This is a genomic window from Arminella tubonensis (assembly GCF_003240585.1).
Lineage (GTDB): Bacteria > Pseudomonadota > Alphaproteobacteria > Rhizobiales > Rhizobiaceae > Rhizobium > Rhizobium tubonense.
Genome location: NZ_PCDP01000028.1, coordinates 1 through 56,777, shown reverse-complemented (window position 1 = coordinate 56,777; position 56,777 = coordinate 1). Strand labels below are relative to the sequence as shown.

Here is a 56,777-nt window from a genome sequence, read left to right as displayed (position 1 = left end):
GATCGAGGACCGTGAGCCACCTAGCAACGCGCTGTATGCCATTTCATCACGGATTCTCAAGGAAAACAGGATTATCCCAGTCCTGATCGGTGCCGCAAGTCATGGCAACGGCATCATGAGGCTAATGAAGGCGCTGCGCCACGAGGCACCACCGGTAGGGACACTTCGGCAACGTCTTGCTCAGGCCGGCGCTGTAGATGAAGGCAAGGTGATGGCGGTGAGCTTCCATGCCTTTTATCGCCAGAATGTCGGCAAGACCGTCCTCGTGCGCGCACTTTGCGAGGGACTGCGGCAAGGCGCGTCGCTGGGGGGCTCCAGCCTCGGCGCCTTACAGGATCCCGCAAGTGGGCGGTCAACTTCGGCCATTGTGCCAGCGCGGGGGGATGTCTTCGCGGCGGTCAAATCCGACCACCTGCGCGTGCCTTCGCTGTTGACCCGCGACGCGGTGGTCGCTCCGCCTGAGTGGACGGAACCACCCACGCCAATGCTTGAAAGAATACTGATTCCGGGCAGCGAGCGCGAGGAAACCAAACTCTCCGAAACGCTCGCAAAGCTTTCCGAGACTGATCGGGGCCTGATAGTCTTGCAGGAGGAAGGCACCGGCGCCCAGCTCGTCTGCACCCAGGGGCCCGTGCATCTGCGTGATCTCTGCCGAACACTGTCCGATGTGTTTCACATCGCTGTGACCGACCAAACGCCCAGCCCAATCTATCGCGAGACAATCACGAAACCATCGGAGGTGCACTACCGCCATCGCAAACAGACTGGCGGCGCAGGGCAATTCGCGGATGTGAAGCTGAGCATTCACCCGAACGGGCGTGGCCACGGCTTCACCTTTGGCGAAACCATCAAGGGCGGCGTCGTCCCGCGCAACTACATCCCGGCCGTCGAAGCGGGCGCGCGCGAAGCGATGGAGAAGGGACCGCTCGGCTTTCAGGTCATTGATGTCGGCGTGACGCTGTCCGACGGGCAACACCATGCCGTCGACAGTTCGGAACACGCCTTCCGGACTGCGTCGAAAATGGGGGTGCGTCAAGCGCTTTCCGAAGGATCAACCGTCCTGATGCAGCCGGTCTTCCGCGGCGAAATTCACGTCCCCTCAGTATATTCGGGCAGCCTCGTCCAGATCGTCTCTGCTCTCAACGGCCAGATTCTCGGCTTCGATCGGGATGAAACCGTCAAGGGATGGGACATTTTCCGGGCACTCGTGCCAGGCGCCGCACTTGCCGATCTGGCGCGGGCGCTGCGCTCGGCGACGCAGGGCATTGGTTATTTTTCCAAGACCTTCGATCATTTCGAGGAGCTTTACGGGAAGGAGGCGGATGCCGTGATGAGGGCGCACGAGGCACTGCGCCAAGCCCATTGAAGCGCTCGCGGCGCTTGACGGGCATTCCTACAGGCTCATTGACTCTGCGGGATCGATGCCTGGGGCAATCGCGCTTTCCAACTGGCTGTGAATCCGCACCGACGGAACGTCCTTTCGCTTGGCTGCTTGCCGGGCTGTGGCCAGCGCAGGATCTAACCCCGACACTATCGAGCACGACAGCTTTTCCGTCACGCACTCTATGATTTGCATGGGAGTGTGGGGCATGATTATGCTCGTCCATCTTAAAATTGCTGCCAAGAAAAGAATTCATCGACAACACTTTCAAAGCGCGCCGTATCGCCCACTCTTTTTATAGCGTCAGCGACAAACTGGATTGCGTCAAACGCAAACGCCGAGCGCTGGGTCGGCATCAAGCCGGATTTTGCGAAGACGGCCCTGCCAACATCAGGCCTGCTTGCTCGCGCCGTCAGAAACATCATCGGCGATAAGCGAAAGATAATGCCGCATCGCTTTCCTAAACTTTGCGTCCCAGACACTTTCTGCAACGGCGAGATTTTGGTCTTGAATTGCCTCGTATAAGGCCACGACGTATTTCTCAGCATCGCCGCGGCGGCCTGTATAGACGATACCCAACAGATTGTTGAAGCGTCTGACATCACCGGTCAGCTCTGAAAAATCGCGAACAGTGCGTTGCAATCCCGTGGCGTCGATAATTGCCTGCTGAAATTCCAGATCGTTGCAGACGGTGCTTGCCTGGTCCTCGAGATCGGCAAACTTAACGGCATTATGTGCGAGCTTTTCCAATCCGCTTCAGGTCAATCGGGCTCAGGCGCCGTCCGGAAGAAGATTGGTCAAGGCGACGGCTTCTACTTTCGCACCGTCGCAACCAATTTCTTGTGCCATGCTAGATTGCCGACCCGGCTTGCTCAAATTCAGGCTGCCGCACGTCTCAGAACTTGTAGCTTGCGCCGAAGATGACCTTTTGGTGACTGGGGCTGAAATCACCAAGACCGGAACCAAAATCCTTCTTACCGAAATCGGAATAGCGATATTCGCCGCGGACGAGAATATGGTCGGTCAAAGCATGCCCGACGCCACCACCGGCTGTCCAGCCGATCAGGATATCGTCCTTCTTTCCAATCGCCGGAGCGTCAACCTTGCCGCCTGTCGCAGCGATACCTGCAGTTGCGTAGAATAGCGTTCGATCCAGGGCATAGCCGACACGGCCACGGCCAGACGCGTCCCACTGAAGATCGGTTTCGGTGCCCTTTTCGAAATTGTAGTTGAAGTCGTTCTCAATGCCGTAAACGATGTTTCCAGTCTGGAAGTTATAGCCTGCATGAGCCCCGAGCGAACCTCTGTCGAGATTTTGCTCCGTGCCTAGATATTTTGCTATGTCCCAGGAATATCCTCCCTGAACACCGAGGTAGAGACCGGACCAATCATAGGCCGAATAAGCTGATTGTTGGGGTTGCGGCGCCGAATTCTCGGGCGCCACGTCAGCGGCCATAGCGGGCGCAACTGAGGAGAGAGCCAAGACGGCGACTGAGAATATCCTGATATGCATTATTGAGATGCCTCATCTTTGTTCTGCAAAAGAGGAGGCGCTTGCGAAACGCATCAGCCGTCCTCGTGACGCCCTACTATGTGTCAGGCCCACGTTGCGGAATGTCTTTTCATATTAAGTTATGTTGCAGGGGGCGATGACGGCCGGGCGGGTCATCGTCGCGCAATTGAAGGAACATCGATCACCGCGTTGAGCCGAGCCACGGCTTGTCCGCGACCAACGAGAAATCCGGAAGCTTACAGATTGGTATGGCTACGGACAGGGACCCGAGAGAATTTCCGAGTATTCTGGCGCGGCTCAATTGGCCTATCAATCGGCTAGACGGCTGAGCCCACATTGAAAGGAGCGAGTTATGAAATATGCGATCTTTGCAGCAGCTATTCTGCTTTTATGCCCGCTTGCCGAGGGGGCTTCCGCGGCTGGAGTGAGCGGAACGATCAAGAGCGTGAACAGAGCAAAAGACAGCTTTACGCTCGTTGGCGGCACCGTCTTTCATCTTCCGGAGGGCATCGAGGTGGAAACGCTGAAGCCCGGCGAGAAAATATCGGTTACCTTCACGACGTCCAAAAAAGGGATACACAACGTCTCTGCAGTGCGGGCAATCCGCTAAACTACGCCGCGGGTTAGGTGATGACGATCTTTCGGTGTCGCCAACGTCTATCTCGGCAATCGTCGCGCGCGGCGGCCACGTCTTGGCTGGCTCGCGCATCAATGAGATGCCGAATGATCAACGTTTTGTAGAACGGCTTTTTGGGAGGTGGACCGATATTCGAAGCCCCGGATGATTGTCGGTCACGACAATTTGCCCGGAATGAAGGTCAGATATTGCTCGCACCAGGGTCAATCCCAGACCGCTGCCCGGCGTCGTCCGGCTTTTATCCAGTCGGTACAGTCGCTGGAAGACGAGATCTCGTTCGCGAGGCGGGATGCCTGGGCCGTTGTCGCGGACCTCGGCGACCAAATGGATGCTGGTGGCTGAGAGCGACAGGATAATGCGCGTGCCTGTTGGACAGTGATTGATTGCGTTTTCAACGAGGTTGACCAGAAGCTGCGTCAGCAGTTCTTGGTCGCCCGTCACACAGGCCTCGACCAAATTCGTCTCAAGGTTCAGGCTCTGGCCACTATCTTCCGCCACGCCGCTATAAATCTCTTCCACGGCCTTCATCACGTCCAATAGATCAAGGTTGCGAAAGCGTGCCTTGCGAGCCCCGGCTTCAATCTGCGAAATACGAAGCAGGGCTTCGAACGTCGCGTTGATCCTGTCGCTTTCGGCGAGAGCCTCAACGAGGTAGGTGTGGAGTGGGTTTTCTTCGTCGCCTTTGGCAACAGCCTCCTCGATGGTCATTTTCAGACGGTTGAGCGGGGTCTTCAGTTCATGGGCAATGTCGGCGCTCACCTGGCGCATTCCGTCGACGGTGGCGCTCAAGCGATCCAGCGCCTGGTTGATCTGCCTCGAAACGGTGTCGATGTCATCCTTGCTGGCGCGAAGGGGGATGCGGGCGTCCATTTGTCCGTTCGATACGTCGAACATTGTCCGCACGATGCCATCGAGACGTCTCTGCGCCCTCGTGGCGAGAAATGTGCTTCCCGCGATGGCAATGAGGACGATCATCACCAGGGCCCAGCTGAAGCTGAAAAAAGCAATGTTCTCAAGGTCATCCGTCTCGGCGAAGCTCTGTCCGACGATCAGCCGGTTCCCGCCGACGGTGCCAGCGTAGAGGCGAAATTTACTGTCATCGTCCGAGCCGACGTCAAGCCCCTCTACGGTGGAGAAGCCGTCGGGGAGGGGTGAGGCGGTAAAGTTGCCGGCAATCCGCTTTCCCTTGGGATCGACCAGGGAAAACACACGCTTCTCCGACGATTTCAGGTCGGAGTAGGCAGTGATTGTCGTTATCAGGTCTTCTATGTCGTCTGGAGCATAGGCCGACGCGGTGACTGAATAGATCTCTGAGACTGATGTGTCGAGGGCGCCTGACAATTGGCGTTTGAGGAGCTGATAAGTGACCAGTCCGGACACGAGAAAGGCGACGACGAACAAAAGTCCGAAGGTCATCGCCAAGCGGAACGGCGTGCTGCGGTAGAGACTAGCGTGGCCCATGCAGGCTGTAGCCGGTGTTGCGAATGGTATGGATCAACTGTAGCGGAAACGGCTTGTCGACCTTTGCTCGCAGGCGGCTGACGTGGGTCTCCACCACGCTCGTCTTGGGATCGAAATGAAAATTCCATACTCGTTCCAGCAGCATGGTGCGCGTAACTACGCGGCCCTCGCTTCGCATCAAGACTTCCAGCAACGTAAATTCCCGGGGTTGGAGCTCGATGGGCTGCTCGCCGCGTCGGACCTGGCGTTTGACCAGATCAAGCTCCAGATCGGCGATACGCAGGACGGTGATTTGTTCTTGGGACGGCGGGCGGCGGCTGAGCGCATTGACCCTTGCGGACAATTCGGAGAAAGCAAACGGCTTCAGCAGATAGTCGTCCCCTCCTGCCTCCAACCCTTCCACTCGGTCGTCTACGCCGCCGATCGATGTCAGAAAGATTGCCGGGGTCCTGACTTTAGCTGCACGGACCGCCTTCACCAATGATAGGCCGTCGAGCCCTGGCAGCATCCGATCGACGATCAGGATGTCGTAGTTTTCGCGCGTTGCTTGAAAAAGGGCGTCGCGCCCATCCGCCACGACGTCACAGACGTGACCCATTTCCGCAAAGCCCTTGACGATATAGTCGGACGTCTTGAGGTCGTCTTCAATCACTAGAATTCGCATCGACCGGCCCCAAAAGTCTCAAGGGATGCTTGATCCCAATGGCTAACCCTGCTTCTACGCGCAAATCCTGTCAAATACCTTCCTGTAACATTACGCTTTTGTAAAGCAGCGCCGGTTCCGCAGGCAACATCCTGAACAGCGGCAACCTTACGAAACCGTATTGCTCCGGCAAGGCCGTCGTATGAGCCGCACTGTAGACCAGTGGCCGCCGCCTATGTTCGCGGTACGCTAAACTGAAGCCTCACCGCTTCACAACACGGGACAAGGTTATGTACAAGATCATCGCAATTTCTCTTCTGACAACGCTTGCGAGCGCAGGACTTGGGACGTCTTTCGCGGTGGCGGCGACCGTGCCATGCGAAGAAATGCTGAAAGAGATGCGCGCCGCCAAGGCCAACGCCAAGCTGAGCGCCGGTGATTTGGCCAAGGTCAACGATCTCGAAGCCAAGGCCGTGGAGCGCTGCAATGCGGACGACGATGCGCGCTCCGACAAGTTCTCCACCGACGCAATGGCGATCATCAAAAAGTGACTGTCGTGCAAGGGAGATGGCCTATGAAGTATGATCTCACAGCAACGGTCAACAGGAACCGCGTGCCGGAAGTCACTGTTCAATTCTGGCTGATAAAGCTCATGGCTGTCACCATGGGTGAAACCGCCGCCGACTACCTTGCGGTCAATCTTGGGCTCGGCTTGACTGCCACCTCGCTGATGATGGGGGCTGTGCTGATCGTCGCGCTGGTCTGGCAGTTCCTGCAGCGACGTTACGTCCCGCCGGTCTATTGGATTGCCGTTGTTCTGATCAGCATCGTCGGCACGCTGGTCACCGATAACCTGGTTGACAATTTCGGTGTTGCCCTGCAGTCCACGGCGATCGCCTTCACCATTGCACTGATCGTCACATTTGCCGTCTGGTATGCATCTGAGAGAACCTTGTCTATTCATTCGATACGCACCACGAGACGGGAAGCCTTCTATTGGCTTGCCATTCTCTTCACCTTCGCTCTGGGGACGGCTGTCGGCGATCTTGTCGCAGAGGTGTTTGCCCTCGGATATCTGACGACCGGCGTTTTGTTCGGGGCTATTATCGGCGCCATTGCACTGGCGTATTACGGCCTCGGAATGAATGCCATACTTGCCTTCTGGCTCGCTTATATCTTTACCCGCCCACTGGGTGCATCGTTCGGCGATCTACTGTCACAGCCGACAGAGTATGGTGGCCTCGGGTTCGGGACGATCGTCACGAGTTTGCTATTCCTTGCGAGTATCGCCGGTCTTGTCGCCCACATGACAATTGTCCACAAACCGGTCGACGTGAAGTTCGATGAGCCGTCGCAAATCTGAGCTTTTACGCGAACAGGCCTCTCTCGACGTCCATGGCGTCGAGAGGCACTCGACCGCAACTTGCAGCGATAGCCGCCGCATCTGGCTTTTAAAGACTGCGTTCGGCCAAATATCGGCTGAGTGTCTCGATGAACTGGTCGATATCATCGATCGTCGTGCGGTGATTGACGATGGCGCAGCGCACGACCAACTCGCCTTTGAGCGTGGTCCACGACGGTGCTGCCATGCCCGATTCCTGAAGATCCAACACCAGATTGCGGACGAATTCATTGTTCTTTCCACGAATGCCAAAGCAAACAATGTTGAGGGCAACGGGCGCCTTCAGTTCAAATATCGGGTCGCTTTCCAACCGTTTGGCAAGATGACGCGCGACCTCGCAGGTATATGCAATCGACTGTCCAATGCGCTCCGTTCCAAGCGCCTCGATTGTCATCCATGTTTTCAATGCGCGAAACCCGCGTGACAGGTCCGGCCCCAAATCGCAAGGCCAGGTGTCCCCAGCCGCAAGCCCGCGATCCGCTCGCTGCAGGTAGGCCGCCGGCTGTGCAAAAGCGCGCTTTTGGGCATCGCCGTCCCGCACCAGCAGAAATCCGGCGTCATAGGGAACCTGGCCCCATTTATGAAAATCCAGCGCCACCGAGGATGACCTCTCGATGCCTTTGAACAGGCCACGCATGGAGGCAGAGAACATGGCGAGAGCGCCAATTGCTCCATCGACATGATACCAAAGCTTTTCACCGGACGCGATGGCAGCAATCTCCTCAAGCGGATCGACTGCACCGGTATTGACAGTTCCTGCGGTCGCGACGACGAGAAAGGGCAGCAATCCCAACGCTCGGTCTTGCTCAATCGTTGCGGACAATACGCTGGGCAGCATTCTTCCGGCTGCGTCGACCGCAATCTTCCTCAAATTTGCGGACCCGATGCCCGATAGCTGAATGGCCTGAGCGATACACCCATGGGCCTCGGCCGACGTATAGGCGACAAGCTCGGAGTCGGCGTTTCGCAGGCCGGTTTCCCGGACAGATTGCCCCAGCGCTTCGGTCTTGGCGATGGTGACCGCGAGAAAGTTTGCCATCGAAGAGCCGGTGAGGAACAAGCCGTTCGCGCCTTTCGGATAGCCGAGGGTCTCACTCATCCAGCGGACGATCTGCTGTTCGACCTCAAGGCCGACATGATCGCGGCCGCCGCAATTGAGGTTCAGGCCGGCTGCGACGATTTCTGCCATAATCCCGATCGGCGTTCCTGCGCCATGAACCCATCCCATAAATAAGGGATGCAAATTGCCGGTGGCGAATGGGAGGATGTGAGCGCGCACATCATCAAGGACATCGCCGAGCTCTCGCCGTTCATTCGGCAACGGCCGGGCAAACCGCGCCCGTGTTTCGTCCGCCGGCGGTTGCCATACTGGCTTCTGCCGAATTGTTTCGATGTGGGTAATCATTTCATCCAGCATGCCGTGGGCAAGCTGGCGAAATTCGTCCCAGTTCGATGGATCAAGGCTGGGAGAGTTCTTTGCGGGATCGCTTACCATGACAAGTTTCCCTCGATCGCCGGCACAATCAGATGGTCTGGCGATAGCGAAGCACTGCAGACAACTTATCGAACAGGCCGTCAAGTCTGGATTCGATCGGCCTCGATGCTTGATACAAAGATTGTCCGGCCGTCATTCTTGCTGAAACGGTGACGACGTCGGCGGCGCTCGCGGCGAGACGCAGAACGGTACGCCCTCCGAGACGCACGGCCTGGCCCATATGACAAATCGGGCCTTCCACAAGCTCGCGCATCATCAAATGAATCCGTTGGGATTCCTCGAACGAAGCGAATGCGCCGGAAGCCTGTGTCATCGTCAACGGAACGATGGCGCGCGCGCCGAGATGGTCACCATCATCGTCGGGATGAAGAAAAATCTCCTTCGCACCTTCCAATCGAGAACGCACTAGGCTGACGAAATGATCTTTGATCGTGCGCTGCCGGGATTCTGCGATTTCGGCGTAGCGACTGAGGCTTGCCAGAGCGGCGGCCCACCGCAGGCCCAGGCCGAGGTTGAACTCCGACCTGAACACAAAGGTCATTTGCTCACGAAGGGACGCTGGCCAATCGTGAGCTGCCGTATAGTCGGACAGACCTGCCGGAAGATCAGCCCTCGCGGCAAACTCCGCCGCAAGCGCTGCGGGAACTAGAAGTGCACCTGAAAAGGGCGGCCCGGCGATGAACTTCGATCCGGTGACAGCTACGATAAAGCCGTCGGCAAGATCCTGCTGCAGGGCAGAGATCGAGCAGCGGAATTGGCAGGCATCGACGATGACGTGGACGCGTCCGGGAGCAAGCGCGGCCACGTGACGCGCTGTCTGGCGGGTAACCCCGGTCAAGCCTGTCTTTGAGGTGTCGAGCACGTGAACAAGGACATCGCGATCGCGCCCAAGTTCGTGTTCGACAGCGGCGATCAGATCCGTATCGATTTGGTGTTGGTCGCGGGCTGCACCCGTCTCGTCGCGGATGGCAATCACGCGTACGTCGATGCGGTCAGGCGAGAGACCTTCCAGAGAGGCGCCGGCTTCCACGGCGGTGCCAAGCGCGGTGAAATCGGAATAGTGACGTCCCGCGGCCGCCTGCGGGACCCCGCTTCCGGTCTCGTCCGGCGCGACCAGGATGTTGGTCAACGGTCGCTTGGAAAGGCCGGCAAACAGACAAAGCGCCAAAAGCTCCGCATCTGTTCCTGACGCGGCTAGAATGATTTCCGCGTTGGCGCAGCCGAGATAGAGACCGATGCGGTGACGGACGTCGGCAAACCATTGGTCGACGACAAGAGGGGAGGTCGATTCAACATTGACGAGACGGGCCAATTCAATGCCGGCGGCGAGGAAACCCTCGCCGGAAACATTGCTCGCGGTCGTCGACGCGAACGATATCTCATCGTCGGCCGGCGTCGCCAGTGTTCCATATCGATTGCGTCGAGTGATCGGATCAGGCCAGATGCGCCTGTCGCCTCCCGTCCCGAGCAAGAGTGATACGGAAGTTGTGGATGCCAAAAGCTGATCCAGTTTGCCGGTTTCCGAAACCCGGCCGATCGGCGCTTTCTGGATCCCACGTATTGCGGGCATGATGTTCTCCGTGCTTGAAGCAGTAGCGTGGTGGGGGCCGATCAAATCGGCTCATTGACTGCCACGGCGCCCGCCATGTAGGCGACCTGAACATCATGGCTGATCAGCGGCTCTAGATCGCTTGCCCGCTGTGTGAATTCCAATCCGCATCGGTCGACATAGGAGCGATCGACGCGATCGCTGAAACCAGGATCGATGATTTTTTCCCCGTCCCAGAAAACAGCGTGACCGGTATTGGGAATCGTAGGGGAAGCGACCCCGATGATCGCCGGCTTCGACCAGAGCATGTAAATGCCACTCAAGAGAACGAGCCCGCACTTGTTGGCAACGCCACGCATTATCGAGTGGCTCATCGGTCCTCCGAACGGGAATGCCGGATCGCAGTCTCGCGCGATTTCCTGAATTTCCTCATAGGTTCGGCCTGTGTACATTGCCAGGGCGCAAATCAGGCAGTCATTCTCGGTTCTTTGATAGACAGGCGGTTTCCCCGTATGGCCGCATTGGATCGTGGATGTCGCCGTCGCCCGCGCCACACGCTGCTCAAGCGCCTTCTCGAACGCCGTAAAGAGCTTGCTCATCGCTCCCTTCTTGTATGGGTAGGTACTCTCCGAATCCATTGAGTGAACGATCATCGCCACATCCGCCTCGAACAGCAACAGGCGTCCATCGGCAAGCTCTGCACAATCGATGGCGAAGTAGTCCAGCCCGAAACGCCGATGAAGAGCGTCAAATGCGCGGGCGTGACGCACCGCAAAGTCGCTATCGAAGTTGGCCATCCACAAGGCCTCTTCTGCACGTCGATCTTCATGCTGGGCCATGCCTGCGCTCAGATAGTGCACCATCCAGTGGTCGGAAATTGCCAGGTGGCTCGCATAGGGCCTTCCATTGATGCAGGCGATTCGCTGCTTTCGGAATTTTCCATCTTCACCGCTGTAGTCGATGAATGGCATGATGTAGAATTCGGTCTCGGCCTGAGACTCCAGGAAGGCCGAAAGCTCCGATGGTGTCGAGATTTTTTCCATTCCCTTGCCGGCGTGAGTGCCGACTGGTCGGACGATGAGAGGGAAACAGCAGTCGTCGAGAATCGATTGAACTTCGATCTCCCCGGAACCTAGTTTGTCGACTAGGGTACGGGAAACGCGCGCTGTGGCGGGGGCCAGGATCGATGGTTCGTCCTTGAAGGCTTCCGCGACTCCGTCTCGTGACAGCGCCATGATGTGGCGAGGTGCATTGTTCATGATCGGGCCGACCCACCCGCCCAAAAGCCGCTCGAGGTTCTCCAATACTGCAAGATTGGCTGGGGCCTCGCCGATCGCGACGAACGCGACGTCGTGCTCAGGGACATCGTCGAGATCCTTGGTATCGGCATCGACATAGTGGAGCAGGATATTTGCGTCGGAATTCTCGAGAAGAAATTCGATCGGCGTGTTCGCCATGAAATCACCGGCAGTCGCAAAAACGAGGACGTTAGGGCCAATGCCCCGTCCGTTTCGTATTCGGTAATTTCGGCTGATCGCCAGTGCACCCTGCTGACTGATTGCCGCCTTCTCCTGCTCTCCAACGGTGTGCAATAGAATGGACGCGTCCATAAATGCGGCAGCATCAGCGAGGTTGGTAGAAACGCGCGCAAACAGCTGGTCCCATAGGACACTGATATCCCTTCTCTCATAGATCGCCCGGACGATCGGTGCTTTGCCCATGATAAGATTCGGATCTTGAAATGTCTGTATTTGAGCTGCCGCGCTTTTCAAACTCTCAAGCCTTTCATCACGCGGTCGTTCCGGCTATCTCAGCCATCACTCCGCTACTGTGGACTAGTCATGCAACCTCACTTTCGTCATTGGTGCTTGTGCGAGCCTATCGCGTGCAGTCGGAACTCGGATGCCTTGTTGTTTATGACGCCTGTCGCACATGGTGAACGCGTGGGGCGCGCAACAATTTGCCGAGCGCGTGATGGACGGCGGAAGCGTGAACAGGGTGCACATCCGTGAGGCAACCTGCCAATCAAATGGGGATGCCCGACCTGACGGGCTGGTTCGCCGCGCGTCTATCGCCCAGCGCGAGGTACCCTCACATCTGGCGTTATCGTAGGCCGTCGACGAGCAGGGCCACCATTCGCCTTGCCTGTGCGGTGTCGCCGTCGATCGACGGCGTTGCGGGCCGCATCCCCGCGTTTAACAGATCGCCGGCCTCGACGTCGTCGCGGATCGCACCGGACCGCCGTGGCTTCGAGCAGGCTGTGAAGCGCCAGGGTAAGTTTGCCGAGAACGAAATCCGGAAGCGCCTGATAGGAGTGGTCGCCGAATGAAGCGCAGGGCCTGGATGACACTTTAAGGCGATGAAGTCGATGAGATGGCTCATCACCGTGAGAGGGCGTCGCCCGGCTCATGGTTTTCGGCCAAGGTCCAAGCTTCGCCCGAACCTCGACGTCGCGTCGGATTATCGCTTTGATGAGGTCCGACCGCGGCGGCTGCTTTCAGAAAAGTAGCACGTCGAGAACAGTGAGGAGGTTGAGATCGATGTGTTCCATAGAAATCCAATAAAGCGGATCGGCTCCAACGCTAGCGCTGGACGCAACTATTCTTTGCCTTTTGTGCGTCTGGTGAAATCGAGATTGGCTTTCATATTTGGCTCTCAACCAACAGAGGAGGCGTCCATGACACATCTTCATCAATTTCCACCAACAGCATCTTGATCATCGGCGCATCACGAGGGCTCGGCCATGCGCCGACCGAAGAATTCTTCAAAAATGGAACGTCGTCGGCACGCTCCGGAGGGCGGCCACCCGAACCAAGCTGCATGATCTGGCCGAACCACTCTGACCGTCGGGTTACAATTGAAACACTCGATATAATGAACCGGCTCAGCTTGCATCGCTGAGTGAGGCGTGGCTGGCCGGCTATTCGATATCCTATTTGTGAATGCCGGAACGACAAACGATCCGAACGAAACAATCGGCGAGGTGACGACCGACGAGTTTATTCGCGTCCTGGTAACCAATGCGCTCAGCCCCATGCGAAACGTTGAGGGTCCAGAACATCTCGTCTCACCGGATGGCCTAATCGGTGTCATGTCCTCGGGTCAGGGAAGCGTTGACAACAATACGATGGGAATAAGAGAAGTGTATTCGCGGCAGCAAGGGCTCTCAACATGTTCATGCGTAGCTATTCGGCTCGGCACAAGGAAGACGCACGGGCACTTGTTCTTGTGGACCCCCGGCTGGGTCCGCACCGAATTGGGTGGTCCGGATGGGTGTCTTGGCATCGATGAAAGCGTTCCAAGCGTTGTAAAAGTGCTTCTCGATCAGCGAGGACGAGTTAAGGCTCGCTTCAGTTCTAATGCTTCAGTTTTGAAATCTTTACCCGGTACTCATTTGCGAGAGAAATAGCGGCCTGCGCCAAGACAGGGGAGATTGATTTCCGTTTGACGGCCAAGCGGCAAGTGTCAAAGACCCCCTGCAACTCACGCTGCACATCGGCCAAGTCGGGATATTTTTCGACAAGAAGATGGGGAAGAAGTTTGGCGTCCGATCCATCCAGCCGCCATTGCGTCGATATTTCGCTTGAGCCTTGAACCCGTTTCACGATCGCGAGTTGGAGAAGCCAAGTCGCCCTTGCGACCTCTTCCACAGTACCCATAATGTGTCCCTCAGTTACCGCTCCGAATCAGTAAAATACGCTCCTTTCAGGCTTATGTCTCTCCCGCGGAAGGTGCCGCTTACTTCGATGCTTTGAGCGGAGCGACTAAGCCATTGATCAGAATTGGACAAAGGCGTCGCTCTATTTCGCCTTCTAAGCGGCGATCCTTTCAGCCCAGGTTTTGACTGCCGCCGCCATTGTCGCGAGATGCTCGGCTGCCGTGAAGCCTGAGACCTTTTTTCTCGGCTTCAGCCCGTGATCGCCATCCTCGAGCCAGAGGATTTCGATGCTCTTGGAAAGCGTGTAGCGGGATACCTCATCTTGCGTTCCAAACTGGTCGCGGGTCCCTTGGCAGATCAAGGTCGGCGTCTGTAACTCCGCGAGGTGCTGCGTGCGCAGCTTGTCTGGCTGGCCGATAGGGTGAAACGGATAGCCGAGGCACAACAGCCCATTGATCCTCCCGACCGAGTATAGTCTGTCGGCAATCATGCTTGCTATTCGACCGCCCATGGACTTGCCGCCTATCACCAATGTTCCGGTCGCGGCGAGGTCAGCAAGCGCAGATTCATACTCTGGAATGAGCGTCTCCGCTCGCGGCGGCGGTAGGCGATCTTTTGAAACGCGGCGAGCTGCCATATATCCGAATTCGAAGCGGGCAACCCGGAAGCCGACCTGGGCGAGCGCGTTCGCGGCTTCGTTCATTCCGGTGGAATCCATTGCGCCGCCGGCCCCGTGAGCCAGCAGAATGGTGACGGGCGCGTCGTTTGGACCAAGGGTCAAGAACTTCGTCGACATGGAAAGCCATCGCTAATTGGTGGAGAGACCGGTGCGAAACGCGGAACATAGCGCGCAGACAAAACTTGAGATGTCTTGGTGAAGAATTCGTAAATCTTAGCTCTACGGCGTTCGGCCTCCGGCGAACAGTGTTTGAAAGGAGTTGTTGCTTGGCATCTAAATGTAGGAATACGGCCGTTCCGGCCGCCACGGCAACCAAGGAAAGGTCGAGATCGTCGAGGAACGGATCTGAGATTTACGTTCGGATCGACTGTGCGGGTCAGCCGGCTTCCTGCCTGTTCGCGGACGGCTCAACATCCGCCACGGCGACAATATCGCCATCGTGTTTGACCGGTCTTCGGTTCATCCCTTTGACAAAACCACCGGCAAACGCCTTTGGGGGGCCCGATTTCCGAGTGAGGACGCCTGGGACCTGCTCAGAAATCCGCCACCTTTCCCCAGGCCGATTTATTCAATCGCTCCGGATCGTATGGCGCGATATCGACAATCGGCGTCGTCCCCGCGATGATGTCAGCCACCAGATGACCTGCGCCAGGTCCGATGCCGAAGCCGTGACCGCTGAAGCCTGCGGCCAGCACAAGCCCAGGAAGGCTTGCGACCTCGCCGATTGCCGGAACGCCGTCCGGGGTGCTGTCGATATAGCCTGCCCATTGGCCGTCCTGCCGGACCTGTTTCAGTGCCGGCAGCAATGCCCGCGCGCGCTTGAGAGTTTCGTCGATCTGCGACTGATCGGGTCGCGGGTCGAGTATGCGGTTCTTCTCCATCGGCGTCGGCGCGTCGAGCCGCCATTTGGCGAGTGTCTCGTGGGAGGCCTTCCAGCCGTCAAGGCCGCCAAGCGCCAGACTACGCCTCCGCTTGGCAAACATCGGGATGAATTCCCGTGAGAAGCGCAGCTGCTGCGGCGTCGGATCCACGCGTGCGCGGCCACTGATGGCCAGCGTGTAGCCACCATTGCCCCTTCGAGTAACAGAGACATCGGCGGTATGAAGAGCGTCGGGAAGGCCCTCTGCACCGGGAGCAACCGACAGGATCGATGACCTGACGGAGGCTTGTGGAAATCGAATCCCGAGTTGATGGCAGAAGGAAGACGCCCAGGCACCGCCCGCAAGCACCACCGTCTTCGTCTTGATGGTTCCAGCCTCGGTGACCACGCCGCTGACGCGACCCGCTTCTGTCTCGATGCCACGTGCAGCACACATCTGATTCACGGACCCGCCTGCTTTCAGGATGCCGCGCGCAACGATCGGGACTGCACTCGCCGGGTCGGCCGTGCCGTCGCTTGGTGAACAAACGCCACCCTTCCACCGTTTGCCAGATGCACGACCGCGTTCGCTCGCCTCGCTCTCGCTCAGCACATGGGTCGTGACCCCTACCGTTGCCGCGAAGTCGCGCCAGCGCGCCCAGCCTTCGATCTCCGCTTCGGTGTCGCTGAGATAAAGCAGGCCGCAGCGCCGGAATCCCGGATCTTCGCCGAGGTCCTCTGCCAGTCTATCCCACAGCGCCAGGCTCTTCGTCGCCATTGGCAGCTCGCGGGCGTCGCGGTTTTGTTGGCGGCACCAACCCCAGTTCCGGCTCGACTGTTCTGCCCCGATCAAGCCTTTTTCGACGAGCGCAACGCTGACGCCGCGCCGTGCAAGATAATATGCCGAAAACACCCCGGCGATGCCTCCGCCGATGACCACGACTTCAGCCTGTTTTGGCAAATCAGGTGTTGTTTCAATCCTCAGAAGCGGAGCGGGCATCCATTTTTCTCCAGTGATGAGAAGACCTTAGCAAAACGGCGCGCGAGAGGCTTGCCGCAGAACACACGCTTGCAGCATTTAATGCGGTGCGGGTGCCATGACGGAGATTATTCTGCTTAAGTACGAATCTGCGCGCTACAGGGCGCTGAAAACTGTCATTTTCGCTTTGCCACTTTAGAGGTTCCGCATAATATGCTGTAGACGCTGCGCGCTATTGTGCCGCCGACACCCATGGTGCGCCGATGAAACTCGACCGGATCGACATCAAGATTCTCTCCGAACTGCAGAAAAACGGCCGTATCACCAATGTGGAGCTGGCCGAGCTGGTCAATCTGTCGCCCAGCCCGTGCTTGATGCGAGTCAAGAAGCTGCAATCCGAGGGCTACATCATCAGCTATTCGGCGCAGATCAATGTCGCCAAGCTGGGGCAGACGCTGACTGTTTTCACGGAAGTTACCCTGAAAAACCATCGACAGATCGACTTTGCCCGCTTTCTGGCCGCGATCGAGAAGGTGGATTCCGTGATCGAATGCCACCTCGTATCGGGCGGTTACGACTATATGATCAAGTTTGTTACGGGCAGCATCGTCGAATACCAGACTACCATGGAACGCCTTATCGACATCGATATCGGCATCGACAAATATTTCAGTTTCGTGGTGCTGAAGTCGCCGATCGTCAAACCGCATATGCCGCTGACCAGCCTTTTTCCGATGTAGCCTTCCGGGTGCCTGTCGTGCCGCAACATCTAGCCGCGTTGTCGACAAAAGAAGGCAAAGTCACCGCTTGGAAAAGGCGCTGACAAGTTCGGGATCGCGTTCCAGGCCGTCGAGCCAGCCAGGGTGGAGTTTCGGAACGGACGAGTAAAGCAGCCGCGAATAGGGATGACCTTCAGGACCGCCAAAGTCCGACGGGGTCATCTGTTCGACCTTTTCGCCGGAATACATGACCGCGATCTCGTCGCAGATCGCCCGCACGACAGAGAGATCGTGGCTGATGAAGATGTAGGAGAGGCCGAGTTCGCGTTGCAGCTCCTTCAGCAGATCGATGATAGCGGTCGCAACCACTGTATCGAGTGCCGAGGTGATCTCGTCGCAGAGAATGAGCTTCGGTTCCGCCGCCAGCGCACGGGCGAGATTGATGCGCTGCTTCTGTCCTCCGGAAAGTTCGCCCGGGCGGCGATATTTGACGGTCCGCGGCAGGTGGACCATATCGAGCAGTTCGTCGATCCGAGCCTGACGCTGCGACTTGGCCATGCTGTGATAAAAGACAAGCGGGCGTCCCAGAATATCGGCAATGGATTTGGACGGGTTGAGCGCGGTGTCGGCAAACTGGAAAACAATCTGCAGCTTTCGCAGTTCGTCGCGCTGGCGTATATGCACGCTAGGCGCAAGTTCCTTGCCGTCGAAGATGATGTGGCCCGAAGCTGGCGGCAGGATGCCGGCGATCGCGCGCGCCAGAGTCGACTTTCCACAGCCGGACTCACCAATAATGCCAAGATTCTGGCCATACTCCAGTCGGATATCGACGGACTTCACCGCCAGTGCCAATGGCATGCCGTTCGACTGAGACGGGCCATAGCCGGCGGAAAGATTGTGGACCTCGAGCAGCGGCTGTCGGGCTGCCTGTTCCGTGAGACTCGGCGTGACGCGTAGCGTTGGCTTGAAGGCGCTGACCAATTGCCGTGTGTATGGATGCACCGGCGAGGAAAGGATTTGCGCCGTTTCGCCGATCTCCTGGATTTCACCGCCCTTGAGCACAACGATTCGGTCCGCGATCTGGGCGACGACTGCAAGATCGTGCGAGACATAGACGCCGGAGAGGCCGCCCTTCTTCATCACCGATTTGAAGGCACGCAGCACTTCGATCTGCGTGGTCACATCGAGCGCCGTCGTGGGTTCGTCGAAAATCACAAGCTTCGGATTGCCGATCAGCGCCATGGCCGCAGAGAGGCGTTGCAATTGGCCGCCCGAGACTTGATGCGGGTAGCGCAAGCCGATGGTTTCAGCATTGGGCAGTGCAAGGGCACGGAAGAGTTCCACCGCCCTGGTGCGAGCCTCCATGATGGGCATCAGCTTGTGAATGCGGACGACCTCTATCACCTGATCCATGATGGTTTGTGCCGGGTTGAAGGCAGCAGCGGCACTTTGCGGCACATAGGCAACCTCGGTGCCGCGCAGGGCGGCAAGGCTCTTTTCCGGAAGGTTCGCCATGTCCTTGCCGGCAAGCATGACAGAGCCGCCGCTGATCTTGCATCCGGGGCGAGTGTGACCCATCAGCGTCAGTGCGATAGTGGTCTTTCCCGAGCCGCTTTCGCCGATCAACGCGACAATTTCGCCTTCCGCTATGTCAAAGCTGACGTTGCGAATGATCTCCACCCTGCGATCGGCATCCGTCTTTGCCTGGACCTTGAGGTTTCTGATCTCAACAAGGTTCGCCATCATGCGCTCCGGTCACGAATTTTCTGCGGAAGATTGTCGATCAGCAGGTTCACGCTGATCGTCAGGCTGGCGATCGCGATTGAAGGAAACATCACCGCGGCTGCGCCGAAGGGCAGACCGCCGATGTTTTCGCGCACGAGCGCGCCCCAGTCCGCATTCGGCGGCTGGACGCCGAGGCCGAGAAACGACAGGCCGGACAGCAGAAGGACTATGAAGACGAAGCGCAGGCCAAGATCGGCAAGAACAGGGCCTAGAATATTCGGTAGGATTTCGGAGCGGATGAGATAGCTGGTCTTCTCACCGCGGGCTGTAGCGACGGTGACATAGTCCATCGTGTTGATATTGACGGCAAGGGCGCGGCTGAAACGATAGGCTCCCGGCGTGTAAATGACCGCCAGTGTCAGGATGAGCACGGGAATGGACGAGCCGACTGCCGCGACGACGACGAGGCCGAACAGCTTGCTCGGGATCGAGTTCAGCGCATCGAGGAAGCGTGACAGACATGTGTCGAACCAGCCGCCGGCGACGGCGGCACTCATGCCAAGTGCGACGCCGGTGACGCAGGAGATGGCCACGGCGCCAAGCGAGATCCCGACCGTATAGCGCGCGCCCATGAGAATGCGGGACAGCATGTCGCGCCCGAGATAGTCGGTACCCATCAAGAACTTCGCCGAGATCGGCCCGAAATAGTCGTAGTCGACGATCGCGCCGATCGGATAGGGCGTGATCAACGGTGCGACAACAGCGACCAAAGCCCAGAAGAGAATGATGGCGAAGCCGAGGATGCCGACGAGATTGAAACGATAGCCGAGCTTTCGGGGAGACAGAGCAAAATAAGCCATGATCAGCGCAGCCTTGGATTGGAGAGGATGGCAATGATGTCGGCGACGGTGATCAGGATCAGGTAAGCGACGCAGAAGATCATCGAACAGGTCTGGATCAGCGGGAGGTCGCGAGTCGCCACGGCATCGACCATGAGCTTGGCGATGCCCGGATAATTGAAAATCGTCTCGACGATGATGACGCCACCCAGGAGATAGGAGAGCGACAAGGCGACGGCGTTGACAATCGGCCCGAGCGCATTGGGAAGGGCGTGCTTCAGGACGATCCGCGAACGCGAGGCGCCCTTGAGAAGCGCCATTTCTATGTAGGGCGTACCAAGTGTCTCGATGACTGCGGCGCGGGTCATGCGAATCATTTGCGCTGAGATCACGAAGCTCAAGGTAATTACCGGCATTGCGAACACCCGAAGCAATTGGCCGAAAGAATGTACCTCGTTGGCGAATGACAGAGCGGGAAGCCATTTCAGATAGACGGCGAAGAAAAGGACCGCCGAGGTGGCAACCATGAACTCCGGCACTGAAATGACGGCGATGGTAACGGTGGTGACGATCCGGTCATAGAGGGAACCGCGCAGAATAGCCGCCGTGATGCCGAGCACCATCGCAATCGGCACCGAGAACAGGGCTGTTGCAGCCGCAAGCTGAAGAGAGCTCAGGAAACGCGGGCCGATCAGCTGTGCTATCGGCATGTTGTTGGCATAGGAGATACCGAGATCGCCGGTCGCAAGCCCACCCAGCCATTTGATGAACCGCAGTATGGCGGGATCGTTGAGATGCATCGCGGCTCTCAGGCCGGCCACGGCTTCGGGCGTGGCCGATTGTCCCAAGAGGATCTGTGCGACATCCCCCGGCAACAGCTCCGTGGCGGCAAAGACTGTGAAGGAAACGATCAGAAGCGTGATGACGGCGACAAGCAGTCTATTCATCACCAGCACGAGGACGTGAATGTTCATGGGTGCTCCCGCCGCGGGATCGGCCGTCGAGGCAGAGTAACATGGAGTAGGGCCGAGGACATTACCTTGTCCTCGGCCTGCTTGCTGACGGATGTCAGGCTTCGAGCCAGACATATTCCGCGAAGGCATAGCCCATCATTCCGCCGAGAGGATTGGCATCCAGTCCCTTGAGCTTTGAAGAAATCGCGTCGACGTTGGAGATGTAGGCCGGGATTGCCGTCCCCGCTTCTTCAGAAATCATCACCTGCATCTCGCCATAGATTTCCTTGCGCTTTGCCTGATCGAGCATGCCACGCGCCTCGATCATCATCTTGTCGAATTTCTCCGACTTGTACTGGCTTTCGTTCCACGGTGCGTCGGACGCATAGAGCAAGGAGAACAGGATATCCGGCGTGGGGCGCGGGTTGATGTTGCCGAAATGGACCGGAGCCTTCAGCCAGTAGTTGGACCAATAACCGTCCGATGGGACGCGCTGGACGTCGAGCTTCATGCCGATGTCGGCGCCGGCGGCCTGGATGACCATGGCCATGTCGATCGACGAGGTGGCAGCATCTGATGCGATAATCGGGATGGATTGTCCGAGAAGACCGGCTTTTTGGAAATGGAACTTCGCCTTTTCAGGATCGAAGGCCTTCGGCTTCAGATCGGCATTGTGGTAGACGCTCGCCGCCGAGACCGGCTGGTCGTTGGCGATCTCCGCAAGCCCGCGGAGCACCGACTTTTGGATCTGCTCGCGGTTCAGCAGATATTTCATGCCTTGCACGAAATCGGCCTTATCGCCGGGTTTCAGGTCCAGTCGCATGTTGAGGTTTGTGTAATTGCCCGACGTGGACTTGGACAAAACGAACGCCGGCTGGTTCTCGAGCAGGCGCATGGAACGTGGGTTGATCGAGGCCGCTAGCTGGATGTCGCCGGACAGCAGCGCGTTGACACGAGCCGAGTCGTCCGAGATCGCAAAGAATTCGAACGAATCGAGATGCGGGCCGCCTTCCTTCCAATAATTCTTGTTCCTGACGGCGATCGAGCGAACACCTGGCTCGAAGGTTTCGCAGACAAAGGCGCCGGTTCCGTTCGCTTTGGAGAAATCGGTCGTGCCGTCGGCCAGGATCATGAAATGATGCATGGCAAGAATGGTGGGAAGGTCGGCGTTCGGATTGGCGAGCGTGATCTCGACGGTCAGATCGTCAAGTGCCTTGATGCCGGTCATCTGCTTGGCAATTGAATTGACCTTGGAGCCGACAGCCGGATCCAGATGCCGATTGAGCGAATAGACGACGTCGGCTGCCTTCAGCGTCTTGCCGTCATGGAAGGTAACGCCGCTGCGCAGCTTGACGGTCCAGACCTTGGCGTCGGCGCTCTCGACGCTCTTGGCAAGTTCCATCTGTGTGACGCCATTTTGGTCGAGGAACGTCAGACGGTTGTAGAATGCACAGCAACGCACATAGTCGGTCGACAGCGAAGCCTTCGCCGGATCGAGCGTATCGGCGTTTGATGAAGACCAGCCTGCAGCCTTCAATGTGCCGCCGGCGACCGGCGTCGCAGCGATGGCACGGCCCGCGCGCCCGAGAATTGTCGTCCCGGCCGCGGCAGCGATGCCGCCCGCCATCAGCATTTTCAGAAGGTCGCGGCGGCTTGCACCGCGGCGGATGGCATTTTGGATCGCGGCGTCGTCGGCCGTGGTCCAGTTGATGAATGTATTGTCAGACATGCGCTTCCCCTTTTTTTGGTTGTGATGAAGGCGTTACTGCGTGCGACCTGAAGGCAATTCCCCTCAGGCGGCTTTCGTCTGCTCCACGGCATCGGCAAGTGCCGCCATGGAGGTGAAATGGAAATCCGGTGTCGTGAAATTGTCAGGCTCTATCGTTCCGCCATAGCCCTTCTGCGCATGACGGCGTTCGATCCAGCAATTCGTCAGCCCGAGCTTTCTGGAAATTCCGATGTCGTGATACTGGCTCTGCGCGACATGCAGGATATCGTCGCGAGTGCCGCCTTGCTTCTCGATGAAGACGAAGACCTTTTCGAAGAACGCCGGGTCCGGTTTTTCCGTGCCGGTATCGTCTGCGGTAAAGCTCGCGTAGAATGGATTGCCCAGCTCCTTCGAGAAACATTCGAAAGCCCAACGTTGAGCGTTGGTCATGGCGATCAGATGGTAGCGTTTAGCAAGACGCGCCATGGCTTCCGCGCTATCGGGGAAACCTCTCCACGTCCTCGCGGAATCACGCAGCTGCTCGCCGAACCGCCGTTCCGCCGGCAGCCCGAGCTTGGGGGCGATCTGCAGGTAGACGCGGACAAGATCGTCGGGAAAGAGACCGACATCCGGCATGTAGCGCGCCTGCCTGTAGAAGGCGAGAGCCGTCTCGCCGTCGGTATCGACACCTGCCTCGGCACCGATCGTCTTCAGGCAGCCCACCAGCCCGCTTTCGAAATCTATCAGCGTACCGACAACGTCGAACGTCAGATATTTGAAATCCTCGAAAGTCTTTGCCACTTCATTTTCCTCTTTAGAACGGACCGTCATGTTCCGCTGCCTGTCGCCTGAAGACAGAACTATATGCCGAACCGGCTCTCTTCAGTCCGACTGTTCCCGTGGCGGGCGATCACCGAGTTTCTTATGCTTTTCGCCAGATTTCATATGAGTGTCTCAAGAAACGGTCGCCGGATTCTCTGAAAGACGAAGGTGTGGCGGCAGAAAATTTCGAATATGGCGGTCAGGCGGAATATCGCGCCCGAGTGCCAGAAGCAGCGACGTGTTGCCCGCACTCAGCCCGGCCGTCACGCCATCGCGGAGCGAACATCCGGATCCTCGAGGGTCTGGTCGAGCGTCATGCGCGTGCGCTCGATGATCGCGTCGATTTCCTGTTCGGTGCAGCAGAGCGGCGGCGCGTAACCGAGCACGCCGCTGCCGAAGGCGCGCACGACCAGCCCGTTGTCCCAGGCGCGGTCGAAAATGCGCCGCGACGGGTCGGCGGCGGCTGGCAGGGGCGTCTTGCGCTCCTTGTCGGTAACGAGCTCGATGGCCGCCAGCATTCCGCGACCCCTGACATCGCCGACGAGCGGATGGCTTGACAGACCCCGCAGGCCTTCCATCAGTCGTGCGCCGGCTTTGCGGCCGTTTTCAAGCAGGCCGCCTTCATAGAGTCGAAGAACTTCCAAGCCGACTGCCGCGCTGACCGGATGTGCCGAGTAGGTGTAGCCGTGACCGACTGCGGCACTGCCAGCGCCGTCGGCGATGGTGTTGTAGATCTTGTCCGACATGAAGACCGCGCCCATCGGCACGTAGCCAGACGTCAGGCCTTTGGCCGTCGTCATGAAATCCGGCACGATGTCGTCGTCGGAGCAGGCGAATAACGGCCCGGTCCTGCCGAAGCCGGTGATCACCTCGTCGGCCACGAAGAGAATGTCGAGTTCGGTGCACAGATCGCGCATCGCCTTCATCCAACCGGGCGGCGGCACCAGCACGCCGCCCGACCCCTGGATCGGCTCGACATAGAAGGCTGCGACACGATCGGCGCCGAGTTCCTCCACCTTCTTGCGCAGAGCTGCGGTGGACGCAGCGTTGATCGCGCCTGCGTCGGTGCCGACCGGATTGCGGTAGGCGTAGTGGGACGGAATCTTATGCTGCCAGTCGAATGGTACGCCAAAGCCGGCATGAAAGGAGGGCAGGGCGGTGAGGCCGGCACCGACCGTCGACGAGCCATGATAGCCCTGTTCCACGGAGATGAACTGGTCTTTCTCAGGGGTGCCCATGGCGTGGTAGTAGTAGCGGATGAAGCGGACCGTGCTGTCGACTGCGTCCGATCCTCCAAGCGTGAAATAGATGTGATTGAGATCGCCGGGCGACCGGTCGGCAAGTTCCGACGCCAGACGGATAGCAGGTTCCGAGCCGAGGCCGAAATAGCCGGTGGCGTAAGGCAGTTCGCGCATCTGCTTTGCTGCAGCCTCGACGATGCTTTCATGGCCATAGCCGGCATTGACGCACCAAAGCCCGGCAAAACCGTCGATCAGCTCATGGCCGGATGCGTCGGTGACCGTGGCGCCGATGCCTGATTTCAGGACACGGACGCCCATCTTTTCATGGCCGCGGTAGGAGGCAACCGGATGGACCAGATGGGCGCGGTCGAGTTCGATCAGGGAGTTGCTCAGCATGTCTATCTCCAGGTTCAGCCAAGAGCCTGACTGGCCAGGGCGAAGGTTTGGAATGGCGATGTGTGTCGTGCCGCAGGGCCGTCCTTGCTCATGGTGATACCGCCGCCGACATGGGCGAGCCCCTGATCGGCAAGCCATGGACCAAGGCTAGATGTCTCGGTGGTATCGACACGGAGAAAGGCGCCCGGGCGGGCCGCGAAAAGAAAGGCAAGAAGATGCTTTGCATCCTCGGCGCTTGCCGCAACCACCGGTCCTGCGACCTCGCCGCGACCGAAGTCGCGCAAGGCGGCAAAACCTGCAATATTGTCTTTTCTGCGCAGGGTGGCGATACTGCCTCGATCCGCAAGCGAGGCGATCAGCTCAGCGCGGTCGAGACCCGACGCTGCGCGATCCATTGCTGCGCATTCGGCGATGTCGGCAGCCGTCGCCCAGGTGACGCCCTCGACCGGAGCGCGCGCGTTGATAATGCCTTGATGCTGTCGGATAATACCCGTCTCCTGGAAGCCAAGCTTGGTGTAAAGAGGCAGGCCTTCCTCCGTCGCCACCAGGCGGCATTCCCGCCCTTTGCAATCAGCAAGCGCCACGTCCATCAGGCGGCGACCGATGCCTCGTCCGCGCATCGCTTTGTCCACGATGACCATATTGATCCTGGCACCTGCGCCTCCGTAGTGCGTTACAAGGATGGTGCCGGCGACCCGGCCATTGTCGAGGGCGACGATGCCGGTGCTTAGCGACAGTACCATCGCCCAATCCTCGAGACGATGGGGCCATCCCGCCTGACGCGACAGCGCCACGGCGCCCTCGAGATGGTTGGGTGAAAATTCTACGAGCTCGATCTGGCTTACCTGCATTATTCAATACCTGATGGTCGGCTGTCTCTTTCAATTGATAGCGCCCATGGAAGAGTAGATCGTCCCGACGATCGAAATTGCGCGATATCTTTGAGCTGTCTGCGGCCTCGGGTGCCGCATCTTATGCCGTGCAAGTTTGCCCAGGTGGGCTGAAGGTCGGAAGATCGGCGCGCACAGCGCAACTCTCTGCCAAACGGCAGCGACGATACGAAACAATCTGCTTTCAGTCGCGGCAATTGCGGTGAACGCATACGATCGGGATGGTTATGATCGTCGTGAAGAAAGCGCTCGGACCAATGCGCTGATATCGTGAACCAGCGAGGAATTCGACGATATGCCCCAGTTTCGGCCCAAATACATCACCTTCGACTGCTACGGCACGCTGACCAATTTCCAAATGGCCGAGGCCGCCCAGAAGATTTATGGCGCGCAGTTGGATGAGCCGAAAATGAAGCAATTCATTAAGAACTTCGCGGCCTACCGGCTCGACGAGGTCCTGGGTGACTGGAAGCCATATAACGAAGTACTGCACAATGCGGTTGAACGGACGTGCGAGAGAAACGGCGTAGCCTTCCGCGGCGAGGATGCGCGGGCGATTTACGAGACCGTTCCAAGCTGGGGTCCGCATGCCGATGTTCCCGCGGGTCTTGCCAAAGTCGCCAAGGAGATTCCGCTGGTGATCCTGTCCAACGCCATGAACGAGCAGATCATGTCGAACGTCGAAAAGCTCGGTGCGCCGTTCCATGCGGTCTACACCGCCCAGCAGGCGAACGCCTATAAGCCGCGCTTCCAGGCGTTCGAATACATGTTCGACATGCTCGGCTGCGGTCCGGAAGACATTCTGCACTGCTCGTCCTCCTTCCGCTACGATCTAATGTCCGCCTATGATCTCGGCATCAAGAACAAGGTCTGGGTCAACCGCGGCCATGAACCGGCAAATCCATTCTACGAATATACCGAGATCAGGGATATTTCTGGCCTGCCCGGCGTCGTCGGGCTCTGACGGAGAATGGCGATGCAGTTCAAGTCCTATTGGCACGATTCCGCTCCCGTCTTCGAGCAAGCGAAGAAGGGGCCAGTCGAGGGCCACTACGACGTGGCCGTTATCGGCGGTGGTTTCACCGGATTGTCGGCCGCCCGGCATCTGGCCAAATCGGGCGTCAAAGTCGTGGTTCTGGAAGCAGGTCAAGTCGGTACAGGTGCTTCGGGGCGAAACGGCGGACATCTGAACAACGGCATCGCGCACAGCTTTCTTTCGGCAAAGAATGAGCTGGGCGTTGAGCGCGCCAAGGCGCTCTACCGTGCCTTCGACGATTCAGTCGACACCATCGAGCGGATCGTCGCGGAGGAGGGGATCGACTGCGACTTCCGCCGTGCCGGCAAGCTCAAGCTTGCTTCCAAGCCGGCCCATTTCAAATCCATCGCTGGCAATTTCGAGGCAGTGAACCGTGAGGTCGATCCCGACACGGCCCTTCTGATGGCAGGGGATCTGAGCACGGAAATAGGTTCGACCTCCTTCCATGGCGCCATGCTGTCGAAGAAAAGTGCGATGATGCATATGGGCCGGTTTGTAACCGGCCTCGCGGGCGCGGCGGTGGGCCATGGCGCGGTCGTTTTCGAAAATGCCGCGGTGACGGATCGCAAGGTCGCATATGGCAAGCATAATCTGACCACCGCGCGCGGAAGCCTGACCGCGGACACGGTATTCGTCGCAACCGGTGCCTACACTTCGGGCCCTTTCAGCTATTTCCGCCGCCGCATCGTATCCGTCGGAAGCTTCATCATTGCTACTCGGCCGCTTGCCGATGCGGAGGTGGCAGCCGCCATGCCCGGGAACCGCACCTGCGTGACTTCGCTCAATATCGGCAATTATTTCCGGCTGTCGCCGGACAACCGATTGATCTTCGGTGGCAGGGCGCGGTTCTCCGCGACCTCCGATCAACGCTCGGACGACAAGAGCGGCGCGATCCTAAAGGCCGGATTGCGGGAGATTTTTCCGCAGCTTGCCAATGTCGAGATCGATTATTGCTGGGGCGGTTTGGTCGATATGACGAAGGACCGTTTTCCGCGCGCCGGTTTCGCCGATGGCGTCTGGTTCGCCATGGGCTACTCGGGGCACGGCGCGCAGATGTCGACCCATATGGGCATTGTCATCGCCGATGCGATGATGGGAAAAGCCGACCGCAATCCGGTATCCGGTCTTGAATGGCCGGCAATCGCGGGTCATTTCGGCAAGCCGTGGTTCCTGCCGATGGTCGGCTTCTACTACAAGACGCTCGATCGCTTTCAGTAAGCGAAATGCAACGCATGAAGGGCGCGGTGATGATGGCTTCGCGCCCTGTTTTGTTGCGTCCCGGCAGACCTCAGATCAGTCCGCCGATGTGGAAGCTCTTCATTTCCAGATATTCTTCGATGCCGCATTGCGCGCCTTCGCGGCCGAGGCCGGATTGCTTGACGCCGCCGAATGGCGCGACCTCCGTCGAAACCGAGCCGGTGTTCAATCCCACCATGCCGAATTCCAGCGCTTCCGCCACGCGCCATGAGCGCTTCAGGCTTTCTGTGTAGAAATAGGCAGCCAGGCCGAACGGGGTGGCATTGGCAATTTCGATGGCTTCCGCTTCGGTTTCGAACCGGAACAGCGGTGCCACAGGCCCGAATGTCTCCTCACTGGCCAGCAGCATCTCGGTCGTCGCCCCGCCGAGTACCAGCGGCACCGCGTATTGCTTGCCCTCCGGCATGGCCGGGCGATCGGAAAGAATGCGCGCCCCCTTGGCAAGCGCGTCTTCGACATGGCGATCGATCTTGTCGATGGCAGCGGCGTTGATCATCGGTCCGATATCGACGGGGTCACCGGTGCCGGGGCCCACTGTCATGGCGGAGACGCGCGCGGACAGCCTTGCCGCAAAGGCGTCGTAGACACCCGATTGCACGAGGATACGGTTGGAGCAAACGCAGGTCTGGCCGCCGTTGCGGAACTTCGAGGCGATTGCCCCTTCGATGGCAAGATCGAGATCGGCATCGTCGAACACAATAAACGGCGCATTGCCGCCAAGTTCAAGGCTGAGGCGCTTGATGCTGTCTGCCGCGCCGCGCATCAGCAGCGATCCGACGCGCGTCGATCCCGTGAACGAGATCTTGCGCACGATTTCGTTGGCCATGAACTCGGCGCCGATATCGGCCGGCATGCCGGTGAGGATGTTGATGACGCCGGCCGGAATGCCTGCGCGCTCGGCCAGAACCCCAAGGGCCAGTGCTGAAAACGGGGTGAATTCGGATGGCTTGACGACCACGGTGCATCCGGCGGCAAGGGCGGGAGCGACCTTGCGTGTGATCATCGCATTCGGGAAATTCCAGGGTGTGATGATGGCACAGACGCCGACGGCTTCCTTCAGGACGACGATCCTGCGGTCCCGTGTCGGCGAGGGTATAGTGGTTCCGCCGATGCGGCGTGCCTCTTCGGCGAACCACTTGACGAAGGACGCGCCGTAACGGATTTCGCCAAGCGCTTCGGTCAGCGGCTTGCCCTGTTCGACGGTGAGGATCATGGCCAGATCCTCTTCATGTTCGAGCATCAGCCGATGCCAGGCTTCCAGCAGGGCGGCGCGCTCGGCATGGGTCTTTGCCTTCCAAGACGCAAATGCTGCCCGTGCCGCCTCGATCGCTTCGCGCGTTTCGCGGCCGCTCACATCGGGAACATGGCCGATGACATGCTGGGTTGCCGGATCGGTGACCGGTAGGGACGCTCCGGACGCAGCGTTGCGCCAGCTGCCGGCAATCAGGCATTGCTGCCGGAAAAGGCTTTTGTCTTTCAGGGTTTCCAATGGGTGATCCTTTCTGTTCAGGTGAGAGCCGAAAGTACGGCAGCCGTTATGTCATCTGTCCTGTCTTGGCCAGGTCTGGTGCCAACGCCGCGCGCCGTCGCGGTTTCTACGGCTTTAATGATGTTGGCTGCAGCCGCTGCTTGGCCGAGGTGATCGAGCATCATTGCCGCGGACCAGATCGCGGCAATCGGATTGGCGATGCCGAGATGTGCGATATCGGGTGCCGAACCGTGCACCGGTTCGAACATCGACGGGGACGTGCGGTCCGGGCAGATGTTGGCGGATGCGGCAAAGCCGAGCCCGCCCTGGATCGCCGCACCGAGATCCGTGAGGATATCACCGAAGAGGTTGGACGCGACGACGACGTCGAGACTTTCAGGCGCCAACACCATGCGCGCCGCCATGGCGTCGATATGATAACTCTTCACCTCGACATCGGGATATTCGGCCGAAAGCGCCTCGGTGATCTCGTCCCAGAACACCATCGAATATCTCTGGGCATTCGATTTGGTCACCGACGCCAGTTGCTTGCGGCGCAGTTGCGCCTGTTCGAAGCCGAACCGCAGGATGCGCTCGACACCCTTGCGGGTGAAGACGGAGGTCTCCACTGCTACCTCGTCCGGCGTGCCGACATGCACGCGTCCGCCGGCGCCGGAATATTCACCTTCGGTGTTCTCGCGGATACAGAGAATATCGAAGCCACCGGATTTCAACGGACCTTCGACGCCCGGCAAAAGCCGGTGAGGGCGTATGTTGGCATATTGTACGAAGGCCTTGCGGATAGGCAGCAGCAAGCCATGCAACGAAACCGAATCCGGCACTGCGGCTGGCCAGCCGACGGCGCCCAAAAGGATGGCGTCATGGCCGCGCAGGATTTGTATACCGTCTGCCGGCATCATCGAACCGGTCTCCTTGTAGAAGCCACAGGACCAAGGGAAGCGTTTGGCTTCGAGCTTGAAGTTCGCCCGCGCGGCGGCCGCTTCGAGCACCTGCCAGGCCGCGTCTATGACCGGAACACCGATACCGTCACCGGGGATGAGCGCGATGGAATAGGTTTTCATGGTGTATTCCTTTACAGATTGATCAGCACGCTCTTGGATTTCCTGTTGGCCAGATAGGCTTCCCGGCCGAGATCCTTGCTGATGCTGGAGCATGTGTACCCCGGCAAGGCCATAGGTCAGGTGATCGGCAAGTGCTAGCGCGGGGCAGCACGATGGCGTTGGGATCGAAGTTGAGCGACATGAGGTCTCCTTCGGCTTTCAGGCGCAACCCGAACCTAGCCGCAATCCTTGCGCAGTTTGCATCGACTGTGGCGTTCGACGCGATGGAATATCCCGTTTGCCAACATCTTCGCAGCGCAATCGTCCACTGCTCAGATAGCCGCTCGCAGCGCCGCGAGAAAAAGCTGCAGGAAGCGCGACTCGGGCCGGGCGTTGTTGATGGAAACGGCGAGCTGCATATCGACCTCCGGGATAACGCGCGCCGCCAATCCCTTGAATCCGTGCCATGCCACCAGCCCGTCGACGAGGGCGATGCCGAGGCCTTCGCGCACCAGCGGTGCCGCGCCGACGGAGGAGGCGATTTGAATTGCGAGATCGCGCTTTCGTCGAGCGGCGGCAAGAGCATCATCGAGATTGGCGCCCACTTCCGCACGCGATCCATAGGAAATCAGCCGTCGCGCATCGAGATCCTCGGGTCTTACGACGTCGCATTCGGCCAGCGGATCGTCCTTGCGCATCCCCGCGACGACGTTGACCTTCGTCAGCAGTTGGCCAAGGACGGTTGGGGTTGTGATCGGCGAAAGCGTGATCGCCACGTCGATGTCGCCGACGATGAGGGCCTCGACAATCGCGCGCTTGGGCAAGGCGCGAAGATGAATCTACATTCCGGGGTGATTTTTGCGAAGAATGCCGAGTACCGGCGGAAGCAGGGAGCAAGTCTCTCTCCTGTTCGAAAGGCCCCAAATCCTCCTCCATGGTTGTCAGCTGATCGTCACATAGATCTTGCGGACGGTCTCGATCGTGCGCCAGATGCCGACAAAGCCGGGTTTCATCACAAAGCTATCGCCAGCGCGATAGGTTACGGTTTCGCCGCCCTTCTCGGCCAGTTCGACTGCGCCTGATACGATGTGGCAGAATTCGAAGGTCGTTCCCTTGATCGAATGGGTTTCGCCAGGCGTCGCTTCCCAGACGCCGGTCAAAACGCTGTCGTCGCGCGAAGCGTCCTGGACCCAAGTCTTGAAGGACGGATCGCCGGAGACAAGACGCTCTGCCGTGGGCTTCGATTCCCGCGGGACTGTCTGCGGATTGGTGTCGATGAGCTTAAGGAGGGACATGGAAATATTCTTTCTCTGGTTTGTCAGTATCCGAGGGTGCGGTCGACGAGGCCGATCGGCTCCTGCCCGGCCTCGTGGCGAAGAATGTTGGCGATCACCGTCTTTGCGGCGGTTTCAGCCTGGGTGACGCTGGCGATGTGCGGCGTCAGGACGACCTTTGGATGCCGCCAGAGCACATGGTCAGCCGGCAGCGGTTCTGGATCGGTGACGTCGAGGACGGCGCCTGCGAGATGGCCGCTATCGAGCGCCTCGATCAAATCGTGCTGATCAAGTTGCGGCCCGCGACCGGCATGGATCAGCGATGCGCCTGCGGGAAGTCTTGAGAACAGGCCGGCGTTCAGGAGACCGCGGGTTTGCGCCGTCAGCGGTAAGAGGCAGATCAGGATATCGGTGCCTGCCAGAAAATCATCGAGTTGCGCTGCCCCGTGCAAACAGGCAACGCCGGCGATCTCGCGTCGCGACCGGCTCCAGCCCGACAGCCGAAAGCCGAAAGGCTTGAGGCGTTCCAGCACTGCCTGCCCCAGCATTCCAAGACCGAGGACGCCGACACGCCGCTCGGCGGCCTGCCGCACAGCACGTGTCTTCCAGACGCCCTGCCTCTGCTGATCGAGATAGCCGGGAAGGTCGCGATGCAGGGAGAGAACTGCGAGGGTCACATATTCCTGCATCATGCGGACTATGCCGTCCTCGACCATGCGCACGAGCTTGACGGTATCCGGCAACGTTGCGGTACTGAACTGATCGACGCCGGCCCCGATCGAGAAGAGAACCTCGAGATTGCGGTAGCGGGCCATGTCGGGCGGGGCGGTCCATGTCAGGAGATAGCGGACATCGGCCGGGTCAACGGTTTGCGGGTCGGTCAGAAAAGGAAGCTGCGGCAATTCGCGTTTGAACTCGGCGGCAAATATCCGGGCTCGCTCAGCGTCGGAGTTGAACAGAAATGCCATGCGATATTCCCAGTTCGTCTTTCCTTTATTCTTGATCACGCGCCGTAGCAGGATGCGCTGAAACAAATTAGAAGTGCGGCAGATCGAACTGATTTTTTCATCGATTTCCGCTCACATCGGTCAAGCACAAAGCCGCTTGCCGAGATTTTCGATCATCGTCCGGCACGCGGCGAGTTCTGTCGGCTCGATATATTCATCGGGCTTGTGGGCTCGGGCGATATCACCCGGACCGCAGATGATGGCGTCCATTCCGGCTGCCTGATAGAGCCCGGCTTCCGTGCCATAGCTGACTGCCGCCAGCGGCTCTTGCCCGGTCACTTCCCCCAGCAGGATTGCGAGAGGCGACCCGGCAGCAAGCGAGAGGGCCGGGTATTCACTGAGAAGCTCCCAGCGGGTTTCGAAACCCTGAGCCTCCAGTTGCGCCAGCGCGGCGCGGATCGGGTCCAGCAGGGCGGCCGGAGAGACGCCGGCGATGGCGCGTGCCTCGAGATTTGCCGTGCAGAGATCGGGGATGATGTTGACCGCCTGGCCGCCGCGGATGACGCCGACCTGGAGCGACGAGTAGGCGGGCTCGAAATTCCGGTCGAACGGCCCTGTTGCCAGCACTGATGCGGCCTCCACAGCCTCGCTCAGGATAGCTGCCATGGCGTGGATGGCGTTCAATCCCTGGTCCGGCCGGGAGGAATGCCCGGAGCGGCCACGAATTTCGACGCGGGCGGCGGCCTTGCCCTTGTGGGCGCGGATCGCCCGCAGGCCGCTCGGCTCGCCGATGATGCAGCCCTCCGGTTTGGCGCAGAGGTCTGGCAGCAGCCGGATCAGATGCGGTACACCGCGGCAGCCGGCCTCCTCGTCATAGGAGAATGCCAGGTGCACGGGTTGTGCAAGCGGCATGGCGGCGAGTGCCGGAAGAGCGGCGAGCCCGCAGGCGAGGAAGCCCTTCATGTCGCTGGTGCCGCGCCCGTAGAGCCGCCCAGCATCCTCGCGCAAGGCGAAAGGATCCGATGTCCAACCCGGCTCTCCAGCCGGTACGACATCCATATGGCCGGATAGCAGGATTCCGGGCACGTCTTTCGGACCTATCGTCGCAAACAGGTTGGCACGATCGCCCTCCGGCCCCATCGCTACCGTGACATTGGCGCCGCAGCCTTGCGCATAGAGGCGGATCCACTCGACGATTTCATGGTTGGCGCTGCCGACGACCGAGGGAAAGGCAACGAGCCTTGCCAGGATTTCCAGTTCCGTCATCACATCCACTCACATCATTCCTGGTTTGCCAAGATCCGTACCGTCGATCATGCGTTCGTATCGGAAAGGTGCCGGATCGACGCAAAGGTTTGTCTCCCAAGATCAGGTCGGCAGCCAGTCTTGCGGCCGCCGGGCCGATGGCGAAGCCGTGGCCGCTGACACCCGACGAGATGAAAGGCCTGGACGTGACCGAACACCGGAAATAACCGGAACGGCATCCGGCGTCGAATCCACCATGCCAACCCAGCTCTGGGCGGGGCGAATGCCCGCGAGTTCGGATAGGCGGCAACGAGGCGCGAGATGCCACGCTCGACTAGATTCTGGTCGGGAACAGGGTCGAGCGTGCGGACCTCCTCGAACGGCGAGATACCCTCGGCGTTCCAGCGACGGATCGCTTCCGGTCCCTTGAAGAACTGCCCGCCGATACCGAATGTGAGGCCCTTGCGGCGGGTCTGGAAGGTGCGCCAGAAATCCCGTGCCTGCAGCATGCCCCAGGGCGAAATCTGCAGTTGCCCCTGTCCCGTCAGTCCGATCGTATAGCCGCCGTCAAGCCGGCGCCGGATGGTCACGCTTTCCATCGCCACGCCACCTTCGGCTACCGCTTTGGCCGGAATAGTATAAAACGCGGTCGATTTCACCGAAGCTTGAAGAAAGCGCAATCTGTGATGGCGCAGGAACATGCCGCTCCATGCGCCGCCCGCGACGAGGACCGAGGAGCAGCGGATCAGCCCCTTTTCGGTGTCGACTCCACATATCCTGCTGTCCTGCGTTTCAAGCTCCCTCGCTGCGCAGTTCTGAAGGATCGTGGCCCGCAGCCGTCGCGCGCCTTTCGCTATTGCCGGCACCGCCAGTTCCGGCTCGGCACGTCCGTCATCCGGGGAGTGAACGCCGCCACGCCAGATCCTGTCGTTGCCGGGCAGCAGGGCCGAAATTTCGGCACCTGTCAACATTCGGGTATCCACGCCCAGCGGTCTTGCCATCGATCCCCAGCGCTCCCACCTGTCGAGACGCTCTGGGTGATCGTAGCGTAGACCAGCCCGCTGCGGCGGAAACCGGTCTCGCCGCCTGGTTCCACGTTCAGGCCGTCCCACATCCTCATGGCAATGCGCGAGCGCAAGTTCCCTGACATCGCGGTTCTGCTGCCTGCACCAGCCCCAATTACGATTGGATTGTTCGCCCGCGATTGCGCCTTTTCGACTAGGACGACCGAAACGCCGCGCTTTGCCAGTTTATAGGCCGTGGCGATCCCCCCCATGCCGCCACCGAGGATCACGACATCCGCCTGCCCGGGGCAGTCGTGATCGCATTCGACGCGGCGAACGGGAGGAGACATGCGATGTCCTTTTCGGCAATTTCCTGACGGCAGCCTTTCTCTGGCTGTTCTCGCCAATCATAAGGGGGTTTCTCGCGTGCGTTTGCTTAATGCCTGCTCGTTGCAGCGTAAAGTGCTGAAAGCAGTCCCGTCTGAAGAGAAATCTACGGCAGGAAATGCGTGACAATCCCCTGCAAGAGGCGGGAGAGGGCAGTGGAAAGCGGTTGTCGCGCCATGCTGGCCTTGTCTATGTTCTATAGTACCGGCGAGGGAGGAAAATTTGACCACGGAAGACTCGATGCGGCTTCAGTCGTTCGACCTGCAGCTTTCCGACATCGCGGAGATCGATCTCGAAAAACTGCATGCACTTTCGCTGATGGTCGGATGGCCTCATCGACGGAAGGACTGGCAGATGCTGCGCGAAAACGGATATGGTATCGTCGCGCAGGACGAGATCGGACGCGTCTTCGGCTCCGCCATGTGGTTTCCGTTTGCGGATGACTTCGTGACGGTCGGAATGGTCATAACCTCTCCTCGGCTGCAGGCCCACGGTCATGGCCGTTGGCTCATGGACCATGTCCTGAAGCAGACTGGATCGCGCCCGTTACGATTAAATTCCACCCGGGCTGCCCACAGGCTCTATCTCTCCATGGGTTTCACGGCCGAGAAGACGGTTTATCAGCGTCAGGGAACGGCTGTTCGGGCAGGTGAGCCAGAAATTCCGCATGGCGCGGTCCTGCGTGAGATCACGATGGGCGATCTGACGGAGCTGGTTGCTCTCGATTATCTCGCCTATGGCGCCGACCGGGCAGCATTGTTTGCGCGCTTGTTGCAGGTCTCCAAGGGCGTGGCACTGATACGCGACAACCGGATTGCCGCATTTTGCCTCTGCCGCAGTTTCGGACGAGGCACCGTGATCGGTCCGGTGGTTGCCTCTGACGATGCAGATGCGATCGTCGTCATCCATCCTCATGTCGCCGCCCACGAGGGAGACTTCCTGCGCCTCGATACCCGACAGAGGACGGGCACATTCCCGGAATTTCTGACGCGCTCGGGACTACCTGTCTTCGATACCGTCACCAGCATGTCGCTCGGCGGCACATGGTTTGCGGACGACCAGGCGGCAAAACCGGGCCATCCGCTGACCTATGCGCTGGTCAGCCAGGCGCTGAGCTGATTGTTTGCCGGAAGGAGCCGTGTTGCAAGGATCGAACTGCAGTTGAGATTGGCTCTGCCGGGGCACTTCTCCTCTCATCCGCTTGAATTCGGGACGTCCGAGTTCAGTCAATCGGTGTCAGCTGGCCCCGTTCAGGATCGTCGTCGGCGAATTCAAGTTATGCGGCCAAGGCGATGATAGAGGTTCGAATACTTGACCGATTCAGGGCGATCCTTCACCTCCCTCAGATAGTGTTCGATTGCCGCACGCATGAGGCCAAAATCCTCTTGAGAAAAAACGGCACGCGAGCGCTGAGGCTCGTTCGAAACTCTTTCGCTAGTCTCCGACATGTCTTCCTCCTGTTGAATACGAGTGGGCAGCAGTGCCCAGCTCGTGTGCTCCTCGCTCCCATCCCGCCTTATGCGGCGAACTGGTTCATCGTGTTGTGTTCGCCGCTTGCCTTGAGAGCGGCCTCGTCGGCGAAATATTCCTTGTGATCATCGCCGATGTCCGAGCCTGCCATGTTCTGGTGTTTTACGCAGGCGATGCCTTGGCGTATCTCCTTGCGCTGAACGTTTGCCACATATCCGAGCATGCCTTGATCGCCGAAATATTCCCTTGCCAGGTTGTCGGTTGAAAGCGCCGCAGTGTGATACGTCGGCAGCGTGATGAGGTGGTGGAATATGCCTGCCCGAAGTGCAGCGTCGCGCTGGAATGTGCGGATCTTTTCGTCAGCCTCATCCGCAAGCTGGGTGCCGTCGTAGTCCTCGCTCATCAACCTAGATGGGTCGAACCCGGACACATCCTTGCCTTCCGCTTTCCAGCCGTCGAAGACCTGCTGGCGGAAACTCAGCGTCCAATTGAACGAAGGCGAGTTGTTGTAGACGAGCTTGGCGTTTGGGATAACCTCACGAACCCGGTCGACCATCGCGGCAATCTGATCGATGTGCGGCTTTTCGGTTTCGATCCATAGGAGGTCGGCACCGTTCTGCAGAGCGTTGACGCAATCGAGTACACAACGGTCGGCGCCTGTGCCCTCGCGGAACTGATAAAGGTTCGATCGGAGGCGCTTCGGTCGCAGGACCTTCGAGCCTCTCGTGATCAGCACCTCGCCGTTGCGACGCTGTCCTTCGCCGACCTCCTCGCAATCCAGGAACGAATTATACTGATCGCCGATATCGCCCTCGCTGGTGCTGAACGCGATCTGCTTGGTCAGACCCGCGCCAAGCGAATCGGTGCGTGCGACGATGATGCCCTCATCGACACCCAATTCGAGGAAGGCATATCGGCAGGCGCGGATCTTGGCGACAAAATCCTCGTGCGGAACAGTGACCTTGCCGTCCTGGTGGCCGCACTGCTTCTCATCGGATACCTGGTTTTCGATCTGAAGGGCGCAGGCGCCGGCCTCGATCATCTTCTTTGCGAGCAGATAGGTGGCCTCGGCATTTCCAAAGCCGGCGTCGATGTCGGCGATGACCGGAATGACATGGGTTTGGTATGTGTCGACCGAATGCTGCAGCTGACACGCACGGGCAACGTCACCCGCTGCTCGCGCACGGTCGATTTCCCTGAAGATCATCCCGAGTTCACGGGCATCGGACTGGCGCAGGAATGTGTAGAGCTCTTCGATAAGTCTTGGAACGCTCGTCTTTTCGTGCATCGATTGGTCAGGAAGCGGCCCGAATTCGGACCGCAGAGCTGCAACCATCCAGCCGGACAGATAGAGGTATCGGCGCTCCGTCGAACCGAAATGCTTTTTCAGCGCAATGACTTTCTGCTGGCCAATGAAGCCGTGCCAGCAACCCAGCGACTGCGTGTATAGGCTCGAATCCAGGTCGTAGGCGGCCATGTCTTTGCGCATGATCGCGGCGGTATAGCGAGCAATATCAAGGCCGGTACGGAACAGGTTTTGTAGGCGCATGCGGGCGACCGCTTCGGCGGCAATACCCGTCCACTTTTCGTTGGCCCCGACAAGTCTGTCGGCATCTTCAACCAGGGCTTGGTACGACATGGTTCCTCCAAAAATCTCGTGCGGCGACGCAAAGGGGATAATCGACGAGGTGCGAGGCGTGAAGGCTTGCTGATGTCATGTTGTCAAGCTTTACAAAAATCTGTTGTAATGTTGTAATATCTTTATGGAAAAGCAGGGTGTCTATCTTGGGCCGCGCTTGCGGCGGCTGCGGCATGATCGCGGTCTGACGCAAGCCAATATGGCAGCGGACCTCGAGATCTCGCCATCATATATTGCTCTGATGGAGCGCAACCAGCGGCCGGTGACTGCCGAAACGCTGCTGAAATTGGCCAGGGCCTACAAAGTTGATTTCTCCGACTTTGTCGACGAGACCGGCCCGGATCTGATCGCTCGACTTCAGGCGGTCATGCGCGATCCGATCTTCGCCGATATCGACATCCTGCCGCTGGAGATTGCCGACGTCGTGCATAGCTTCCCGGGCGTCGCCGAGGCGATGCTGCGTCTCCACACGGCTTACAGGGAAGAACAGTTTGCGCTTGCCGACCGCAGGCAGGAGGGTTCGCAGAACGATGTCGAGATATCATCCGATCCGGTTGCCGCGGTGCGCAGCTTTCTGTCCGCACGCCGCAACTGCTTCCCGGTGCTCGATGCTGCTGCGGAAAAGCTGGCGGCCAAAGTGACCGAGGTCGGCGGTTTCGTTTCATACTTCAAGCAGCGTCATCAGTTGCGGGTGAGGCGACTGCCCTCGGACGTGATGACCGGCTCGCGACGGCGGCTGGATTGGCACCGAAAGGACCTGTTGCTCGATGACAGCCTGGATACGGCAAGTCAGAATTTTCAATTGGCCCAACAACTCGCCTATCTCGAATTCGATCAGGACATCCGAAATGCCACGCAGGAGGGCAATTTCGAAAGCGAGAGCGCGCGTCGCCTGGCACATCGGGCGCTGGGCGCCTATTGCGCAGCGGCGATTGTCATGCCTTACGCCGCTTTTGCGAAGGCGGTAGAGACCCGTCGCTATGACATCGAAGCACTCTCCCGGCAGTTTGGAACGAGTTTCGAGCAAACGGCACATCGCCTGACCACGCTGCAAAAGCCAGGACAGGAGCGCGTACCATTTTTCTTTATTCGAGTGGATCCCGCCGGAAACGTCTCCAAGAGGCTGAACACCGGCACCTTCCCTTTTGCCCGGCATGGCGGCGGCTGTCCCCTCTGGAAGGTCCATCAGGTGTTCAGAACGCCGCGCAAGGTGGTCACGCAGTGGCTGGAACTGCCCGACGGCCACCGCTTCTTCTCGATCGCCCGTACCGTCAATTCTGGCGGCGGTGGGTTTGGTACTCCGAGCGTCGAACGCGCGGTGGCGCTCGTGTGCGAAGCGCATCACGCTGAACGTCTGATCTATTGCGAGGATCCAGATCGAGCGGATGGGTCGACTCCGATCGGAATCACATGTCGGCTTTGTCACCGGACCGAGTGCACGTCTCGATCGGAACTGCCGATTGGCCGTCAAATCGTGCCGGACGAATACCGTCGCACCGAAGCACCGTTCGGGTTCTCCGATTCCTGAGGGCCACCTTCGCCTGCTATCTGCTTGACGACTTCCTCGATGCAGCGCGATCGGTCACAAGGTCGGCGGACCTCGCGTCAAAGGGGGCGATGCCGATCTTGCAAAGATGGCGCAGCTCGCCGCCGCCCAACTTGAATATATCGGTGTTTCTGACACAGAGCAGCTTCGCAAGGGCATAAACACCCATTCGCAGGGCGAGGGCGGATTGCGGTATCGAGGACAAGCGTGAATACTGTTCGGCATCGCTAAAACTGCTCGCCGAAATATAACGGATATCGCCTCTCATGTACCTCAAGCAAGGCTGCGGGCCATCGCCGCATTCCGGCAGTTTCCCGCAACGGACGCCGGTCAAAAGAAGCGTAGTGACCGGGCGAGTGTTCCTGATCTTCCCGACAGCGATGAAGGGAACGGCGAAGGCAGCTATGCATGGCACCTGCAGCCGAAATGCTCCATGCCGAACGCCTCCCTATCTGAAGCAGTGAAGTCCGTTAATGGGGGCACTGTTTCTTTAACTTACCAAGGTACGGAGAAGATCGCGGTGAAAGATGGAGTGGTTGCCGCCCTCCCCAGACGGCATCGCAATGTGCCAGGATAGTGGTGTTTACAGCCACTGAGCGGAAAGGACGGCAACCGTCACGAAAGATACAATGATCGGGGTGGATTTGGCAAAGACGGTTTTTCAGCTTCATGGGGCGTCGATGACGGGGGAGCTGAAGTTCCGGAAGAAATTGTCACGGGGGAGTTTTGCCAGATTTATGGCCGAGCAGCCTCCAGCGGTGATCGTGATGGAAGCCTGTGGCAGCGCGCATTATTGGGCCCGGGAGATGAGAGGTATGATAGCATTGGCCAACAAAATGGCGCGTATGATTTGGGTCGTGCTTACAAAAAATGAGGATTATCGAGTTCCGACACGGGCAGCCGTAGCATGATCGATATGCCACTGCTGCTTGGCGTCGGATAAAGAGGGAGTAAGAAGGCGACGACCCGAATGGGCAAAATGATCGAACAGATCTGGATCAGGAAAACCAGTGTAGTATCTTGAGCATCTGAGCTCGTTTGAAAGATTTGGACCTGATCCGCAGATCACCATACCGGCCAGCGGCTTTTGACATGCCGCATTTAAAGGCCTGACAGAAGACCGCACTCGATCACTCGAATATTTGGGTTAGAAACTTCTTGCGCCACGGGCGGCAACCACAGACGATACTACGTCGATTGCAAGGTCTGCCAACGCAACCAGTTTCTGTATCGACCTTAAAAACGGCGCAACCGTGTTCGCATCGCGTCAAAAGGCGCCCAACGGTGCAATATCGAGCGGGCTGATAATCGTCAGACGAACGGCATCGCACCAACAAGTTGAACGAAGTCTACCGGAAGCTGCCTTGCGAGAGGCACTGTTGAACCAACAAAGGCCAGCTTCTTCCGCCGAACCCTTGTCCTCGCGGGGCTTGAGGTTTCATGCAAGAAAACGGAGCATGACATGACCACGATTTCCCGCCGAAGTCTCTTAGTCGCGGCCGCCGGCGCAACCGCTTTTGCTGCGGCTTCGCGCACGACCGTCGCCCAGCAGTCCCATGACAATGCGAACGCTGTCGACGCCGGCACCCCCTTTGTGCTGCCGCCGCTCCCCTACGCGACCAATGCGCTCGAGCCACATATCGACGTGCAGACCATGGAACTCCATCACGGCAAGCATCACGCTTCTTATGTCAATAATCTAAACGAGGTGGCGAAGACGGCGCCGCAGATCGCAGAGCATCCGATGGAGTACGTGCTTGCCCATCTCAACCAGGTGCCGGAGCACATCCGCACTACCGTGCGTAACAATCTGGGCGGCCACGTCAATCATTCGATGTATTGGCTCGTCATGAACGGCAATGGCGGCAAGGCCGACGGTGAGGTATTGCAGGCGATCGAGCGCGATTTGGGCGGGATGGAGAAGTTGCAGCGCGACTTCAACGCTGCCGGCGGCGGTGTCTTTGGATCCGGCTGGGTTTTCGTAACGGTCAACGCCAAAGGAAGGTTAGCGATCGAAGCGAGCTCCAATCAGGACACGCCGTTGATGGACGGCAAGCGCGTCCTGTTCGGCAACGACGTGTGGGAACATTCCTACTATCTCCGATACCAGAACCGTCGCCCCGATTATCTGAAGGCATGGTGGAACCTGGTAAACTGGCCAAAAGTCGCCGAGCGCTATGCCGCTGCTAAGCAAGGAAATTTGACGATCTGAGCGAAGTTGCGACCTTGGCGTCGATCAGAATTCCTAATGGCGGTCTCCCGGATATGGGTAAGCCTTCACAGCGATCAACATCCACGCAGATTGGGGGCTCCGCCGTCTTCGAAAAGCATCTCCGAGCCCTCCGTCGCAAGCCACCTTAATGTGATTGCGGCCACCAATCGATCCGCATGCTAACGCCCATATTAATGACTTTTGAATATTAGCTTGAGCTGATACTATTCCGCCGCGAGTGCGACAATATAAGGTTTATCATGCGGCGTGGGCTGATATTTGCTGTCTTTTTTGCATGGGCCGTGTTCTGCGCTCTGGCAGGCTTTGTTGTCGCCGACGAAGATGACATGACCACAGGTGAACGGCTTGCTGCATTGTTGCGTGCTAGCCGGACCGTGATCTCAAGTCATCAAAAGCTTATCAACGACGAATCCCTTGGAAATAAAGACCTCACAGGTCAACGCGTCGTCAACGAGGCGCTGCAGATATTCGCTCAGCGCAAAGGCGATCAGAACCTCAGCCCTTTAGATCGGCAATTGTTCGCTGCCCAGGTCGCCGCGATCAAGGAAGTCGTCGATGAGCATCAAGGCATGATCGATATGAAGGGTGTCGGCTTCAAGGGGTTCATTCCTGCGACTTTCGCTCGACTGGTCAATGAACGCTTCGAGGAAAAGGTTGGCGATAAGGCAAAGATAAAGGTGACAGCGCCGGAGGACCTCATCCGGAATCGCAAAGCGCGCCCGGATGAATGGGAGCAGCATGTCATAGAGCACAATTTTCAGTCTCCGGATTGGCCGAAAGGCACATCCTTCACTGAGGACGTGGAAGTGAATGGCCGGCAGTCTTTTCGTATGCTTATTCCTGAATATTACTCGGCATCCTGTCTGACTTGTCACGGTGGACCGAAAGGAGAGGTCGACGTGACGGGCTATCCAAAGGAGGGTAAGGCTGAGGGCGATTTGGGCGGTGCGATCAGCATTACGCTATTCAAATGAGCGCCTTTTTTACCATTCCGACGCGGTTTAGCCGCCTTGCGGATCGAAAGATTCCGTTGCGCCTTGTCTGCCTTTCTGCTGCCCTTCTAGGCGCGTTGCTGGTGAGCGTTGCCTTCATGGTGCATGATTTGCGCGAAAACCAGCGGCGTGTTCAGGAGGCGAATGAGCGCTTTCACATGTTCGATGAAGCCGCCAAGGCGCATCGTCATTTTGGCGAGGTGCGCTATTGGCTGACGGATCTGTCGGTCAGCCTCTTAACCCTCTCCGAACGGCGTGCGGAAGAAGCCCGTAAAGCGCTGGAACAAGATTTGGCCCGGATCAAGGTCTTCGCGCCCGACGAAGCTATTACGATCCTGCAGGGATCGAACGCCTACTACGGAAAGGCGATGGAGGCCGTTGACGCCTATACCAATGACAACAGGGTCATCGGCAACACTCGACTGGCGGCAGCCAGGAGTTATAGTGACCAAATCGATACCGTACTCAAGTCGCTTGAACAGCGGCTCGAGAACGAGGCTGACCTGGCACGGGACGCGGCCGATGCAACGGCGCAAAACGCCTATATGCGTGCTCTGATCGCAGCCGGCGTGACGACGGCGGCCTGCATTGTGATGACGTGGCTGGTGCTACGCTCGATCCTGGTGCCGCTCGGCCGGGTCGACAAGGCCATGACTCAATTGACCAGTGGGGAAGAGAATGTCGAGTTGCCGCCAGAAGGCAGCGACGAATTCGGAAAGCTATCCAAAACGCTGCGATTGCTTCGTGACAGTCAGGCACAGCGTCGCGAGCTGGAAGCTGCCGCCGAGCGTCAGCGCAACACGGTGATGACGGCCATGGAAACGATTCCCGATGGGTTCGCATTCTTTGACGGTGACGACCGCCTCGTTATGGTCAACCAGCGTTATCTCGAACTGTTTCCAGAGATTGCGGATATCATGACGCCTGGACGAGCCTTCGAAGATATCGTTCGGGCACAGGCCGAACGTGGCACGACGGATACCGGAAGCGGCGGCATTGAGAACTGGGTCGATGAGGCCGTGCGGCGTCACCGGGAGCCGCGTGGCATGATCGAGCGGCAATTCGCCAATGGAACATGGTTGCGCATCGCCAAACGGAAGACGCCGGAGGGCGGCACTGTCGCGGTATATACAGACATATCGGACTTGAAGAATCGACAGGCGGCGCTGGAGGAGGCAAGGCGCGGCGCTGAGGTCGCCAGCGAAGAAAAGAGCCGCTTCCTTGCTTCCATGAGCCACGAGCTACGCACCCCCTTGAACGCGATCATCGGCTATAGCGAGATACTGATCGAGGACGCCAGCGATCTTGGACAGACCGAATTCATTGCTGATCTCAACAAGATAATGGGATCGGGGCGCCATCTCCTGGCGCTCATCAACGACATTCTCGACCTTTCTAAGATCGAGGCGGGGAAGATGGAGCTCTACGTTGAGCGCCTCAGCCTGAAGCAACTTCTTGTGGACGTTCAAAATACCGTTGCACCGCTGATTGCCAAGAAGGGCAATCGTCTGACGGTGACCACCTCGATCGAACGGGACGACATCGAAACCGATAAGACCAAGCTGCGGCAGAATCTGTTCAATCTTCTCTCCAATGCCGCCAAATTCACGGAGAACGGTGAGATCAGGCTTTCGGTGCGGCGTTACGCGGACGATGTTGGCGAATGGCTTGAATTTGCCGTGAGTGATAATGGAATCGGCATGACGAAGGAGCAGCAGCGAAAGTTGTTTCAAGCATTCGTTCAGGTTGATTCGTCAACGACGCGAAATTACGGCGGTACCGGCCTCGGTCTGACGATCACCCAGCATTTCGTCAAGATGATGGGTGGTTCCATTGCCGTCGAAAGCGAATTCGGAACGGGCTCCACCTTCCGCTTTACGATCCCTGTAATCAGCAGAACAGACGCTGCCCAGGATACAATGCCTCAAAGTGATGCTCTGGAGGGCGCCAGCGTGCGTCCCACCGTCCTCGTTATCGACGACGAGGCGCGAGCCCGTAAATTCGTCGCCGACGCCGTTCGCGGCGCCGGTTTTGCCGTGGTCGAGGCAGAGGGTGGGGAAGAAGGATTGGCGAAGGTTCGCAAATTGCATCCCGACGCGATTATCCTTGACGTGATCATGCCGGGTCGGGACGGTTGGTCCGTCTTGCGTGAAGTCAAGTCGGACAAGGCCCTCTGCAATATTCCCGTCATCCTCGCGACTGTCGTGGCGGATCGCGAGATGGCCATGGCCTTCGGTGCTGCTGACCATCTGATAAAGCCGATCGATCCTCAGCAGCTCATCGATACGCTGAATGCGGTTGCCGGCGAAGGTCGTCGCGACGTGCTAATCATCGACGACGATTCGGCAACCCGCGAGCTTTTTCGCAGGGTGCTCATCCGCGAGGGTTGGCGGGTTCGGGAAGCCTCAGATGGTCGTCGCGGTCTTGAGCAGCTTGAAGCCGGGCGGCCGACGATCATAGTCCTCGACTTGATGATGCCGAACATGGATGGCTTCGCACTGCTTCAGGCGATTAGCGACAGGCCGGACTTTGCAGATATCCCCGTCGTTGTCGTTACATCAAAAGATCTGACGCGAGAAGAGCTGGATTGGTTGGGCATTCGTGCGAAAGAGGTGGTTAGAAAAGGCACCAAAGGTCGCACCGATCTGATCGCCGCGTTGAAGCGCCATTTTCCGGTGGCTGAAGAGGCGTGAGGAGAGGGAACTAGGATGGTCAAGATTCTTCTTGTCGAGGACAATGAGATGAACCGCGATATGCTCTCCCGCCGGTTGGAGAAACGCGGATATGAAGTTGTAAGCGCCACTGACGGGCTGGCCGGGGTCGAGGCGGCCGTAGCCACGAAGCCGGATTTGGTCCTGATGGATATGAGCCTTCCTGTCATTGATGGCTGGGAAGCGACGAAGCGGATCAAAGGCAATCCCATCACTGCCGCCATACCGGTGATAGCGCTCACTGCCCATGCCATGGCCGGGGATCGGGAAAAGGCAATCGAGGCCGGTTGTGACGACTACGACACCAAACCGATCGAACTACCGGGATTGCTCGACAAGATCGCCCGTTTGACCGGAGGTTGAGGATCGTGGCTCAATCTCGGGACATCGGCCATCGCATGTACATTGCCAGGATCGCCCAGAATATCGTCGATCCGGCGCAAGCCATTCTGGGCTATCAGGAACTGATTACGGAGGAGGTGCGCGAAGCTGGACCCAGCGATGCCTTGCCAGACCTTGAAAAGATATTGAGCGCCGCCCGAGAGCTGAATGCATTGATCAAGCGGCTTCTCGACGTCGAGACGCCGGATAGCCGGAATGCCCCGTCGCTCGACAGGCTTTTGCGGCATGATCTCAGAACGCCCATGAATGCCATTCTCGGCTATTCCGAAATGTTGATCGAGGACTTCGCCGATACCTTGCCGGCGCGTCTGCTTGAGGATATCGCGAAGGTCATTCATGAAGGCCGCAACTTGCTCGCACAAATCGACGAGACGCTCGATAGATCTGTCGAGACGGAGGAGGAATCTCAGCCCAAATTCGATGGAACGATCGCGGCTGATCTCGCAAGGACAATGGCCGTCCGTCCTTCGCCTGTCACTGAATATGCAGGGCGTATTCTCATCGTCGACGACACTGCGGCAAATCGCGAATTGCTTTCCAGACGTCTCCACCGCGATGGACATGCCGTTGTTGCGGCAAGCTCTGGCGAGGAGGCGCTTCGTATCCTTGATCGACAGGAATTCGACCTCGTATTGGTCGATGTGCTGATGCCGGGCATGAACGGCATCGAGCTTCTCGGCCGGCTTAAGTCAGACCGACGCTTTCGCGAGATCCCAGTCGTAATGGTTTCCGGGCTGACGGATGATGACGCCGTAGCCCGCTGCATAAAGGCAGGAGCCGAGGACTACCTCCGCAAGCCAATCAATCCCGTTCTCCTGCGAGCGCGTATTGCCGCATGTCTCGAACGTCGTCGTTGGCGCGCGCGCGAAAATCAATATCTGGCGCAGATAGAGTTCGAGAAGGAGCGGGCAAACGCGCTGCTTCACGCAGTTCTTCCGAAGCAGGTGATAAAGCGGCTTGCGGAGGGGGAGGAAGTGATCGCCGATCGCATCGATATGGTAACGATCATTTTTGCAGATATCGTTAACTTCACTGAATTCGCAGCTCGAACGCCGGCTGCAGCACTGGTCCGGAGACTGGGAGATCTGTTTACCCGTTTCGATGCACTTGCCGATCAATATGGCATCGAAAAGATCAAGACGATCGGCGACGCCTATATGGCGGCAGCGGGATTGCCGGATCCCCGCGCGGACCACGCACTTGCGGCGGTAGCGTTCGCAAAAGCACTGCTCGCTGAACCATCGGGAACCCTCGGTTGCGGACCACCGTTCCTCTTGCGAGTTGGCATCCATAGCGGGCCGGTCATCGCCGGCCTGATCGGCCGGAAGCGCTTTGCCTATGATGTTTGGGGACACACGGTAAACGTTGCCAGTCGTATGGAGTCCTGCGGAATACCGGGTCGAATTCAGATATCGCAAACGACATTCGATGCACTTGGCGAAGGGCGTGTAAACGCCCGCCGTGAAATCATGGATATTCGTGGGATCGGAAAATACACGACTTACCTGTTAGAATGACCGGTCATATCGCGGTGTGCTGCGCCAGCCAGCTATCGCTGGGCACTTCTGGGGTTGCCGCCCGTTTTGAAAAGAAGTTTCTGACCTTTGTTCGTGTGATCGAGCGCGGTCTTCTGTCAGGCCTTTCGTTGCGGCGCTTCCAAAGGCCGCCGGCCGGTAGCCTTCCACTTTGAGATTTCACCGCCTCGAGTGACAAGGCCTGAATATCTGCTGGTGCCAACCTTTATGCACCAACTGGGAATACGGCGAAACGTTAATGATGCTTGCCGGGGCCCTGAACGTCTGACGCCGAATCTTACGCTCGGCCTGGCTCAACGACTTGACGGATCGGTAAAACATCCCGCTTACAACCTTGATTCACGCCCGGTGCAACCACATGATCAGGCGTTTAGGCAGACGGCTGCGCCTTGGGCGCCTGGCCATTTTGTAAATGCGCAGGCCGCTATTTTTAGACTGATCCCGCCTCTGGAATTCTCCTTGCCCTGCTCTAACTTTAGCTGCTCGCAGCGAGGACAAAGCAATGCAAAAAGTCAAATACCATCGCTTTGATGTGAAGCGGGAAATCGACGGCTCGTGGACGGTGTTTGACGTCTTCACCGGCATGTCAGTCATGTTCGCTGGAAGAGCCATGCGCGGCCTGGAAGGAGAGATATCTCGGCAACTGGTCAACATGTTGAACGATCGAGACGTGCTACGACGTGCGTCGCTGGGCTCCTAGAGCTTAACAGGAAGTAAACATCCCGATTTCCGATTTAACCACGTCGCTAAGGCAAACGGTTAACCTCCCTCGTCCCAAATGCGGATCCGATCGTAAAAAATGGGATACCAACATGACGTATGGTATAGTCTTTGTCTCCGCCTTAGCGGCAATGATCGTGGCTATTGCGGTCGTCGAAAAACATCCTCCCCGCCAAGACTCCACTGACAGCGGCAATGCCGTCGTTGAGCATGCGATCCCATAGCATGTCGGCGCAAGCGTATGTCAGCCGGTGATAACACGCTGATTGCAAAACCAAACCTTTCCTCAGCTCTCAGAAAGACCCTTTGCTACCCATGCCTTCATCAATCGTCCAACGACGCGCCGCCGCTGAAACCATTCTCGCCAAAATGCGGTTGGCAGGAGTGACCCTCGACAGTGATCCAGCGGTGGGAGATTTGATTGACCAATGGATTGACGGCCAACTCGGAATGCCTGAAGTGCTTGACAGATATCAGCAGCTCTTGAAGGACCGCTATGTCGGCCGCCGCAAGGGGGCGGCTGCCGTTCTCGCCGACCAATGGGGAGAACACATTCTGACGTCGACAGCCGATCTGCTTCAGGAGGCGGAGAAACCGATCAAAGACACGTGACGCCTTGAGCCTCGTGGCTTCAGGCAACGCGGCGGCGACCACAGCAAAAAAGACCCGCTGCCGGTCAGGGTGTCGGGTCTGTAAAGGCTAGAGACGGGCGCATATGCACACGAAAGTTTGCTGGCCGGGATAAATTCCATGATTCTAGTAAAGCCCGACGATACCCTAGTTCGAATGATCCAGGTTAGCCTCGGAAGCCGCGATTAAGAGCGTCTGGCGAACCTCTTCCGGCGATTTCTCTTCATTGAAGTCATCCAGAACGGTCATTTGAGCCTTGTGACGCGCTGGACCATCTTCGCGGGGCCATCCATCAGGAGCTTACCGGCTCCGATGACTGTGTGCACGGTCTTGTACTCGCGGGCGACGAGGATGCGGACAGGTCGGAAAGTGCTCCGGTCCCTTTCCATCGATCACTCCATTAGCAAAGCAAACTCGGCCAGTCGGCTAACGACGATGCCGCACCAGACAACGGCCATTCCAGCCATTAGATTTCCGACGCAAGAGCTATCGTCGTTGTCTTCATCGCCTCGCTCGCTTTTTTAGGCCAGAACTTCATATCCGTGCTCTTGCGGTCTGGATCGGTGGGCGTAACCAGGGCAAGGTTGCGCGGAACCTTGTCGGTGATGAACTTACCGGATTCTTCAACAGCAAGAATGAACACATGCCGGGCCTCCACCGGCGGCAGGTTGCCCTGCAGAACTCGGAACAGATCGCGACCGCATAGCGATGGGCGTCCCCTCCTTCCCGTGGCCATCGGTTCAGAAATATGTCACTGGCTTCTGTAGTGGACCACACGACCCGGAACTAACCGAGCCGGCCAAGTTCCATATAGACGCCGTCCGTCCAGATTTTATCGGACACCAAGGGCATGACGCCCTCCACTAAAGGCAAAAACTGCGAGGGAACGGAACTGCGGGTGATTCGTTCCGTGGGGAGTTGGGTTTGATGAGGTGCGCGAAACTAACCGCATAGCCCACTCTTGGGCGCTCGGGATCAGGTAGCGTTGCCTCGTACCAATAGCTTCTTGATGCTCCTTCCTTGCCCGCTTGTCCCGTCGCAACAGGCGGGGCTTTTTTATAATGGTGAGGACGTCGACCAGCGCACGGATACGCTGGGACCAACGGGGGTGGTCACGCTCGCGGAAACGCTCGACGCCCCCGGTCCTGTAATGAATAACATTTGAGCGGGTTCCGACGTTTGGAACAATCGAAGTCGAGATTTGTTTTTCCGACGCTCGCCTCCAACGAGTGAGCAACGTGGAAGGCCAGGCGCCATCCCTCCCTCGGACCCGGCGTCTGGCCGACCAGTGCAAGGCAGTGGGCGCTGAAGTGCTCGAATGTCGCGAGAGTCGGTCAGCTTCATCAGCGATCCTTTATGCCGCCTGCGGATGTTTACTTCAGGAATGTCATGACCGCCCTTGAGCACACGCTGCCGAACGCGCTCGACATTCGTCTTAACGGAATCCAGGGCGACGTAATACAATCCTACTGTGAACCCGGCCGCCTTTGCTTCCTGCATCGACCGTATTGATTGCAGGCTACTCAGTGTCGTCCCGAAAATAAAGCTTTGCCGGTTTTCCATCATCTGCGGCTCTGCCAGCCTGCATGTCGGTCGATCTGCCATCGTGGCCCGAGGGTATCGCCTTGGCGATTTCATCTGCGTTGATCCAGACACCTTCGAGATCGGGTTTCGCCTCTGCGACGTCACGGAGCTCAAAGGTGCTATCGACGAAGACTTTGACCGTGCCCTTGTCGATTAGCATCCGAATCTCCTGCTCCGCCGATCAAGTCGAACACCAGGTCGACTGGTTCGACGAGGTCCTCGAACCTTCAAGGTTGTAGTCGATTACCTGGTCGGCGCCGAGATCGGATGCGAAGTCCTTGTCCCCGGAAGATACTGTGATCGCGACCCATGCGCCTTTGCCTTGGCGACCTGGATGGCGAACTGCCCCACACCGCCAGGGCCCCCGTGAATGAGGACGGGCTGTCCGGAACGCAGACTGCGCTGATCGAAAAGGCCCTGCCATGCCGTGATGCCGGCGAGAGGCACGGCGGCTGCACCGACTGCGTCGAGCGATTCGGCTTGACCACGACCTTCGTCCGATTTTGCCAGAACGAATTCCTCGTATCCGCCGTGTTCCGGCGAGAGAAAGGCAAAGACCTCGTCGCCGATCAGGAAGCTGGAAACTTCGTCGCCAGCCGCCGCGATTTCGCCGCTGACGTCGCGACCAAGCACGTAGGGAAGATCCTTTTCGGTGACCACCGGGTACTTGCCCTCTCGCATCTTCGCATCGACCCGGTTGACACTTGCGGCGAAGACTTTGATCAGGACTTCGTTGGCTGCCGGGGTCGGACGATTGATCTCCTCAATTGCCATGACCTCAGGCCCGCCGAGGATGGGCACAGCTTGCATGATGAAACTCCTTTGATGGTCGGGATTGTTGGTTTGCCTAAGCGGAAACAGCACCGCGAAGCGATTGTTCCTAGGCAGGTGGCAGGCAGGGAACAACTGCGCCGATGATCGGTTTCGCCCTATGCGAACAGGACGCACGATGTCCACCGGGAATTAGGCGGATGGAGTGTCTGGCGAACCCTCACGACAGGAGCAACCATGTCATTGAAAGCACTTGCCTTGAATGGCACTCTGAAGTTTTCGGATTCTTCCGAGGCATCCTCCACCGGTAAATTGCTCGAACTTATCGCCGGAGAGTTCAAGAAGCATGGCGTCGAAACCGAGGTCATTCGACTTGCCGATCACAACATCAAGCCGGGCGTGACCTCTGACGAAGGCGAAGGCGACGCCTGGCCGGATATTCGCAGAAAGGTCCTGGAAGCCGATATCTTGCTCGTTGGCACCCCCATCTGGCTCGGGCAGCCCGGAAGTGTTTGCAAACGGGCGCTGGAGCGGATGGACGCATTTCTCGAAGAGACCGACGATCAGGGCCGTATGGTCTCATACGGCAAGGTCGCCGCGGTTGCGGTGGTCGGCAACGAGGACGGCGCTCACCACGTTTCGGCGGAGGTCTTCCAGGCCCTCAATGATGTCGGCTTTACGATCCCGGCCAATGCCGTGGCCTACTGGGTCGGTGAGGCAATGGGATCGACGAACTTTGTTGATCTGAAAAGGACCCCGGAAGCCGTTCAGACGATGATATCCATGCTGGCCCGTAATACGGCCCATCTGGCCAAGCTTCTGCAGCAGTCCCAATATCCGGAGGAAGAGGGGTAGTCGTGTCTATGGCTTCCGTAAGTCGCACGGTGCGCGTACCGCCTTCGAAGAACCGCATGCGGGAGCACGGAGCTTGAGCGTGCTGCAGCGACAAGCAGACGCCTGTAGATGCTGCGATCTCTTTAACCATGACCCAAAAGGGTTGTCCTGGTTGGCGAACGGTCAGGAGACTACGAGGACATCGCCGGCAAACCTTTCGTGGCCCCGCGGGCAGGCTGCACGACGTATGCCTTGAGGAGGCCGGCGTTGACCGTTCGCTCTGTTACGTGACGAATGCGGTCAAGCACTTCAAGTTCGAACAGCGCGGCAAGCGGCGCCTCCACGCGAAGCCAAACGCAGGCGAGGTACAACGATTGCGTGGTGGCTGGGAAGCGAACTTGATATTCGATGGCCTGATCTGATCGTGGCGCTTGGGCGACGGCCCTTTACACTGGGCGGTCGTCCGACTGACGAAGGAGCGGGCCAGGTTCTGCAAGCAGCCTGCATGCAGATCCTCGTCACGATCCATCCTTCCTACCGGTTTCGCATCCGCAATCACGGTGATCGTGAGAGATCGGCGACGCTTTGCCAGCGACCTCCGGGGTATCCGCCAACATCTGGATCACTGAGCGATGCCCGCAGGGCGAAACGCTTAAGGATCGAAGGAGCCGACCGCCGGAAGTTGCGGCTGGGGCCCGAGCTGTTCTTCATCGGTCCGAAGGTTTTCGGTGAGATCGCCGAGGTGCAGCACGAGACCACGGGGCCGCAGCGACCGCTTCGTCGATTATGGCCAGACGACGCCTCCAAGGCCTTCTAGCATCCAAGGTCATCGTCGCAGGGATCGTCATACGGCGGCGTTAGCATGATCACTGTCCTTCCGCATCAAATAAGCGGCTTATCAGCGCTTCGGCTGCTTGCCAAAGTCCTTGCGCAGTTCGTCCTTGGCCCGGTCCAGCGTTGCCAGGCGTGATTTGGACAACTGCTTGCCGGCGCGATTGATATAGAAGGTCAGCATCGACATCGCAGATTGGAACGGGCTCGCCTTTCGCCGGGGGCTTTCTTCGGCGGAATGTTTGAGCGAGTCGGCGATCTTCTTGGCACCGCGCTGTTTAAACACCCCGCCTTCGAGGTCCATCGCGTCGCTATTGTCGGTCACGTCTTGCGACCATTTTTGCTTCTGCTTCTTTTTCGGCATGGGAGCCTCCTCAAGGGAAAGGCGTCATTGTGACGCTGTGTCAAACTCAATAATGAGCGTGGAGTTCGTTGCGTTTTCGGGTCGCAGCGGCTTTTTTGGCGGGAGTGGAACGCTCTTCGTTGGTCCTTGATGCAGCCGCCGCCGCACCTCCCTTGAGCCCGCCGTTTTCAATTGAGGCATGGTTTTCGGCATGGCCCCGGCCGGCGCGGCCTTCTTGCCGCCACCGCTTTCCTTATTGACAGTGGCGCCGGCTCGGCGCTCAGCTTCTTTTTCGGAGACGCGACGATCTGCGACGCCCTCCTCGATATGCTCGGCCTTGCGATTTTGGTTGTCGGTATAGGCGGACTTGTCACCCTGGGGCATGGAACATCTCCTCAGCTGTTGTGGAGCAGGGAAAACTGCGGTTTCGCAGCAAAGTTCCGCAGCCAAATTGGTCATTGACCCCGTAAAGCCCTGTCAGCCGCATCGCGGTCCGGCGAGGTTCTGGCCGCCCCTTTTCGCAAGCGGAACCAAAGCGGGCAGGCGGGATTTGCTGGCAACACCCCCCACCACGACACCGAAAAGCATTTTCCCTGACGCAGACCGTCGGTGAATTCATTGGAACGAGGCACGCGCCCCTCATATCAGGAAGCCATCGGCCTGCCGCTTGTCCCTGATCGGAGCTTGGGAAAGTACTTCAAATTTTCTAAATTCGATCTTCTTCGAACCGCTCTGCGCCTTCGATCGAATGTAGCCAAGCCTCTCGCCGCTTAATCCAGAGCGCGTATGTGCGAGCAAGCGGCGTCGGCGCATCTGTCAGTACGCCAAGTTTGATCTCCGCCTCGTTCTCGTCGGCCGAAACATGCGCGATCCGCATTCCCGACAGAACCGACGGCCAGCAAATTCCGTCGTAACTCCCTTGCTCTCGAACGCACTTGTCGGCCAGACGGCGACGTAGGTGAACGCCGATCCAACTTCTTGCCGGCAATCCGTGCAATGACAAATGCCGATCCGTGTCGGCTATCGCTACATCGTGCTACGACGCCATGCTTCTTGGAGAGAAACGGCCCGCATTGTGTGAGTGTGGCAGGATGCTGAGATCTCCTTCAAGAGCGCACGACCATTTCCGCCGAAACTGGTCTAAGAACAATTTTGTAAATCAGCGCTTTCGTCGGAAGAGTACCTGTCGCGTCGCCAAGGCGCCGCAGCTCGATGTTGATTTTCCGCCTTGTAAGCGGCCCCCTCAGTAGCTTTGTATCCCATCGCCTGGCAATCGCCGGGCGGAAATGCGTAAATTCATAACACGTCTTGCATGCCTTCTCTCCAGCGCCGGCGCCTCAGATCCGGAACAAGTGTCAGCCCCTGACGGTTGAATAATCAACTGCAACGGAGGAGAAGACAATGATTTTGAAACTGTTCGGAGTAAGCAGTCTTTTGATCGGCCTCGCTATCCCCGCCCTGGCGCAAGACACAAGCAGCCCAAGCGGCGATCCTACCGGCACCAGCAAAGGCACCGCATCCGACACAAACCCCGTCGGCAAGCCGGTAGGCAAAGAGCCCGCTATGATCGATCCTCGTTCGACGGGAAGTAGCAGCCTTGATACTAAGGCCAGGGTCGATTGCGCCGCTCCAACAAAGCCGACCAGGTCAGCGATGAAGGTGGGCAGAACCCACATCTACAAGACCGTCTGCAAATAGCGGCCGTTACAGCAAAGACGGGCTTCTTCGCTACGTGAGGAAGCACTCGGGCGATGCGATGCCCGCTGACGCGGTCGAGGATACCCTGAGCTTGGCAGAACTCTAAATTATTGTGACCAAATGCCTCGCCTCATTGACTCGTGCACGCGCGCCAAATATTCAGTTCATAGTTGAGGGGAAATCAGAGATGTATCGTTTTTTGGCTTGTGGTGCGGCTTTAGCTGCAACCATGGCGCTGTCGAGCTGCGTGACAAATTCTACCGGAGTGCACGCTGCCGAATCTCATGTTTCCGTAATCGCCGGCAAGCGCACAAAGATCGATACAGCATTTTCGGAGAAGAAGGATTGTAGCCTCCGGGTAATCCCAACCGTTCACATTGTGGAAGCGCCGAAGCATGGGTCAGTCGTCATTGTCCATGAGACAGTGGTGCCTGACGTGAAGACATATCGCAGTTTGCGTTTTTTCCCGAAATGCAACGACGTCCCAGTCACCGGCACGGTGGCATACTACACATCGGCCCCTGGGTTCGTCGGTTCGGAGCGTGTCTTAACCAGTCATTCCACTGGGGAAGGCGTACGCGTGATCCACAAAACGATAGACATCGACGTTACCAAATAGCGCTCAGTCTTCTGTCATCCTGTCGACCGAGCGCTGCGATCTGAACCTTACGCCAACGGGGCTTTTAATGAGAAATGCGCTTAAGTTCTGTACTACTTTTATCGCAATTGCGTCGCTTTCCGGTTGCGTTACCTACGTTGATGGCGTGAAGCAAACGTCCGGAAAGAAAGTTGCCGTGAGTGGAGAGAGAACCCTGACTGGCCGCACGTGGCTGATCAAACCGGACTGCACTTTGTCACGCATCCCAAATGTCCGAGTGACGCAGCCGCCGAAACACGGGCATGTAGAGATTGTCCAGGAAGAGCTCTATCCTTCCTACGACAGCGGCGACTTTAAGAAATGCAATACAGTGAAAGTTATGGGAATTCGCGGCTATTATACTTCAAACACCAACTATATAGGGCCCGACTCCTATACCGCTCGCACATCCTATGGAGACGGCACCGACATTGAGGATGCGGTTATAAGCATCAACGTGGTCAAATAGGCTGTCCTGTCGCGTTACGTGATGGTCGCTTCTTCGACGGCCATGGCCCCTAAGCGAGTTTCGCCGCGAGTTAATGGGCGCGCGCTCAAATGAGTGCCGTCGTCGGTAACTCGGAACTTCGGACAGGAACGAATATGAAAACAGCGTCAAAGATTTCAAAAGTATGCAGGATCGTTGCAACGGTTGATCAGACTCCTTGACGATGGCCGTCGAGCGTTCAGGAATTGCCCTGAGCGCTCGAACCACGGCCGACGGCAATGTTGCGGCCATACACGATGAACCGATCATCCCTGGCGATGGGATGGTAGGCCGCAAGCACTGCTGCAAAGCGCGCCTGCCCAAGCACGTGGTCGGTCCAGAGCGGCTCGTCCTGCTGAACGATAATCAGATCGTAGTTGTATTTGGCGAATTCGGCGTATTTCGCGTCCAGATAGGCATCAGACTGTTCCAGGAAATGCGCTGCATTCGCCGCGTTTCCCTGTGCCGCTGCCTGCTCGGCCCGAA

General features: G+C 58.3%; 54 protein-coding genes and 5 pseudogenes (1 of these 59 running past the window's edge). 22 read left to right on the top strand and 37 right to left on the bottom strand.

What is annotated here, in order from left to right; all coding sequences use genetic code 11:
- Positions 1-1,366 carry the 3' portion of an elongation factor G gene (locus CPY51_RS08395; RefSeq protein ID WP_111159816.1) on the top strand. It extends 596 nt beyond the left edge of the window, so only the last 1,366 of its 1,962 coding nucleotides appear in the window; its start codon lies beyond the left edge, outside the window; the stop codon is at positions 1,364-1,366.
- 405 nt (positions 1,367-1,771) lie between these two features.
- On the opposite strand, the gene CPY51_RS08380 is transcribed toward CPY51_RS08395, so the two are convergent.
- The gene (locus CPY51_RS08380) at positions 1,772-2,131 is read right to left on the bottom strand and encodes a hypothetical protein (protein WP_244598538.1); all 360 of its coding nucleotides are present in this window, start codon (positions 2,129-2,131) and stop codon (positions 1,772-1,774) included.
- Positions 2,132-2,276: 145 nt separating this feature from the next.
- Positions 2,277-2,894, bottom strand: coding sequence for an outer membrane protein (locus CPY51_RS08375; RefSeq protein WP_111159813.1), 618 nt, complete (start codon positions 2,892-2,894; stop codon positions 2,277-2,279).
- Positions 2,895-3,246: 352 nt separating this feature from the next.
- Between CPY51_RS08375 and CPY51_RS08370 the strand changes: the two genes are divergently transcribed.
- A complete protein-coding gene (locus tag CPY51_RS08370; protein ID WP_111159812.1) occupies positions 3,247-3,504 on the top strand; it encodes a DUF1344 domain-containing protein in 258 nt (85 codons plus the stop codon).
- A gap of 117 nt (positions 3,505-3,621) precedes the next feature.
- Here CPY51_RS08370 and CPY51_RS08365 read toward each other — a convergent pair whose 3' ends face one another.
- Both CPY51_RS08365 and CPY51_RS08360 read right to left on the bottom strand, forming a co-directional pair.
- The gene (locus tag CPY51_RS08365) at positions 3,622-4,992 is read right to left on the bottom strand and encodes a sensor histidine kinase (RefSeq protein WP_111159811.1); all 1,371 of its coding nucleotides are present in this window, start codon (positions 4,990-4,992) and stop codon (positions 3,622-3,624) included.
- Positions 4,979-5,656 carry a winged helix-turn-helix domain-containing protein gene (locus CPY51_RS08360; RefSeq protein WP_111159810.1) on the bottom strand — a complete coding sequence of 226 codons (678 nt, stop codon included), beginning with the start codon at positions 5,654-5,656 and terminating at the stop codon, positions 4,979-4,981. Before CPY51_RS08360 ends, CPY51_RS08365 begins: the two co-directional genes overlap by 14 nt.
- A gap of 269 nt (positions 5,657-5,925) precedes the next feature.
- Between CPY51_RS08360 and CPY51_RS08355 the strand changes: the two genes are divergently transcribed.
- Both CPY51_RS08355 and CPY51_RS08350 read left to right on the top strand, forming a co-directional pair.
- A complete protein-coding gene (locus CPY51_RS08355) occupies positions 5,926-6,186 on the top strand; it encodes a hypothetical protein (RefSeq protein ID WP_111159809.1) in 261 nt (86 codons plus the stop codon).
- A 23-nt stretch (positions 6,187-6,209) separates the two neighbouring features.
- On the top strand, positions 6,210-6,998 hold the full coding sequence (locus CPY51_RS08350) for a COG4705 family protein (RefSeq protein WP_111159808.1): 789 nt from the start codon (positions 6,210-6,212) through the stop codon (positions 6,996-6,998).
- An 88-nt stretch (positions 6,999-7,086) separates the two neighbouring features.
- On the opposite strand, the gene CPY51_RS08345 is transcribed toward CPY51_RS08350, so the two are convergent.
- The 6 genes from CPY51_RS08345 to CPY51_RS08315 all read right to left on the bottom strand — a co-directional run bounded on the left by CPY51_RS08345 (position 7,087) and on the right by CPY51_RS08315 (position 16,277).
- Positions 7,087-8,532 (bottom strand): pyridoxal phosphate-dependent decarboxylase family protein, encoded by a 1,446-nt coding sequence (locus tag CPY51_RS08345; protein ID WP_111159807.1) that lies wholly within the window; start codon positions 8,530-8,532, stop codon positions 7,087-7,089.
- A 28-nt stretch (positions 8,533-8,560) separates the two neighbouring features.
- Positions 8,561-10,102: a hypothetical protein gene (locus CPY51_RS08340; protein ID WP_111159806.1), complete on the bottom strand. Its 1,542-nt coding sequence runs from the start codon at positions 10,100-10,102 to the stop codon at positions 8,561-8,563.
- A 41-nt stretch (positions 10,103-10,143) separates the two neighbouring features.
- A complete protein-coding gene (locus CPY51_RS08335; protein WP_206607237.1) occupies positions 10,144-11,802 on the bottom strand; it encodes an ATP-grasp domain-containing protein in 1,659 nt (552 codons plus the stop codon).
- A 1,635-nt stretch (positions 11,803-13,437) separates the two neighbouring features.
- Positions 13,438-13,740 carry a hypothetical protein gene (locus CPY51_RS32250; RefSeq protein WP_146260099.1) on the bottom strand — a complete coding sequence of 101 codons (303 nt, stop codon included), beginning with the start codon at positions 13,738-13,740 and terminating at the stop codon, positions 13,438-13,440.
- Positions 13,741-13,893: 153 nt separating this feature from the next.
- On the bottom strand, positions 13,894-14,535 hold the full coding sequence (locus CPY51_RS08320; protein ID WP_111159804.1) for an alpha/beta hydrolase family protein: 642 nt from the start codon (positions 14,533-14,535) through the stop codon (positions 13,894-13,896).
- A gap of 416 nt (positions 14,536-14,951) precedes the next feature.
- Entirely contained in the window at positions 14,952-16,277 is a 1,326-nt protein-coding gene (locus CPY51_RS08315) for an NAD(P)/FAD-dependent oxidoreductase (RefSeq protein WP_111159803.1), read from the bottom strand.
- 242 nt (positions 16,278-16,519) lie between these two features.
- Between CPY51_RS08315 and CPY51_RS08310 the strand changes: the two genes are divergently transcribed.
- Positions 16,520-16,996 (top strand): Lrp/AsnC family transcriptional regulator, encoded by a 477-nt coding sequence (locus tag CPY51_RS08310; protein WP_111159802.1) that lies wholly within the window; start codon positions 16,520-16,522, stop codon positions 16,994-16,996.
- Positions 16,997-17,056: 60 nt separating this feature from the next.
- Here CPY51_RS08310 and CPY51_RS08305 read toward each other — a convergent pair whose 3' ends face one another.
- The 7 genes from CPY51_RS08305 to CPY51_RS08275 form a co-directional block, all read right to left on the bottom strand.
- Entirely contained in the window at positions 17,057-18,718 is a 1,662-nt protein-coding gene (locus CPY51_RS08305; RefSeq protein WP_111159801.1) for an ABC transporter ATP-binding protein, read from the bottom strand.
- The gene (locus tag CPY51_RS08300) at positions 18,718-19,560 is read right to left on the bottom strand and encodes an ABC transporter permease (RefSeq protein ID WP_111159800.1); all 843 of its coding nucleotides are present in this window, start codon (positions 19,558-19,560) and stop codon (positions 18,718-18,720) included. The genes CPY51_RS08305 and CPY51_RS08300 overlap by 1 nt, the downstream gene beginning before the upstream one ends.
- 2 nt (positions 19,561-19,562) lie before the next feature.
- The gene (locus CPY51_RS08295; protein ID WP_111159799.1) at positions 19,563-20,513 is read right to left on the bottom strand and encodes an ABC transporter permease; all 951 of its coding nucleotides are present in this window, start codon (positions 20,511-20,513) and stop codon (positions 19,563-19,565) included.
- A 94-nt stretch (positions 20,514-20,607) separates the two neighbouring features.
- On the bottom strand, positions 20,608-22,221 hold the full coding sequence (locus CPY51_RS08290; protein ID WP_111159798.1) for an ABC transporter substrate-binding protein: 1,614 nt from the start codon (positions 22,219-22,221) through the stop codon (positions 20,608-20,610).
- A gap of 63 nt (positions 22,222-22,284) precedes the next feature.
- Positions 22,285-23,031, bottom strand: a complete 747-nt coding sequence (locus tag CPY51_RS08285; RefSeq protein WP_111159797.1) for an HAD-IA family hydrolase — start codon at positions 23,029-23,031, stop codon at positions 22,285-22,287.
- 254 nt (positions 23,032-23,285) lie between these two features.
- Positions 23,286-24,659: an aspartate aminotransferase family protein gene (locus CPY51_RS08280; RefSeq protein WP_111159796.1), complete on the bottom strand. Its 1,374-nt coding sequence runs from the start codon at positions 24,657-24,659 to the stop codon at positions 23,286-23,288.
- Positions 24,660-24,673: 14 nt separating this feature from the next.
- Positions 24,674-25,510 (bottom strand): GNAT family N-acetyltransferase, encoded by an 837-nt coding sequence (locus CPY51_RS08275; protein WP_111159795.1) that lies wholly within the window; start codon positions 25,508-25,510, stop codon positions 24,674-24,676.
- Positions 25,511-25,844: 334 nt separating this feature from the next.
- Here CPY51_RS08275 and CPY51_RS08270 point away from each other — a divergent pair, with 334 nt between their 5' ends.
- Both CPY51_RS08270 and CPY51_RS08265 read left to right on the top strand, forming a co-directional pair.
- Complete coding sequence (locus CPY51_RS08270; RefSeq protein WP_111159794.1) at positions 25,845-26,513, top strand: haloacid dehalogenase type II; 669 nt, start codon at positions 25,845-25,847, stop codon at positions 26,511-26,513.
- 12 nt (positions 26,514-26,525) lie between these two features.
- Positions 26,526-27,803, top strand: coding sequence for an NAD(P)/FAD-dependent oxidoreductase (locus CPY51_RS08265; protein ID WP_111159793.1), 1,278 nt, complete (start codon positions 26,526-26,528; stop codon positions 27,801-27,803).
- A gap of 70 nt (positions 27,804-27,873) precedes the next feature.
- On the opposite strand, the gene CPY51_RS08260 is transcribed toward CPY51_RS08265, so the two are convergent.
- The 7 genes from CPY51_RS08260 to CPY51_RS08230 form a co-directional block, all read right to left on the bottom strand.
- Entirely contained in the window at positions 27,874-29,331 is a 1,458-nt protein-coding gene (locus CPY51_RS08260; RefSeq protein WP_111159792.1) for an NAD-dependent succinate-semialdehyde dehydrogenase, read from the bottom strand.
- A 17-nt stretch (positions 29,332-29,348) separates the two neighbouring features.
- Positions 29,349-30,392 (bottom strand): tartrate dehydrogenase, encoded by a 1,044-nt coding sequence (locus CPY51_RS08255; RefSeq protein WP_111159791.1) that lies wholly within the window; start codon positions 30,390-30,392, stop codon positions 29,349-29,351.
- A gap of 311 nt (positions 30,393-30,703) precedes the next feature.
- Positions 30,704-31,195: a LysR substrate-binding domain-containing protein gene (locus tag CPY51_RS08250; protein WP_195909474.1), complete on the bottom strand. Its 492-nt coding sequence runs from the start codon at positions 31,193-31,195 to the stop codon at positions 30,704-30,706.
- A gap of 117 nt (positions 31,196-31,312) precedes the next feature.
- Complete coding sequence (locus tag CPY51_RS08245) at positions 31,313-31,666, bottom strand: cupin domain-containing protein (protein WP_111159789.1); 354 nt, start codon at positions 31,664-31,666, stop codon at positions 31,313-31,315.
- Positions 31,667-31,689: 23 nt separating this feature from the next.
- Complete coding sequence (locus CPY51_RS08240; RefSeq protein ID WP_111159900.1) at positions 31,690-32,613, bottom strand: 2-hydroxyacid dehydrogenase; 924 nt, start codon at positions 32,611-32,613, stop codon at positions 31,690-31,692.
- 120 nt (positions 32,614-32,733) lie between these two features.
- Positions 32,734-33,858 (bottom strand): acetylornithine deacetylase, encoded by a 1,125-nt coding sequence (gene argE, locus CPY51_RS08235; RefSeq protein WP_195909478.1) that lies wholly within the window; start codon positions 33,856-33,858, stop codon positions 32,734-32,736.
- A 47-nt stretch (positions 33,859-33,905) separates the two neighbouring features.
- Positions 33,906-35,042 (bottom strand): NAD(P)/FAD-dependent oxidoreductase, encoded by a 1,137-nt coding sequence (locus CPY51_RS08230; protein WP_275540464.1) that lies wholly within the window; start codon positions 35,040-35,042, stop codon positions 33,906-33,908.
- Positions 35,043-35,450: 408 nt separating this feature from the next.
- On the opposite strand from CPY51_RS08230, the gene CPY51_RS08225 reads away from it, so the two are divergent.
- Positions 35,451-36,347, top strand: a complete 897-nt coding sequence (locus CPY51_RS08225; RefSeq protein WP_244598534.1) for a GNAT family N-acetyltransferase — start codon at positions 35,451-35,453, stop codon at positions 36,345-36,347.
- Between the two features lie 152 nt (positions 36,348-36,499).
- On the opposite strand, the gene CPY51_RS32785 is transcribed toward CPY51_RS08225, so the two are convergent.
- Positions 36,500-36,676 (bottom strand): hypothetical protein, encoded by a 177-nt coding sequence (locus CPY51_RS32785; RefSeq protein ID WP_195909473.1) that lies wholly within the window; start codon positions 36,674-36,676, stop codon positions 36,500-36,502.
- 68 nt (positions 36,677-36,744) lie between these two features.
- Positions 36,745-38,337: an isocitrate lyase gene (locus CPY51_RS08220; protein ID WP_111159786.1), complete on the bottom strand. Its 1,593-nt coding sequence runs from the start codon at positions 38,335-38,337 to the stop codon at positions 36,745-36,747.
- 124 nt (positions 38,338-38,461) lie between these two features.
- On the opposite strand from CPY51_RS08220, the gene CPY51_RS08215 reads away from it, so the two are divergent.
- From CPY51_RS08215 to CPY51_RS32490, 9 genes and pseudogenes are all read left to right on the top strand, one after another.
- On the top strand, positions 38,462-39,865 hold the full coding sequence (locus CPY51_RS08215) for a helix-turn-helix domain-containing protein (RefSeq protein WP_111159785.1): 1,404 nt from the start codon (positions 38,462-38,464) through the stop codon (positions 39,863-39,865).
- Between the two features lie 647 nt (positions 39,866-40,512).
- Positions 40,513-40,692, top strand: a pseudogene (locus CPY51_RS34200) (IS110 family RNA-guided transposase); the annotation flags it as partial.
- A 653-nt stretch (positions 40,693-41,345) separates the two neighbouring features.
- Positions 41,346-42,095 carry a superoxide dismutase gene (locus CPY51_RS08200; protein ID WP_111159783.1) on the top strand — a complete coding sequence of 250 codons (750 nt, stop codon included), beginning with the start codon at positions 41,346-41,348 and terminating at the stop codon, positions 42,093-42,095.
- A gap of 260 nt (positions 42,096-42,355) precedes the next feature.
- Positions 42,356-43,090, top strand: coding sequence for a Tll0287-like domain-containing protein (locus CPY51_RS08195; RefSeq protein ID WP_111159782.1), 735 nt, complete (start codon positions 42,356-42,358; stop codon positions 43,088-43,090).
- Entirely contained in the window at positions 43,087-45,801 is a 2,715-nt protein-coding gene (locus CPY51_RS08190) for a response regulator (protein ID WP_111159781.1), read from the top strand. Before CPY51_RS08195 ends, CPY51_RS08190 begins: the two co-directional genes overlap by 4 nt.
- Positions 45,802-45,816: 15 nt before the next feature.
- Positions 45,817-46,182: a response regulator gene (locus tag CPY51_RS08185; RefSeq protein ID WP_111159780.1), complete on the top strand. Its 366-nt coding sequence runs from the start codon at positions 45,817-45,819 to the stop codon at positions 46,180-46,182.
- Between the two features lie 5 nt (positions 46,183-46,187).
- The gene (locus CPY51_RS08180) at positions 46,188-47,738 is read left to right on the top strand and encodes an adenylate/guanylate cyclase domain-containing protein (RefSeq protein WP_244598531.1); all 1,551 of its coding nucleotides are present in this window, start codon (positions 46,188-46,190) and stop codon (positions 47,736-47,738) included.
- Between the two features lie 520 nt (positions 47,739-48,258).
- A complete protein-coding gene (locus CPY51_RS08175; protein WP_111159778.1) occupies positions 48,259-48,456 on the top strand; it encodes a hypothetical protein in 198 nt (65 codons plus the stop codon).
- A gap of 479 nt (positions 48,457-48,935) precedes the next feature.
- Positions 48,936-49,088, top strand: coding sequence for a hypothetical protein (locus CPY51_RS32490; protein ID WP_154677723.1), 153 nt, complete (start codon positions 48,936-48,938; stop codon positions 49,086-49,088).
- A 165-nt stretch (positions 49,089-49,253) separates the two neighbouring features.
- Here the strand turns inward: CPY51_RS32490 and CPY51_RS34040 are convergent, their stop codons facing one another.
- The 7 genes and pseudogenes from CPY51_RS34040 to CPY51_RS33255 form a co-directional block, all read right to left on the bottom strand.
- A complete protein-coding gene (locus CPY51_RS34040; RefSeq protein ID WP_111159777.1) occupies positions 49,254-49,355 on the bottom strand; it encodes a hypothetical protein in 102 nt (33 codons plus the stop codon).
- Positions 49,352-49,495, bottom strand: coding sequence for a hypothetical protein (locus CPY51_RS32485; RefSeq protein WP_154677722.1), 144 nt, complete (start codon positions 49,493-49,495; stop codon positions 49,352-49,354). Before CPY51_RS32485 ends, CPY51_RS34040 begins: the two co-directional genes overlap by 4 nt.
- A 77-nt stretch (positions 49,496-49,572) precedes the next feature.
- Positions 49,573-49,749, bottom strand: coding sequence for a hypothetical protein (locus CPY51_RS33265; RefSeq protein WP_244598530.1), 177 nt, complete (start codon positions 49,747-49,749; stop codon positions 49,573-49,575).
- Positions 49,750-49,799: 50 nt separating this feature from the next.
- Positions 49,800-49,883 (bottom strand): annotated as a pseudogene (locus CPY51_RS34035) (hypothetical protein); the annotation flags it as partial.
- A 279-nt stretch (positions 49,884-50,162) separates the two neighbouring features.
- Positions 50,163-50,669, bottom strand: a complete 507-nt coding sequence (locus tag CPY51_RS08160; protein ID WP_244598542.1) for a zeta toxin family protein — start codon at positions 50,667-50,669, stop codon at positions 50,163-50,165.
- The gene (locus CPY51_RS33260; protein WP_244598529.1) at positions 50,626-50,850 is read right to left on the bottom strand and encodes an MDR/zinc-dependent alcohol dehydrogenase-like family protein; all 225 of its coding nucleotides are present in this window, start codon (positions 50,848-50,850) and stop codon (positions 50,626-50,628) included. The genes CPY51_RS08160 and CPY51_RS33260 overlap by 44 nt, the downstream gene beginning before the upstream one ends.
- Before the next feature lie 83 nt (positions 50,851-50,933).
- Positions 50,934-51,500 (bottom strand): quinone oxidoreductase family protein, encoded by a 567-nt coding sequence (locus CPY51_RS33255; RefSeq protein WP_244598528.1) that lies wholly within the window; start codon positions 51,498-51,500, stop codon positions 50,934-50,936.
- Positions 51,501-51,698: 198 nt separating this feature from the next.
- Between CPY51_RS33255 and CPY51_RS08150 the strand changes: the two genes are divergently transcribed.
- Positions 51,699-52,316 (top strand): flavodoxin family protein, encoded by a 618-nt coding sequence (locus CPY51_RS08150; protein ID WP_111159774.1) that lies wholly within the window; start codon positions 51,699-51,701, stop codon positions 52,314-52,316.
- Positions 52,317-52,389: 73 nt separating this feature from the next.
- Positions 52,390-52,924: pseudogene (locus tag CPY51_RS33250) on the top strand (uracil-DNA glycosylase family protein).
- Between the two features lie 269 nt (positions 52,925-53,193).
- Here CPY51_RS33250 and CPY51_RS08140 read toward each other — a convergent pair.
- The 3 genes and pseudogenes from CPY51_RS08140 to CPY51_RS08130 all read right to left on the bottom strand — a co-directional run.
- On the bottom strand, positions 53,194-53,490 hold the full coding sequence (locus CPY51_RS08140; protein WP_111159773.1) for a DUF3175 domain-containing protein: 297 nt from the start codon (positions 53,488-53,490) through the stop codon (positions 53,194-53,196).
- A 46-nt stretch (positions 53,491-53,536) separates the two neighbouring features.
- Positions 53,537-53,853: pseudogene (locus CPY51_RS08135) on the bottom strand (plasmid stabilization protein).
- Positions 53,854-54,175: 322 nt separating this feature from the next.
- Positions 54,176-54,489 (bottom strand): annotated as a pseudogene (locus tag CPY51_RS08130) (GFA family protein); the annotation flags it as partial.
- A gap of 381 nt (positions 54,490-54,870) precedes the next feature.
- Here CPY51_RS08130 and CPY51_RS08125 point away from each other — a divergent pair.
- From CPY51_RS08125 to CPY51_RS08115, 3 genes are all read left to right on the top strand, one after another.
- The gene (locus tag CPY51_RS08125) at positions 54,871-55,167 is read left to right on the top strand and encodes a hypothetical protein (RefSeq protein ID WP_111159772.1); all 297 of its coding nucleotides are present in this window, start codon (positions 54,871-54,873) and stop codon (positions 55,165-55,167) included.
- 187 nt (positions 55,168-55,354) lie between these two features.
- Entirely contained in the window at positions 55,355-55,786 is a 432-nt protein-coding gene (locus tag CPY51_RS08120; protein WP_111159771.1) for a hypothetical protein, read from the top strand.
- A gap of 67 nt (positions 55,787-55,853) precedes the next feature.
- Positions 55,854-56,273: a hypothetical protein gene (locus CPY51_RS08115; RefSeq protein ID WP_111159770.1), complete on the top strand. Its 420-nt coding sequence runs from the start codon at positions 55,854-55,856 to the stop codon at positions 56,271-56,273.
- A gap of 217 nt (positions 56,274-56,490) precedes the next feature.
- On the opposite strand, the gene CPY51_RS32780 is transcribed toward CPY51_RS08115, so the two are convergent.
- Positions 56,491-56,777 (bottom strand): hypothetical protein (locus tag CPY51_RS32780; protein WP_195909471.1); only part of this gene is annotated, 287 nt, incomplete at its 5' end.

Excerpts from the sequence above, each read along its gene's own strand:
- CPY51_RS08300 (WP_111159800.1), bottom strand. The coding sequence starts at position 19,560 with ATGGCTTATTTTGCTCTGTCTCCCCGAAAGCTCGGCTATCGTTTCAAT.
- CPY51_RS08140 (WP_111159773.1), bottom strand. The coding sequence starts at position 53,490 with ATGCCGAAAAAGAAGCAGAAGCAAAAATGGTCGCAAGACGTGACCGAC.
- CPY51_RS08220 (WP_111159786.1), bottom strand. The coding sequence starts at position 38,337 with ATGTCGTACCAAGCCCTGGTTGAAGATGCCGACAGACTTGTCGGGGCC.
- CPY51_RS08190 (WP_111159781.1), top strand. The coding sequence starts at position 43,087 with ATGAGCGCCTTTTTTACCATTCCGACGCGGTTTAGCCGCCTTGCGGAT.
- CPY51_RS08340 (WP_111159806.1), bottom strand. The coding sequence starts at position 10,102 with ATGCCCGCAATACGTGGGATCCAGAAAGCGCCGATCGGCCGGGTTTCG.
- CPY51_RS08310 (WP_111159802.1), top strand. The coding sequence starts at position 16,520 with ATGAAACTCGACCGGATCGACATCAAGATTCTCTCCGAACTGCAGAAA.
- CPY51_RS08265 (WP_111159793.1), top strand. The coding sequence starts at position 26,526 with ATGCAGTTCAAGTCCTATTGGCACGATTCCGCTCCCGTCTTCGAGCAA.
- CPY51_RS32485 (WP_154677722.1), bottom strand. The coding sequence starts at position 49,495 with ATGGAAAGGGACCGGAGCACTTTCCGACCTGTCCGCATCCTCGTCGCC.
- CPY51_RS08255 (WP_111159791.1), bottom strand. The coding sequence starts at position 30,392 with ATGAAAACCTATTCCATCGCGCTCATCCCCGGTGACGGTATCGGTGTT.
- CPY51_RS08365 (WP_111159811.1), bottom strand. The coding sequence starts at position 4,992 with ATGGGCCACGCTAGTCTCTACCGCAGCACGCCGTTCCGCTTGGCGATG.
- CPY51_RS08305 (WP_111159801.1), bottom strand. The coding sequence starts at position 18,718 with ATGGCGAACCTTGTTGAGATCAGAAACCTCAAGGTCCAGGCAAAGACG.
- CPY51_RS08345 (WP_111159807.1), bottom strand. The coding sequence starts at position 8,532 with ATGGTAAGCGATCCCGCAAAGAACTCTCCCAGCCTTGATCCATCGAAC.
- CPY51_RS33255 (WP_244598528.1), bottom strand. The coding sequence starts at position 51,500 with ATGCAAGCTGTGCCCATCCTCGGCGGGCCTGAGGTCATGGCAATTGAG.
- CPY51_RS08175 (WP_111159778.1), top strand. The coding sequence starts at position 48,259 with ATGCAAAAAGTCAAATACCATCGCTTTGATGTGAAGCGGGAAATCGAC.
- CPY51_RS08275 (WP_111159795.1), bottom strand. The coding sequence starts at position 25,510 with ATGCAGGTAAGCCAGATCGAGCTCGTAGAATTTTCACCCAACCATCTC.
- CPY51_RS32785 (WP_195909473.1), bottom strand. The coding sequence starts at position 36,676 with ATGTCGGAGACTAGCGAAAGAGTTTCGAACGAGCCTCAGCGCTCGCGT.
- CPY51_RS08320 (WP_111159804.1), bottom strand. The coding sequence starts at position 14,535 with ATGTCGACGAAGTTCTTGACCCTTGGTCCAAACGACGCGCCCGTCACC.
- CPY51_RS08240 (WP_111159900.1), bottom strand. The coding sequence starts at position 32,613 with ATGGCATTTCTGTTCAACTCCGACGCTGAGCGAGCCCGGATATTTGCC.
- CPY51_RS08200 (WP_111159783.1), top strand. The coding sequence starts at position 41,346 with ATGACCACGATTTCCCGCCGAAGTCTCTTAGTCGCGGCCGCCGGCGCA.
- CPY51_RS08360 (WP_111159810.1), bottom strand. The coding sequence starts at position 5,656 with ATGCGAATTCTAGTGATTGAAGACGACCTCAAGACGTCCGACTATATC.
- CPY51_RS33260 (WP_244598529.1), bottom strand. The coding sequence starts at position 50,850 with ATGCTAATCGACAAGGGCACGGTCAAAGTCTTCGTCGATAGCACCTTT.
- CPY51_RS08290 (WP_111159798.1), bottom strand. The coding sequence starts at position 22,221 with ATGTCTGACAATACATTCATCAACTGGACCACGGCCGACGACGCCGCG.
- CPY51_RS08245 (WP_111159789.1), bottom strand. The coding sequence starts at position 31,666 with ATGTCCCTCCTTAAGCTCATCGACACCAATCCGCAGACAGTCCCGCGG.
- CPY51_RS08160 (WP_244598542.1), bottom strand. The coding sequence starts at position 50,669 with ATGGAAAACCGGCAAAGCTTTATTTTCGGGACGACACTGAGTAGCCTG.
- CPY51_RS32250 (WP_146260099.1), bottom strand. The coding sequence starts at position 13,740 with ATGGGTACTGTGGAAGAGGTCGCAAGGGCGACTTGGCTTCTCCAACTC.
- CPY51_RS08115 (WP_111159770.1), top strand. The coding sequence starts at position 55,854 with ATGAGAAATGCGCTTAAGTTCTGTACTACTTTTATCGCAATTGCGTCG.
- CPY51_RS08335 (WP_206607237.1), bottom strand. The coding sequence starts at position 11,802 with ATGGGCAAAGCACCGATCGTCCGGGCGATCTATGAGAGAAGGGATATC.
- CPY51_RS08370 (WP_111159812.1), top strand. The coding sequence starts at position 3,247 with ATGAAATATGCGATCTTTGCAGCAGCTATTCTGCTTTTATGCCCGCTT.
- CPY51_RS08150 (WP_111159774.1), top strand. The coding sequence starts at position 51,699 with ATGTCATTGAAAGCACTTGCCTTGAATGGCACTCTGAAGTTTTCGGAT.
- CPY51_RS08195 (WP_111159782.1), top strand. The coding sequence starts at position 42,356 with ATGCGGCGTGGGCTGATATTTGCTGTCTTTTTTGCATGGGCCGTGTTC.
- CPY51_RS08270 (WP_111159794.1), top strand. The coding sequence starts at position 25,845 with ATGCCCCAGTTTCGGCCCAAATACATCACCTTCGACTGCTACGGCACG.
- CPY51_RS34040 (WP_111159777.1), bottom strand. The coding sequence starts at position 49,355 with ATGACCGTTCTGGATGACTTCAATGAAGAGAAATCGCCGGAAGAGGTT.
- CPY51_RS08215 (WP_111159785.1), top strand. The coding sequence starts at position 38,462 with ATGGAAAAGCAGGGTGTCTATCTTGGGCCGCGCTTGCGGCGGCTGCGG.
- CPY51_RS08315 (WP_111159803.1), bottom strand. The coding sequence starts at position 16,277 with ATGCCCGCTCCGCTTCTGAGGATTGAAACAACACCTGATTTGCCAAAA.
- CPY51_RS08350 (WP_111159808.1), top strand. The coding sequence starts at position 6,210 with ATGAAGTATGATCTCACAGCAACGGTCAACAGGAACCGCGTGCCGGAA.
- CPY51_RS08120 (WP_111159771.1), top strand. The coding sequence starts at position 55,355 with ATGTATCGTTTTTTGGCTTGTGGTGCGGCTTTAGCTGCAACCATGGCG.
- CPY51_RS08285 (WP_111159797.1), bottom strand. The coding sequence starts at position 23,031 with ATGACGGTCCGTTCTAAAGAGGAAAATGAAGTGGCAAAGACTTTCGAG.
- CPY51_RS08185 (WP_111159780.1), top strand. The coding sequence starts at position 45,817 with ATGGTCAAGATTCTTCTTGTCGAGGACAATGAGATGAACCGCGATATG.
- CPY51_RS08295 (WP_111159799.1), bottom strand. The coding sequence starts at position 20,513 with ATGAACATTCACGTCCTCGTGCTGGTGATGAATAGACTGCTTGTCGCC.
- CPY51_RS08355 (WP_111159809.1), top strand. The coding sequence starts at position 5,926 with ATGTACAAGATCATCGCAATTTCTCTTCTGACAACGCTTGCGAGCGCA.
- CPY51_RS08125 (WP_111159772.1), top strand. The coding sequence starts at position 54,871 with ATGATTTTGAAACTGTTCGGAGTAAGCAGTCTTTTGATCGGCCTCGCT.
- argE (WP_195909478.1), bottom strand. The coding sequence starts at position 33,858 with ATGACGGAACTGGAAATCCTGGCAAGGCTCGTTGCCTTTCCCTCGGTC.
- CPY51_RS08280 (WP_111159796.1), bottom strand. The coding sequence starts at position 24,659 with ATGCTGAGCAACTCCCTGATCGAACTCGACCGCGCCCATCTGGTCCAT.
- CPY51_RS08375 (WP_111159813.1), bottom strand. The coding sequence starts at position 2,894 with ATGCATATCAGGATATTCTCAGTCGCCGTCTTGGCTCTCTCCTCAGTT.